The following is a 57,671-nucleotide window of genomic DNA, read 5'->3' on the forward strand; positions in this document are numbered from 1 at the left end:
ATTCGCCGCCGTCCACTCCTCCGTCTACAACCACTTTAACCAGGAGCGATCTCTCACCAGCCGAGGCACCTTCAAGCTGACACGCGCCGCTGCTCTCGCCGAGTGGCGCGAACTTGGCGCGGCATGAAGGACAGCTCTACTGGCCTAGCTAAGACTGGTTCGAATTTGTCCGACAGCACCTGCTCGAGGCTGTGCGTTTGCCAGACCGCTACCTCGACCGTTTTCCCGGCCAATTGTCCGGCGGAGAAAAGCAACGTGTCGGCGTCGGGCGTGCCGTCGCGGCTAATCCTGAAGTGACGCTGTGCGACGAGGTGACCAGCGCGCTTGACGTGTCCGTTCAGGTCGCGGCTCTTGCCTTGCTGACGAGGCTGCGGAAAGAAAACGGCAGCTCTTACATCTTCGTCAGCCATGATCTGGCCGTCGTACGGGCTGTATCTGACCGGGTGGCGGTTCTGTATCAGGGCCGTATCTGCGAGATTGGTCCTTCGGCGCAAGTCTATGCCCCGCCGTATCACCCGTATACGAAAACGCTGATGGGCGCCGTTCTGGAGCCTGACCCTGACGCGGCCCCGGTGCTTTTGGCAAATGACATGACTGAAAAAGCGCCACCGGTGACCGGCTGTCCGTTCCAACGCCGCTGTCCACGCCGCTTGGGTGACATTTGCGACACGACGACGCCACTTACGCAGCAGACGGTGTCTGGTCATGTCATAAATTGCCACATCCCATCAGCAGAACTTGATGGTGGCAGGTTTAGCTCCGTTGGAAATCTGGATATGGTCGACCGAATGAATGCAGCATTGGCGACATTCGCGCATCAGTGTTCGTGCTGACAACTATTGGCAAAAGCGCAAAATCAATTCTCCTTTTGGCGGGATCCCGATGCCCGCTAAGTCCGCGAGTGTGAATTTTCTTACCATCTGATTTTGTGGTTGCAGCGAATGACGGCAATGCGGGCTCAATCGCAGCATCGCTGGTGACGCGCCAAGGTCCGCAAAGGGCCGCTTGCGGTCTTTAGTAGGGGCTGACGCTGTTGCCGCGCAGCTCACCTGCACCGTTTTGGGGGAAGGGTGCCAAGTCCATTCGTCGCTTGTTCTTTCCACATGCCCTCGATCACGTAATCAGACGGGAAGCCCTGCGCGGTGAACAGTTCGTGCGGTGTCAGCATTGTGCCGTATCCACCACAACGAAGATTTGACCGTCGATTTTGTCTGGAAGCTCCGCCAATATGCACTTGGCTGCCAGGCTCACTCTAGTGACAATGCCCCACCAAGGTCAAAGTGTGCGGGAAACATTGAGCTCAAAAAACGAAAGACAATTCTCATTGCCTCGTTACGATCAAATGAATCGGGGTGGAGTAGGTAGTCGGTCCACATACCTTCCAGCATGGCTAGTGTGCCGTGCGTAGCGTCACGTGCGACCTGAGTGGGGTCGTCGACTTTAGCTTCCTTCGCAATTCGAGCAAACGCGTTGAAAATCAGGTTTCGGAGCTTTGCGTCGCGGGTATCTGAAAAGGCAGCAATAGCCGCTCTGTTTCTTGCCTCTCCTCGAAACGCGTACCAAATGGAGACGTTCTTCTTGTTAAGAATGGCTTCACTCAAGTCACCCCGAACAATCATCTCAATATGCTCTTGACCAGTTTGTCCGGTTGTTTCCAGCAAGGCATAGATGCCATTGTAGTACTGCTCGGACGAGTAGCGGGCGGCTTCGTCAACCAAATTGTCCTTGCCGCCAAAATGAAGGTGAATCATGCCACGGGAAAGCTCGGCGCGTTGAATGATTTCGCTGACCGACGTTTCGGAAATCCCTTTTTCTGCAACCGAGTCTAATACTGCCTCGATCAGAGATAGGCGGTTTCGTTCGCGTATTTCTTGTCGTCTTCCAGTCATTTTATCAGGCGGTTCTGTTTGTTTTCAGTCTCTTGCGGTGCTTTCTAGCGGCCCTCGTCAAATTGGCCAGCCTCGGCTGTGAAAATAACAGTTGACACACCTAGTTCGAAAATTCCAGATTTAAATGGACGATTGTCCATTTTGCGATGAAAGTCGTCACGCCACCGAAAACGAAGTTCAGCAGGGAAGCATGGCCGGAGTAATACGAAGTGAAACGGGCAAGGGCCTGGCACTGAGCGCGCCCGCTACGCTCTATGTTGGCCTGCTTGTTGCCGTGCCTCTTTGCATTCTTGTCGCCTACAGCTTTTGGACCCAGACTTATGTCGAGATTGACCGCACGCTGACCTGGGCGAATTACCAAGAGGCATTCACCGACCCCTTGGTGCGGCACCTGATGATCCGTTCCGTTTCGATTGCGGGAGCGGTGACACTGGCAACGGTCTGTCTTGCCTATCCGATCGCCTATTTCATCGCATTTCGGACACAAAAGAAGACCCTCTGGCTATTGCTGATCACCATTCCCTTTTGGAGCAGTTACTTGCTGCGTGTGTTCAGTTGGAAGCTGATCCTTGGCTTTAACGGGGTGATGAACTCGGCTTTGATTTCGCTGGGGTTAATTCAGGAGCCGCTGACATTCCTGCTCTACAACGAGTTCGCCGTTGTTCTTACGCTTGCACATGCCTGGGCACCGTTTGCAATTCTGCCGATCTACGTGTCGCTGCAAAAGATCGACCGCAGCTTGCTGGAGGCCGCAACCGACCTTGGGTGCAGCAAACTTGAAAGGTTTGTCCGCGTGACCTTGCCCCTGACTGTGCCGGGGATCATTGCCGCATGTCTGATCATCTTCATCCCCACGGTGGGCGACTACGTCACTCCGGCCCTGGTTGGTGGATCGCAGGGTAAAATGGTGGCCAATTTGATCCAGGTACAGTTTGGCGCCGCCAATAACTGGCCGTTGGGTGCAACCTTGTCTTTGCTCGCCATGCTTTCGGTTGGTTGCGTCGCAATCCTGTTCGTGGTGGTCGTCACCGCATTGGGGCGGAGGATCAGATGAACAAGGCCTTTCGAATCTCATGGTTGCTTGTCTATGCGATCGCCTACCTGGTGTTTCTCTATTTACCGGTTTTGCTGTTGCCGCTGTTTTCGTTCAATGACGGAACCATCGTGGCTTTCCCTCTCAAAGGGTTCACGTTGAAGTGGTACGCGCAGCTGGGCCAGCAAGACACTTTGCTTCAGGCGATGGTGAACTCGCTGATCGTCGGCAGCGTGACTGCCCTGATGGCTACGTCTCTGGGTCTGTTCGCCGCACGCGCTTATGTCAGATACCGGTTCAAAGGGCGGGAATTGTCTGAAGGCCTGGTGATGCTTCCACTGGTCATACCAGGTATAATCGTTGCGAGCTCGATGCTGGTCCTTTTCATCAGCATCGGGCTGAAACCATCGCTGACAACTGTGATCCTTGGACATGTCTTCGTGGCGTTGCCCTTTTCAGTTTCGATCATGAAATCTGCCTTCGACGATTTTGACCAGTCTCTGGAAGAAGCAGCTTTCGACCTTGGCGAAAGCGTTGTCGGAACCTTCCGGCGCGTCACTCTGCCAATCGTCGCGCCTGGGATCATCGCCAGCCTTTTGGTCACGTTTACCGTATCCTTTGACGAGTTCGTTCTGGCGTTCTTCCTTTCCGGAAACAGTCCAACCTTGCCGGTCTACATCTGGAGCCAGATCCGCTTCCCGGCAAAATTGCCCAACACGTTGGCGCTGGGGTCGCTGCTTTTGATGTCCTCGGTCCTGCTGTTGTTGGTTGCCGAATACTTCCGCCGCCGTTCCATCCAGTCCTCAGATTGAAGCCAAAGGAAACGAATAAGATGAGCGAACAGAACATCATCGAGATTCACGGCGTCGAAAAGCGCTTTGGCTCCTTTGTGGCTGTGTCCGATCTGAACCTCACCTTGAAAGAGGGTGAGTTCTTTTCGTTGCTTGGGCCTTCGGGCTGCGGAAAGACAACGGCCCTTCGCATCATCGCGGGATTTCAGGATCACGAAGAGGGCGAAATCCGGATTGATGGCCGTACAATGGGCGAGGTGCCCGCCAACAAACGCCCGACTAACATGGTGTTCCAAAGCTACGCGATCTTTCCGCATCTGAATGTGGGTGACAATGTCGGGTTTGGCTTGCGCAAGACAAAGCTCTCGCGGAAGGAAATCAAGGAACGCGTTGCCGAAGCCCTTGAAATGGTTGAGCTCGGTGGCCTTCAGGACCGCAAGGCCAATGAGTTGTCGGGCGGTCAGCGACAGCGTGTGGCGCTCGCCCGAGCGCTGGTTATGCGCCCGAAAGTTTTGCTGTTGGATGAACCTCTATCTGCGTTGGACAAAAACCTGCGCGAAGCGATGCAGTTAGAGATGCGTCGCCTGCAGCAGAAACTTGGAATTACATTCGTGATGGTCACGCACGACCAGTACGAGGCGATGACCATGTCCGACCGGATCGGTGTCATGTTCGCTGGGCAGCTCAAGCAGGTCGACAGGCCCGAGGTTCTATATGCCCAACCGTGCAACCATGAGGTGGCCTCTTTCATCGGCGGAATGAATTTCCTGGATGCCGAGGTGACGGCAGAAAACTCCGAAACGCTGGAAGTAAGTGTTCAAGGGTTTGGGCAAATGACGATCGGGGTGAATCCCAACGTTCAGGCGCATGACAAGGAACTTCTGGTCGGCGTTCGGCCCGAGCAATTGGAGATCAGCGCAGAAAAACCGGATGGCTATGACGCCTATGTTCAGGGCGAGGTGTCGGACGTCGCCTTCTATGGTGAGAGCGTCCACTACTATGTGCGCATTGACGGGCTGCCCGAAAGCATCGCTGTCGCGGTGCCGAACTACTTTCACACGGTTGATCACAGTCGCGGCGATACCGTCTGGCTTGGCGTTCAAAGCGCTTCGGTGATCGACTTGGGTAAACGTGAGTCTTTGGGAGGAGAAAAATGAATAAAGCAGTATCACTTTCGGCAGCAGTTGTTGCCACCTTCACTGCCAGCCAGGCTCTGGCCAATGCGGCTGATCTGACCGTTTTTGACTGGTCCGGATATGAGGATCAGGGATTTTACGGCGACTATGTCGAAAAGTACGGCGGCGCGCCCAGTTACACCTATTTCGGCAGCGTGGAAGAGGCATTTACCAAGCTTCAATCCGGGTTTGAGGCCGATCTGGCTCATCCCTGTACCGACGCTCTGAGAAAATGGGTCGCGGCGGATATGATCAAGCCGATCGACACCAGCAAACTGGAGAATTGGGACAAATTGATGCCCAAGATCAAAGAGGTCGATGGCATCACTATCGACGGGCAAACCTACATGGTGCCATTCGAATGGGGTAATACCGGCCTAATCTATCGCACCGATATGATTTCGGCAGACGATGTTTCGCTACAACTGCTGGCGGATCCTGCTTATCAGGGCAAGGTCGCCGTTCCAGACGCCGCGTCCAGCGCGTTCGCTATGGCCGCATTGGCCACTGGTGCCTCCAGCTATACCGATATGAGCGACGAGGAATTCCAGAAAGCGGCGGATTACCTGCGCGCGATTCATCCGAATGTGCGCTTTTACTGGTCTGACGCTGGCCAACTGGATCAGGCAATTGCCAGTGGAGAAGTGACACTGGGTTGGGGCTGGAACCAATCAGAACTGAACTTGATCTGGAACGAAACCCCGGCCGTTATGATGCGTGATGTGGACAAGGGAATTGCCACCTGGGTCTGCGGTTATGTGCATCTGAAATCTGCCAAGCAGTCGGATGAACAGGTCTATGACATGCTCAACGCGCTTAGCTCTGCCGCCAGCGGCAAATACATCATCGAAAGCTGGGGCTACGCCCACGCCAACGCGGACGCGTTTGCGCAAGCCGATCCGGCACTGGTGGAAACTTATGGCTTCTCGGACGTGGACAGCTTCTTTGAGGGCAGCCTGTTTTTTGACGCGGTCAATCCCGAGCTGGAAGCCAAGATGTTGAAGGAGTTCGAGCGCATCAAAGCGGGCTTCTAACAGCACCTTAACGACACAACCGGGAATGGTGGGACGTTAGAAATCCTTCCATCCCCACGAAACGATTTCCGATTTTTCTGGAGGATGCGCGGCAATGTCAGGCGCTGACGGATACTCTGTTCTCTTCGAGCCGGTTCAGATCGGGCCAGTAACGGCCAGAAACCGGTTCTATCAAGTTCCCCACTGCAACGGCCTGGGGCATCTGCGACCGCAGGCCGAAGCTGCCATGCGGGCAATGAAGGCCGCAGGCGGTTGGGCTGTTGTGTCCAACCAAGAGACGGAAATTCATCCAACGTCTGACCTATCCCCTTTTGCCGAGAACCGGCTCTGGGACGAGCGGGATATTCCGGCTCTGCGACTGATGACCGAAGCAGTTCACGAAAAAGGCTCACTGGCGGCCATTGAACTGGCGCATAATGGCCATCATGCTCAAAACCACCTGAGCCGAGCGCCTTTGTTAGCTCCGTCAGAACTCGCCCTGCAGACCGCGTATCCCAAGCAGGCCCGGGCGATGGACAAGTCGGACATTCGCGAGTTCCGCAAGTGGCACCGCGCGGCGGCACGGCGCTCGCGCGAGGCGGGCTTCGATGTAGTGTACGTGTATGCCGGGCACTACATGACATTGCCGCACCACTTCCTGCTGCCGCAGTTCAACGATCGTACCGATGAGTATGGCGGTTCTCTGGAGAACCGGGTGCGGCTTACGCGAGAGCTTCTGGAAGAAACCAGAGAAGAGGTTGGGGATGATTGTGCCATCGCCCTCCGGTTTGCAGTTGATGAAATGCTGGGATCTGACGGCATGCAAGCACAGGAGGAAGGTCGAGCCGTAGTCGAACTGTTGGCAGAGCTTCCCGACCTTTGGGATGTGAACGTCGCGGATTGGAGCAATGACTCTGCGACGACCCGCTTTGAACCCCGCGACGGTTTTCAAACTTCATATATCGAGTTCGTCAAACAGGTGACTTCCAAGCCAGTGGTCGGTGTCGGGCGCCTTACGTCTCCGGATTTGATGGTATCTCTGGTCAAGAAGGGCATCCTTGATTTTATCGGCGCGGCGCGGCCATCCATTGCCGATCCGTTTCTTCCGAACAAAATCAGGGAAGGTCGCATCGAAGAAATTCGTGAGTGTATCGGCTGCAATATCTGTGTTTCATCGGATTCTCTGGGTGTCCCTATCCGGTGCACGCAAAACCCGACAATGGGGGAAGAGTGGCGCCGGGGTTGGCATCCTGAAATCATAGAAAGCCGGGGAACAGAGGAGGCCGCGCTTGTCGTTGGCAGCGGGCCAGCCGGACTTGAATGCGCCATGCAGCTGGCGCGCCGGGGCTACGAAGTCACCCTGGCCGAAGCCAAGCAAGAACTGGGCGGCCGTGTCTTGCGGGAGTCCAGCCTGACCGGGCTATCCGCCTGGAAACGTGTGACAGACCACAGAATCTACGACCTGCAGCAACGCGGGAATGTTCAACTGTTCACCGACAGCCGACTATCGGCAACTGAAGTTGTCGAGCTGGGCATTCCGAACGTCTTTCTGGCAACCGGCGCAACATGGCGGCGAGATGGGCGCGGGAAATCTGCATTTCACGGCGTCTCAATTGATCCAGGTTCTCAGGTTTTCACTCCGGACGACATCATGTCCGGGACAATGCCCGGGGACAGTCCGATCATGGTCTACGATGATGATCAGGGTTATCTCGGTGGCGTGCTGGCGGATCATTTGGCTCAGGTCGGACGGGAGGTCACCTTTGTAACGCCAGCCACAATGGTTTCGCCGTTCACGGAATTGACGTTGGAGCAGACCAAAGTGCAACGCAGCCTGCTGGAAAAAGGCGTCCGACTGGTTTTGTCCCAGTCTTTGGCCAGTATCGCGCCCGGACAAGCGAAATTACGTTGCGCCTATACGGGTCGAGAACAATCCGTTGAGTGTAGCTCTGTCGTGTTGATGACGCAGCGAACGCGCGAGACTACCCTTTACGATGCGCTTCGTGGCTTGGCAGACAACCCGCTGACTAGTCTGGAACTGATCGGAGATGCCGCAAACCCCGGCTTGATAGCGGACGCCGTGTATTCTGGTCACATGGCGGCCCGAAATTTCGAACGTAATGCGGGCGATATCGACCGCGAATTTTTCCGCCGGGAAATCGTCTCCCTTGAAACTGTATGAGGTGCGCTATGCCAAAAGATGACTTGCAAGTAATGCGCGATTTGATGGAAGCGCAGCGGGAAGGGTTCGCCTTGCCGCGTCATTTCTATACCTCTCAGGCGGTTTACGAAAACGATATCAGCACATTCTGGAATCGAAACTGGATCTGGGTCGGTCATGTCAGCCAGATCGCCGAACCCGGTGACTATTTCCTCTTCGACTATGGGCCTGAGTCCATCATCATCGTTCGGGATCGCGAGGGCGAAGTGCGCGCGCATCTGAACGTTTGCCGCCACCGGGGATCGCGCGTTTGTATTGAACAGAAAGGCAAGGCGCGCAATTTCATTTGCCCCTACCACGCGTGGACGTTTGATCTGAATGGCAAGCTACGAAACGGGCGGTCAATGGGCGCGGACTTTGATCCGGGCCAATACGGGTTGTTCCCGGTTCAGGTGAAGATCTTTCAGGGGCTGATTTTTGTCTGTGCCGCTGAAAATGCTCCGCCGCTGGATGCGGCTTTGGAGAGGCTGGCCCCGCTTTCAAAACCGTTCGATTTTGAAAACCTGAAGGTCGCCCATGAAGCCTCATACCCGGTTCCTGCGAACTGGAAATTGGCCTTGGAGAACTATCTGGAATGCTATCACTGCGCGCCGTCCCATCAGGATTATTCGCGCAGCCATTCCCTGAAAGACCCTGCTCAGGTTCTGGAGTTCAGCGGGGCTCTTCACGAGCGGATGAAAGAAGCCGGAATTCCCACTGAGGAGTTGGACTTGACCGGAGAAAACGCAGTCGAACCGGGTGCAGATGTCTATTGGCGGCGTTACCCGCTGTTCCCCGGCTACATGACAGGCAGCAAGGATGGTGCGCCCTTGGCGCCGCCTCTGGGTGAACTCAAAGGCCACGATGGTGGTGCTACCGATCTGGGGATCGGGACGCTCAATTACTTCCTCGTCTACGCAGATCACGTGGTCGGGTATCGGTTCGTCCCACGCGCCCTGCAGGAAACGGATATTCAGATCGTCTGGTACGTGCGCGGTGAAGCTGAAGAGGGTCGCGACTATGACAAAGACGCCCTGACATGGCTCTGGCATGTCACTTCGCTCGACGACGAACGGATCATCCGGCACAATCAGGAGGGTGTGAATTCCCATCATTTTGTCCCGGGCCCGCTGTCCGAGATGGAATGGAGCATTCCCGGCTTCTATCGCAATTACTTCAGCATGATCTGACACGCTCAGCATTCGGAGAATAAACTATGACAGAATTAACTCAGCGCAGGTCAAGACGGCGCGGGGGCGGGCGTGAAGCACGTGCAGCTGTGCGGACCAGCAACGTCGCCTCGCAGGCAATTTGGCCCGGTATCCCGGGTGGGCGATACAAACCGCTTTCGGACGCCGATATGGCGCGCATTCACGAAGCCGCTCTCAGCATTCTGGAGCGTACGGGGGTCGGTGACCCCACGCAGGAAGTTCTTGATCTCGTGTTGCCGAAGGGCGCGACAGTGAACGAGCATGGCAGGCTGTGCTTTCCTCGCGCCTTGATGGAGGACCTGTTGGCCATGGCGGCCAGCGAATTCTATGTTCATGCACGCGGATCTCGGGCCGGTAAGGACGACATGCACTGCACCAAGGACAAGGTGTATTACGCAAACTCCGGCACTGCTGTGACAACGTTTGACGCTGAGACGCGCAGTTACCGACCGTCTACACTCAAGGACATTTACGATTTCACCCGTCTGGTCGACCGGCTCGACAACATCCACATGACAGGTGATACGGTTCTGGCGACGGATGTCCCGCAGGACTACGAGCATGACATGAGCATGCTCTATGCCATTCTGGCAGGCAGCGAAAAACCATCCTGCCTGACATTCCGCACGCGCGAGCATATTCAGGACGCGATCCATCTGTTCGACCTGGCATCGGGCGGGGAGGGCAAATTCCTTGAGAAACCCTCGGTCATTTTTGGTGGCTGCCCCATTGTTTCACCGCTCCGGTTTGGACGGGAGAATCTGGAAATCCTGATCGATACGGCGAAAATGGGACTTGTCTGCGACCTTGCCGTACCGCCGCAGGCCGGGGCTACGTCACCCGCGCCGTTGGCCGGAACTCTGGCGCAAGCTGTGGCTGAGACCCTGTCATGTGTCGCCATTGCCAATCTGATCAATCCGGGGACACCGGTCGTCTTTGCGGCTTGGCCATTTATCACTGATCTGCGCACCGGATCGTTTACGGGCGGCAGCGGCGAACAGGCGTTGATTTCAGCCGCAGCTATTCAGATGGGCAACTTCTACAACCTGCCGACCAGCGTCGGATGTGGCATGACCGATTCCAAGATACCTGATGCTCAATACGGGCTAGAAAAGGCGCTGACCTTCGCTTTGGCGGCCCATGCCGGAGCCAACCGGCTCTGCGAGTTTGGTGGAATGCTTGGCAGCCTGACGGGTTGTAGCTTTGAGTCTATGGTCATTGATAATGAAGCTGCGGGCATGATCTCACGAACACTCCGCGGGATTGAGGTGAGCGACGATACGCTTTCGGTCGATGTCATTCATGAATGTGCAATTGAACCCGGCCATTTCTTAGGCAACGCGCAGACCTTGAAATACATGGAAACCGAGTATGTCTATCCGACCCTATTGGACCGGGAGTTGACAGATACCTGGGAAAAAGCAGGTCGTCAGGACATGTTCGATCGGAGCCGGTCAGTCGTGAACGATATCCTATCAAATCACTACCCGAACTACTTTGGTAGCAAGGTGGATGAAGAGGTTCGGTCCAAGTTCCCGATCAAATTGCCGCGTGAAACGATGCGCGCTGGGTAAGCCCTCCAGTGCACAGGAAAGGCTTCGCAAAGTACACGGTTGCGAAGCCGCTTCGACAATGTCCCTAATTTCTGAATGCGCCTTGGCGCGTCAAGTCTTCGGTCGCCAATCGGATACCTTTTTCGAGGATGTCAAACATCTGATTCAACTCGGCTTCTGTGATGATCAGGGGTGGAGAAAACACACACATGTTGATGATCGGCCGCAGGATCAGCCCGTTCTCCTGACAATGCTGGTCAATCAATGCACCGACTGACTTGTCGAGATCTAATAGGTTTTCTGCTTTTGCGTCCGCAACGCACTCAACGCAGCCTACCAGACCCATACCGCGGGCATCGCCGACCAGCGGTAAGTCTGTCAGAGATTGAAGGCGCTCTTCGAACAGCGGCGTGATCGCGCGAACATGTTCCAGTACGCCGTTGCGTTCCATAATTTCAATGGTCTTCAAACCTGCCGCAGCGCTTACTGGGTGGCCCGAATAGGTGAAGCCGTTTGAAAAGGTGGCGTCCTGAGCGTTGTCACCGCTCACGTCTGCAATCAGCCGATCAGAGATGATGCAGGCTCCCATGGGTACGTACCCGGACGTCATGCCCTTGGCGCAGGTGATGATATCAGGTTTGATGCCAAAGACGTCTTCGGACGCAAACCAATGTCCAAGTCGCCCAAATCCGGTTACGACCTCGTCTGAAATATACAGGATATCGTACTTCCGGCAGATTTCTAGGCAGCGCTTATGGTACCCCTGCGGAGGCACGATGACGCCACCAGAGCACAGGATCGGTTCAGCGATGAAAGCCGCGACTTTGTCTGCTCCGGTCTGTAGGATCATGTTCTCCAGATCCGCGACTTTTTCGTCCAGGAAGTCGTTGACCGTCTGTTCGGAGCGACGCGTATACGGGTTCACGTTCGGCAGAAAACGCGTGAGGTGCGCGGCCTGATCCAACCAACCTTTGTCGCGCTCTTTTCCGGATACAGAGGCCGCCAGGTAAGTCGATCCGTGATAGGCCTTTTGCCGAGAGATCACGATTTTCTTCTCGGGTTTGCCCAGCAGGTTGTTACGGAATTGGACGAAGCGAAGTGCGCTGTCTACCGCCGTCGACCCACCGGTTGTGAAAAACACATGGTTCAGGTCGCCCGGCGTTCTCTTGGCAATCTCATGTGCCAGTCGGGCCGGTGCGGAGTTGGCGTTGTTGAATGGCGAAAAATACGCCATCTCTTTCGCCTGCTGGGCCATTGCATCGGCAATCTCGGTGTTTCCATAGCCTAATTGTACGCACCACATCCCAGCAGGTCCGTCTATCAGGCGCTTTCCGTCTCCTGTCACAACGTGAACGCCAAATCCGCTTTCGGCAAAGGTGCGTTCATTTTGTCCGAGGTATGACATCCCCTCCCATGGGTGCAGGAAGTGTTCGTTGTCCCAGTCACGTAGGGATTGAAAGTCGGAGTTCAAAAGGGTCATTTGGCACCGAGATGTAACATACATAACAAAATGAACAAACATTCATTCAATGTCAATCCTTGAACTTTTGCTTTACTAGATGCGAGAAGACAAAGAGCGAGTGCCCAAGCAAAGGACAAATAAGATTTCTCTCGAGTCAGATACCCCAACCAATGCCCGAGATCTGAGTAAGTTGCAGAACCGAAAGCAGCTGATCCAAGCGGCTGCGGACGCCATCCATAAATACGGAATTCGCGGCACGACCTCGGCAAGAATTCAGGAATTGTCAGGATTGTCGCGGGGAATGGTGAACCTGCACTTCGGCTCTAAAGAGAAGCTGCTTCTCGCTGTGGCGGAGGAGTTGTCGGCGCGCTACGCGGGGCAGTGGAGGGCAATCGCAGACAATCTAGAGCTAGGCTCTGCTGAAAAGTTACTCTCTATCATAAAGGCGGATTTCGATCCCTTGGTGCTAAATGCAAGGGACGTTGCGATTTGGTTTTCGTTTCGGGCCGAAGCACTCTCGAACCCGCACATTTTTCCTTTCATCGACTCGCGGGAGAAAGGTTTCCGAGCGGTGATCCTGGAGTTGTTGGAGCAAATAAAGAGCGAAGGTGAGTATAAAGACGTCGACGCCAAACTTGCTACAGACGCATTAATTGCTTTGTTGGAAGGGCTTTGGACCGACTACCATTTGCACTCAGATATCTTCAAACCCGACGAGGCATTGAAGATCTGCCTGTTCGTACTGCGGTCGATGTTTCCAAAACACTTTAGAACCCAGTCGATCCACTGGTGACCGTGACTGAAAAGACTAGGAACAAACTTCGGGTAATCACGAATCCGTTCGCGTCTCGTGATTCAATCGGCGTAAGTCGTTTATCATTGCTTTGGCCAGTGAGACGCACATGAGCAGCAAAACGACGCTGAACGGGAGTGCGCCGATGATCATCGAATTGGTCAAAGCCTCTAATCCGCCGCCGCCCGCGATCAGCAAAGTTCCAATGACGAGCGTCAGTAGAACGCCCCAAATGATCCGATGAAGCAAGCCGGTGTCTTCGGACCCACCGGACATGATTGTGTTCATAACGAGGATGCCAGAGTCGGCAGACGTAACAAGGAATGTCATAGTTAACAAAACGCACATGACACTGATGACCGTGAGAAAGTTGCCCGAAATCATTTCACCTAAAGTGACAAACAGTGTTGCCGTAGTTGATGCGGCAAGAATTGACCCATTGGCATCCCCATTTAACTCCATGTCGATAGCGGCCCCTCCCAGAATGGCCATCCAAGCGAAGCACACCAGGGACGGAGCAATAACTGCGCCAAGTATGAACTCGCGGACTGTGCGCCCTTTGGAGATACGCGCGAGGAAAAGGCCGACAAATGGTGAAAACGCGATCCACCAGGCCCAGTAGAATGTTGTCCATCCGGCCTGCCATCCGAACAACCTACCTTGTGCGCCTGCGTTATAGGCTGCAGCCTTGGTCGCATCGGAAAGCTCGGCGGCATCGATGCTCAAACCTTCAAGAAAGCCTGCTTTTGTCCCCCAAGCATCAGTTGCACTTGCGAAGAGCTCTCCAACGAAGGGGGCCACCTCTGCCGGCAATACGGATGCAAACTCAGGCTCCGACAAAGGTCGATAGGACTGAAAGCTCAGCGGGAGGAAGTTCTTGATGTAATCGACCAGCGCCGTAGCGTAGGTCGTCGCGGCAAACGCAAACGAGCCATAAACAATGAACACCGACAGCAAAACCAGCGACAATAGAAGGTTGATGTTCGACAAGTATTTGACACCGCGCCCCACGCCGGAGACGGCAGATAGTGTCGACATCATCATGACCATTGCCAACGCCGTGATCAGGCCAGTGGTCGAGGGTTTCATTGTGGTTACCGGATTTTCCACGAGCCAGTTCGCACCGGTAATTAGAAAGGCTCCATCCACCAGTTGCGAAACGCCATAACCTATGGTCACCGCCACGCCGAGTATAGTCGCGACGACGCCGAGTATATCGATCACATGACCTGCAAAACCGTTGGAATATTCTCCGAGCAACGGAGTTAGCGCAGTCCGGATAGTCAGCGGCATGCCCCGCGTAAAGGCGTAGTAAGCAAGGCTCAAACCGGTGACCACGTATATTGCCCAGGCGTGAAAACCGGTGTGTAAAAAAGTGTAGCGGTAAGCTCCTTGAATCGCCTCCCCACTTTTGGGGGCGACTTCACCGGAAACAGTCAATGGATTGGTTTCCCACAGACCAAGCGGTTCAGCGGTAGCATAGACCATGAGGCCTACGCCAAGGCCCGCACCAAACATCATCGAAAACCAGGAGAAGTTCGAGAATTCCGGCGACTCTCCTTCTGCCCCTAGTCGCATTCGCCCGGTCGCAGGAATGAGCGCGATAAGAAAAAGGAAGAATACAAACAGGCCAACCGATAAGTTGTAGAAGGTGTTGAATTCGGCCAACAAGCCTGACTTCCAGGATCGCAGTGTATCGTTCGCAGATAATGGCCAAACCAGCGCCCAAAGGACTAGCAGAGAAACCGAGAACTTGCTCACCAGCGCTATCGGCAGGCTATATCCTTTGTAAAAACCGGTCCGCTGCGTTTCAATTTTGAGGTCTGTGAAGGGGTCCTCAAGTGCCATATTCTCCCGGTCTCATATTGTTTGACTGATTTCACGCAGCGCTGCCGGACGATTTCCAGCACAAGAACGCGTGCGACAGTTTTAACATCCAAAGAATAGATCTGAACGGCAAGAATTTTCCACTGCGACGATTGTGGTCAGTCGGGACTTGTCAGAATACCTTCAATTGAGCAGGGCAGGGCGGTTGCGTAGCGTTTTGTCAACAATGCCCGGTTTGGAGAAGTTGCGCCACAGCTCCGCTGGACGCGATCAATGGCCGGTTTGATCCACTCCGTGACAGTGGCCCGGAGACACTAAATCTCAATGGCTTCTGCTACGGCTAAAGCATACTCAAACTCAACACCGAGATACCTAGCCCTGCTGTCCATCTTAGAATGTCCCTGCAAGAGTTGTACCGCGCGCAGACTGCCGGTCTTCCTTTGGATCTGTGTCATCTTTGTCCGGCGCATTGAACGTGTGTCATAAGCACCCTCCACCAATTCAATAGACGTCACCCGATCACGTACGATCCGTGCGTACTGGCGGGTGGAGTTGGTTTGCTAGGGCACCACCCTTGCCAGTTCCTTTTGCGCATACTGTTCGCGCAGCACGTTCTTTTGAATCTTTCCCATTGTGTTCCGAGGCGGGGCTTGTCAGAAGAACTTTGCTTGAGTGGGGCAGGGCGGTTGCGTAGCTTTTGCCCATGACCAGACCTGCCTCATTCAAATACTTCAAAACGAGTCCAGAGGTCATCCGCATTGCGGTGATGTTGAACATTCGGTTCCCGCTTTCGTTTCGGCCCTGTGTTTGCGTCCGAGATCAGGCGAAAACGGGTACAGCAACTTCGTGCATCGTCGAAATGGAAGTGGCACGTCGACGAGACCTTCTTAAAGGTAAACGGTCGGCAGCACTATCTGTGGTGCGCAGTCAACCATGAAGGCGAGGTGCTGGAAGCTGTGGTGACCCAATGCCGAGACTAGTAAGCAGATTTGGAATTTCTCAGGAAATTGATGAATCGACACGGCATAGCGGACGAAAGGGTCATAGATCGCTTCGCATCATATCGGGCCGCGCTCAAAGAACTGGGAGCAACGGCGAAGCAGAAAACGGGCAAGTGGCTCAACAATCGGGTTGAGAACTCGCACTTTCCGTTCCGACCTCGAGAACGCGCGATGCAGCGATTCAGGCGTATGCGAAGTTTGCAGAGATTCGCCGTCCACTTCTCCGTCTACAACCTCTTCAACCAGGAAAGATCTCTCACCAGCCGAGACATTTTCAAGCTGACACGGTCCGCCGCTTTTGCCGAGTGGCGCGAGCTTTGCGCGGCATAGAGGACAACTCTAATGGCCTAGCTGAGACTGGCCCGAATTAGTCTGACAGCGCCGATTGTTTCTGTTGTGTTCCGAGGCCAACAAGAGAAACACTTTTTTGCTCGCTTAGCGAAAACAACCTCGATTCACACGAAACACCTACGTTTCGATCTAACGCCAGTTTCTCATTCCTGCATTTGGTTCGCGGCGGCCTGAAATACAGGCATCGCGTTTTCAATCATCTCGTCAGTAGCAGTAAGGCAAATACGAAAATCCGTTGGTCGGTCGAAGACTGTTCCGGGCATTACGTATACGCCTTGCTCTTGAAGACATTCAGCAAAGGCGTCGCTGTCACCGCCCGGGGCGCGACCCCAAAGGTAGAAGGTACCTTCTGGTCTTGTCATCCTGTACCCCCACTGGCCCAAAGCACCAAGCATACGTTCACGACGGCGAGCCAGTGCGGCAAGGTCGATTGAGAGGTCTTCAAGATCCGGTAGGGCATAGATCAATGGAGCGTCCGGGACATTCCAACCATCCGCCATCTGGACAGCAAACCGAAGTGCGCGAAGCTCATCTCGTTCCGATACAGGCAATGTTGGGGATATCGCAAGATACCCAAGGCGCAGACCGGGTGCGAGGAGAATTTTTCCGTAAGAGTAGTCAATCAACGTGTGCGGATAGACAGCAGCAGGGGTCGTAAAGCCAATGCCATCGAACCGAATGCGGCGATAGGTCTCGTCAGACAAAATCCAAATACGATGACCAATTTCAGCGGACTTCTCCTCGAGCAGGTCAGCAAGCTGTTGCAAATCTGAACGCGAGTAAATGCGACCTGTCGGGTTGTGCGGTGTATTCACAACCACGATCTTTGTGCGCGCGGTTATTGCCCTGGCAATGGCTTCGAGGTCGAGATCAAAATTATCAGGATCTAACGACACTGGTATTTCTTTGGCGTCGGCAGCTGCCAGCATTGGCCCATAACAAAACCAGCCAGGTAGCGGCACGATGCATTCGTCTCCGGGTTCAAGAAGCATGGTGAAACACATCTTGATCGCGCCAAAGGCGCCCTTAGTCAACGCAATGTCTTCCGCCTCGAAAGATAGTCCCAACTCGTCGGATAACACGTCTGCCAGAAATGCACATGGCTCCGCTTCGTTGGTCTTATAGGCGAACCAGTCAACACTCAGAGGTTCGGCACGTGTCTTCAGAGCATCCACGACTTTGGGTAAGGGCATTTCGTGCGGGTTGCCGAACGTGAAATCAGCGACCGCAGGTGTTTCCTTCACCGCGGCATTGTAGGACGTAAAGAAGGCTTCTACTTTCTTGATGGAACGTGCAGCGGCGTCCGCTCTGTGTGCAGCTATGGACATTTAACTCTCCCTACTCAAATTCGGGTATGCGATCGCACAAGGAATACTGTTGTGTCGAATATGACATTGTTACCCGACCTAGATACATTTTGCAGCCTTTTTGCCAATTGACTTGTCCAGCACTGCCTTTCGCTGCGGATGAGGAATGTATCCAGCTAACGGCAGCTTTGCGCATTGAGCTGCCAGTTATGAGATCGGCCCCGACCGAATACATTGGATGTATCCATGGCCTGGGAATAGAGAAATCTTATTTGGTCTAAAAACCAACAAATGCTAAGCTGCACTTCATAGCTCAAACTGGAACTTCCAGCGAGTTTTATCCCTGTCCAAGGTAGGAGGTGCTGGATGAAACCGCTTACCGAAGTGCATGAAATAGCGCAGATTGCTTATGGCTTTATGGGGTCAAAGGCGTTGTTTGCTTCTCTGAACAATGGCTTGTTTGAGTGTTTGGCAGATGAGTCGAAATCTTTATCGGAGATTTCTGCAGAAACGAACCACCTGGAGAACCTGATCGAAACTCTGGCGATTGCCTGTGTCAGCCTGGGTTTGCTGGAATTCGACGGCAGTACGTATAAAAATGCGCCGGCGACCCGGCGATACCTTTTGCGATCTTCAAAGGCCTTTTTCGGCGACTATTATCGGTTCCAAATTGATCGTCAAGTCTATCCAAACCTTGCGGGCTTGGACAGCGCACTACGTGGTGATGAAGTCGCCGGGCTTTACACAGGGGGGTTTTCTGACCTTTCACGAGCGGTTGATTTTACACGGGGCCAGCATGCCGGGTCGCTTGGTCCTGCTTTCGTCCTCGCACGCTCAGTGGACCTTTCCGGAGTAGAGACCCTTCTTGACGTCGGTGGTGGAAGTGGCGCTTTCTGCATCATGCTGTGCAAGCGATTTCCGCAGCTAAAAGCCACGATTGCAGATTTCCCCAACGTTCTGGACGTGGCACGCTATTTTGTCGAAGAAAGCGATTTGGCTGACCGAATTGACTTTATTTCCGCCGAAGATGGTTTCAACGGATGGCCGGAGCAGGCGGATGCGGTTCTTATGTCTTATTTGTGCAGCGCAATTGGGCGCAGTGCTACAAAAGACTTTGTCTCCCATTCGTTAGACACACTCAGCCCGAACGGTCGATTGTTCATCCATGACTTTATGGTTGATGACGATCACCAAGGACCAAGCATGGCTGCATGCTGGAGCCTGGCCATGACCATGGGAAATCCGGATTCGACGGTCATTCGACCCGCGATGATTGAGGCACTTCTTGAAGAAATTGGCTTTACAGATATCCGAATAAAGCCATTGATTGCTGGCATTACATCCCTTGTTGAAGCTTGCCGTCCTTGACGGCCGCAGGAGCCACGCTTCTGCCATGCAACCTAATTCGAAAGTTGGGATTGCGTGAAAGCAATGAAACAACCTTCAAGACAATCATTTCTCGTTGGTTTGGGGCTGGACAGGCTTCTTTAAAACCTTTTCACTAATCTGGATCAGTACTTTTCAGCTAAGATCCCAAAGTTTCGTACAGTAGTGTGAGCAAGGGGGTGTAAGGTGAAATCAGGCGTGCTTCTGGATATCGCAGGCGTGCTCTACGAAAGTGATCACGAAATCACAGGGGCAGTCGATGCCGTTGAGAGACTGCGAGTAAACGGCGTGCCGGTTCGCTTTCTTACAAATTCCACGAGGCGACCGAAGCGGTCAGTTTTAGAGAAGCTCAAGGCACTCGGCTTCTCACTGAAAGCGCACGAAGTCCTGACCCCCGCTGAGGCGGCCTGCCGCTGGCTGAGGCAGAAAGGACTTGCTCCGCATCTGCTGGTGCATCCCGATTTAGAGGAAGATTTCGCAGGCTTGCCAACCAGCAACAAGATCGCTGTTGTTGTTGGCGATGCCGGTCGACATTTCAATTTTGACCGGATGAACGCTGCGTTCCGCGAACTTGTGCACGGTGCACCATTTATCGCTCTCGCAACAAATCGCGTGTTCAAGGATGCTGATGGCGAACTTAGTCTTGATGCTGGAGCCTTTGTGCGGGCGCTTGAATACTCAAGCGGTACCGTGCCTGTGCTTCTGGGCAAACCGTCACGTGAGTTTTTTCTTGCCGGGGCACGGAGCATGAAGTGCGATCCTCGAGACGTCACGATGATTGGTGATGATGCCGAGAGCGACGTCTCTGGCGCGATTAAAGCTGGAATCGGAAAGGCCATTCTTGTGCGAACCGGAAAATATCGAAGCGGAGATGAGGGGCGATATCATCCCAACCCGTCCCACGTGGTTGAGGACATCGCTGAAGCAGTCAAAAAAGTTCTCGGCAGCCGCGTCAAAAATTAGCCAAAGTCTGCAGCGCGCTCGCTGTGCACATTTGAAGTTCACACTAAGGAGCGAATGTCGGTTGTGCGCTAAAATCGGTCCAATGCGATTGCAGTATCTGAACAACCAAGCAATGACCGGTAAGGGCTCACTACACTTTGCGATGCATCTGCAGAGAACAACGGCTGAGCCCACAGCGACTTACATCGATGTCCAAGCCGCGCAGATAGCAGGCTTCGCATAGTTTGACTGGTTTTTCGAAAGAAGAAAGTGAGGCCTTCCTTTCAGATGGTTTGGAAATTCAACCGCATAGATCCCATACCAGCCTTTACTGTTTGGTCGGTTCTCCTAAATTCCAATGAGTAGGCAAGGTCTTAGACCCCTTCAGCACAAGTTATCAACTCGAATGCTGCTATACTTGAACCGACCCCTTTAAGATTGAACGGACCCGCTGGCATCATTTCGCTTTTCACCTGCCAGGCTGTAGCGTGCGAAATCAGTGTCTGGCCGTCCTTGGCGATTTCACAAAGTCGTGCTGCGAGGTTTGGGGCGGGTCCAATTGCGGAGTAATCCAGGCGGTTTTCAAATCCGATCTGGCCCATTGTAGCAGCGCCTGTAGCGATCCCAATTCCAAGCCCGAGACCTCGCTCGTCTGCCCCTGCTTTGTACGATGCCATAGCCTCGCGCACTCTCCCTTGCATGTCTTGTGCCAAATCCACGGCCCGTTGTGCCGCGTTCTCTACCGGAACTGGAGCACCAAACAGGACCATCAAGCCATCGCCAAGGAACCGTTCTAGTGTTCCTCCACACGCCTCCACAAGCGGCCCACAAGTGCCGTGAAAAGTATTCAGAACGTCAATAACCTGGTCCGGAGTCGCAGCAGTCGCAAAGGCGGTAAACCCGCGCAGATCGGCGAACAGGACTGTAATCTCTGCTCGACGTGTTCGAAGAACGTCTTCTCCATCTGAAGCGCCGACAATCATCGTAGCCACTTGTGCGGGTAAATAGCGCTTCAAGCGGTTGGTGCGCTCAATCTCTTCGACTTGCTCGGCCACACGTGTTTCCAGAACAGCGTTCCAGTCGGCTAGTTGCGTTTTTTGTGCCTCTACCTGTTCGTACAATTCCCCTAGTTTTTGACTGGTCTGATTGACGTGGTAGGCCAGTTCACCAAGCTCGTCTCGATTGGGAACGTCGACCCTTTCATCGAACCCACCTTTGGAAAGTCTGCCGAGTGCTACGCGAATGCGTTGAATTGGCCACAAAAGTGAAGAAGATATCGAATACCCCAGTAGAAGCGCGACGCCGATCGCAATCAACGCCGCCGCCACGATGTTCTGACGAGAGGTCAGATAAGCCTGTGTCGTCGTCCGCGCGCGGCTTCGCATCTCATGTTCGATGTGTTGAACGACGGTGTAAGCCTCTCTTTGCATTGCTTGGAGCGGTTCGAAAGCTTGCGCAATTCCATATTCTGCGGCCTCTCTATACTTCATTTCAGCCCCCAAGCGTCTTATTTCCAAGGTGATTGGTTTGATGGACTGAATGTCGGCCCGAAGTTCGGCAATCGTTTTCTCATCTGGCATACCGGTTTGTCCGAACCGGCGCGCACCCACCGCAAGATCTCGTTCAAGATCGACCGTTCGATTATAAACAAGCCCTGTCGGTACTCTAAAAAATCCCTGATCTTTTGGCGCGACCTCAGATTCCAAGCTCGGGTAAATCGCTAAGGTATATGCTATGATGTTGGACAAACTGATGTACGTATCGTTGAAAAAAGCGATACGCTCTTGGTCTTGAATCATCGCTTCGGTTCGGACATTTGCTTTGTGCAACGAAAACAGACCAAAGAGTGCCAGACCGACAAGCAAGCATGTGACGCCCAAAAATGCGGTAAGAAGTTTTGCCCGAACTGAAAGCGCGATTCTTGCGACGCCACGTGCAACAAAAGTTGGCTGTTTTGAGTCTTTTTCGCGGTCTTTTTTCATACCCGCTATTCCGCCGAATGGTCTACATAGTGCGGTAAATCTGGAATTATTCTGCACTATTTGGCTAAAAAACACCAACGCTGCAGAATGCCATTATTGTTGGATGCTCGTGTTGAAGCGCTCCTCAGGAATACCGATGCTGAGGTCCGAGTTTCCGTCTTGGGCTGCATCCAGTCACTGATGCGGAAAGCAGCGAACGGTAACACTGAGCCCCAAAGTGGGCATTGGAGTTAGTTCTAAAGACAGGATTATCGGCAAGTCGACGACTAAGCGTTGACTTGCCGGCGAAGTGTTCCCGAAGGTCTCTCGCCAAAGAAATCTCGTTATTCGGAAGCAAAACGCCCCGTGTTAGTGAAGCCGTGGTTTTGCGAGATTTCGGTGACTGTCGCTTTGCCGGCTTTGGCGGCGAACAAATCCCTGCGGACATCGGCAAGTCGGAGCATTCGAAAAGGTCTTGTCAGATTAACTTTGCTTGAGCGGGGCAGGTCGGTTGCTAGCGTTTGGGAATGACCCAACCTGTCTCCTTTAAATACTTTAAGACCAGCACCGAGATCATCCGCCTGGCGGTGATGTTGTATATCCGTTTTCCGCTTTCGCTTCGGAATGTTAAAGACCTTCTGCACGAATGCGCGATCGACGTGAGCCACGAGACTGTCCGATACTGGTGGAACCGTTTTGGTCCGATGTTCGCGTTAGAACTCCGCATAAAGCGTGTTCAGCAATTGCGAGCATACTCGAAAGGGAAGCGGCATTTGGATGAGGTCTTTGTGAAGATCAACTGCAGGCGGCCTTACCTTTGGCACGCCGTCGACCACGAAAGCGGGGTGCTGTAAGCGGTTGTCACAAAACGTCGAAATAGTCATAGAGTATTGAAATATATCAAGAAGTTTATGGGGCGCAATAGTTGTGCCGAAGAGATCTTGACGGATCGTTTTGCGTCTTACTACGCGGTGCTCGGAGAATTGGACGTGCTCGAAAAACAAAAGATTGGCAGGTGGCTCAACAATCGCGCCGAGAACTCGCACTTACTGTTCCGACGAAGAAAACGCACGGTGCAGCGTTTCATGCGCATGAGAAGTTTGCAGAATTTCGCCGCCCTTCATTCCTCCGTATACAACCACTTCAACCAGAAAAGGTCTCTCACCAGCCGAGACATTTTCAAGCTGACACGGTCCGCCGCTCTTGCCGAGTGGCGCGATCTTTGCGCGGCATAAAGGACAACTCTACTGGCCGAGCTGAGACAGGGTCGAATTTGTCTGACAACGCCAACTGAAGCCTATAGGTAGACAGAGGTATCGAAGTCAGGAGGGATTGCAACATTTTCGATGCGTAATTTGACGCCATGTTTTCCGCATGAGCGACTTGGTTTGGGCTCAATATGCCTGTAGTGTTTTTTCTTGACTGACCAATCAAATAACTTGTTATCTGACTCATCAAACATAAAGCGGGGAGCTACGATGAAACTCAAATCTACTATTTCAACACTTGCCGTCATCACGTGTGCAGGTGCTGCGTTTGCGGACTGTTCAGAGGTTGTTTTTTCGGATGTTGGCTGGACGGACATCACTGCCACCACCGCGGCAACGACGGTTGTCCTTGATGCTCTTGGTTACGAAACAGACATCAAGATTCTGTCGGTACCTGTGACCTATACGTCGATGGCAGAAGGTGACATCGACGTTTTCCTTGGTAACTGGATGCCAACAATGGAAGGCGACATCGCCCCTTACCGCGAAGCAGGTACCGTCGACACAGTTCGTGAAAATCTTGAAGGCGCCAAATACACGCTGGCGGTCAACTCAGTCGCAAGCGAGTTGGGCATCAAGGACTTCGCGGATATCGCTGCCCACAAAGATGCTCTGGACGGAAAGATCTTCGGTATTGAACCCGGCAATGACGGCAACCGCCTTATTCAATCGATGATCGACGGCGACTCGTTCGGGCTGTCCGGTTTTGAAGTGGCTGAAAGTTCGGAACAAGGCATGTTGGCACAGGTCGACCGTGCAAGCCGCAAGGGCGATCCGATCGTGTTCCTTGGCTGGGAACCGCATCCGATGAACGCCAACTTCGAAATGAGCTATTTGACGGGCGGAGACGATTTCTTTGGGCCTGATCTGGGCGGCGCGACCGTCTATACGAACACCCGCAAAGGGTATTCAGCAGAATGCCCCAATGTTGGCGCTCTCCTCGGCAATCTGAAGTTCTCACTCGCGATGGAAAACGAGATCATGGCCTCCATTCTTGACGATGGTGAAGATCCGCAAGACGCCGCCAGTGCATGGCTCAAAGCCAATCCAGATGCATTCACGGCTTGGCTGGATGGGGTAACCACAAAAGACGGTGGTGACGCTGTTGCTGCCGTAAAAGAGCAGCTCGGTCTGTAACCAAATTTGGCAATTCGAAGCTCCCCGCTAGTATGGTGGGGCGCTTTCAACAACCGGCATAAATCCGAATTTCGGTGGCGGCTCAGGGGATTCATATGGAATGGCTGACGGAAACTAAGATTCCCGTGGGGAAGACCGCCAAGTCGGTATTCGACTGGCTTCAGGATGTGGGAGAACCATTCTTTGACTGGCTGTCCTGGGTATTGGAGCTGTTGATTGATTCCATTCTGTGGTTAATGCAAACGCCGCACCCGCTGATCGTAATCGCGATTTTTGTCGCAATTACTTGGGTGCTTCAACGCAATTGGAAAACATGCCTTTTCGTGCTGCTCGGGTTCTTGTTCATCTTGAATCAGGGATACTGGGAAGAAACCACTGAGAGTCTGACACTGGTCCTGTCATCCTGTGTTGTTTGTATGTTGGTTGGTGTACCCATTGGCATCGCCGTAGCGCATCGCCCCCGGCTTTATGTTTTCATGCGCCCAGTACTTGACCTGATGCAGACCCTACCAACCTTCGTCTATCTTATCCCTGCGATCGTATTCTTCGGTATTGGCATGGTCCCCGGTCTAATCGCGACAGTGATCTTTGTTCTGCCCGCACCAATTCGCCTCACTCATCTGGGCGTTTCTTCGACACCGACGCCTCTCCTCGAGGCCGCGCAGGCCTTTGGTGCAACTGGTCGCCAGACCTTGTGGAAGGTCGAACTGCCGTACGCGATGCCGCAAATCATGACCGGCCTCAACCAAACCATCATGCTGTCTCTTTCGATGGTGGTGATCGCCGCACTTGTTGGTGCCGATGGTCTAGGCGTACCAGTTGTGCGGGCGCTCAATCAGGTGAATACGGCGCTGGGCTTTGAATCGGGCTTCATTATTGTCGTCGTCGCGATCATGCTGGACCGTATTCTTAGAGTGGAGCGCTAATCCATGACCGCAGTTGAATTCGATAAAGTTTCCATTGTTTTTGGTGACAAGCCAAAGCAAGCGCTACCGCTCATGGACCAAGGTCTCGAACGCGCCGAGATCCAGGAGAAAACCGAACAAGTTCTGGGCGTCCATGATTGTTCACTTACGGTGAAGGAAGGTGAAATCCTTGTGCTGATGGGGCTGTCCGGTTCCGGAAAGTCCACATTGCTTAGGGCGGTCAATGGCTTGAATCCTGTCGTTCGCGGTTCTGTGCGCGTAAATGACGGGTCTCGAATGGTCGATGTTTCGAACGCGGATGAGACGACACTTCGCCGCATACGGCAGAACCATATCGCCATGGTGTTCCAGCAATTCGGACTTTTGCCCTGGCGTACTGTTCGGGAAAATGTCTGGCTTGGTTTAGAGCTTTCGGGCATGCGCAAATCCGAGCGCAACAAGCAGACCGAAGAACAACTGGAAATGGTTGGACTTTCGGATTGGGCTGATCGGAAGGTTGGTGAGCTTTCGGGTGGTATGCAGCAACGTGTCGGGCTGGCGCGGGCCTTTGCCACGCACGCGCCAATTCTGCTGATGGACGAACCCTTTTCGGCCCTCGACCCGCTCATTCGCACAAAGCTGCAGGATGAATTGCTGGAACTGCAGCGCAAACTGAAGCGCACGATCATTTTCGTGTCTCACGATCTGGATGAAGCTTTCAAAATCGGCAATCGCATTGCCATCATGGAGGGCGGGCGGATTGTTCAGTGTGGTACGCCTCACCAGATCTATTCCAACCCGGCGAACGACTACGTTGGGGAATTCGTAACACACATGAACCCTCTTGGCGTTCTATGTGCCAGAGACGTGATGGAAGCAGCCACAGAGAACACTGAAGTTGCCGTCGACCCGAGCACAAGTATCCGAAAGGTTGTAAATAAAATATTTGAAACAAACGCGCCGATAGGCGTCATCGAAAATGGAACGATAGTTGGCCAAGTCACCAAAGACTTAGTCTTGACAAAGCTTCTCAATCCCAGAGACCGTTGAGCTATATTTTCCACGCACCGCAGGAAACTCTCCGACTTTCAGTCGGAAGCGCTTTAGGCTCCGAACCCATTGATTTCCGCCTGGCTGCGGGACTCATGATTCGGAATCTAGAGGTGAACGTGCCGATCTATTATGGTTAACGGATGCGCAGACGGCGCGTTTCGAAACCTACTTCCAAATCTACCGCGAAAAGCCCCACGTCGATGACAGGCGTGTCTTGAGTAGCATTATCTTTCTCATCTGCACACCTAGGCGGTAGTATTGTCTGTGGAACTTGTTTTGAGGCGGGTAAGGGACTTTCGGCGGCTCCATCCATGAATAAACGATCGCCATTCAAGTACTTCAAAACCAGTTCCCAGATCATCTGTCTGGCCGTGATGCTGTATGGTCTATTTCCACCCTCGCTACGGAATGTCGATGACCTGCTACAAGGGGCAGGAGGCTTGGCTCACTCGCAAGGTCAACGCGGTATTCGATGAACTTGCGCGAGCCTATGGAGCGCTTTTGCGCAGGCTGCTGGGCTGGCAAGGCCAAGTTCTGGCCTCCTCGCTAATATTCTCAATGCTTGTGGTGCCGTTCTACATGTTCTCGGCCAAGGAACTTGCTCCAGTCGAAGACCAGAGCATGATCAGCGTGGTTATCCAATCCGCCCCGGGAAGTTCGCTCGACGCGACCAATGCAAGCATGGACAAGCTGGTGAATCTGGGAATGTCCCTGCCGGATGCCGAGAGCTTCTGGCAAATCGTGACCAAGGAAGGCGGCTTTGGCGGTATTGTATTCAAGGACTTTTTTGAACGCGAACAGAACGTGAAGGACATCATGCCCCAACTCTACAGCGCGTTGGCGCAGATCGGTGAATTAAAGGTGCTTCCCTTCCTCGGTACAGCTCTACCGACTGCCGGTCAATTTGACGTGGAGTTGGTTGTAAAGGGACCAGGCACTTATGCCGAAATGCAAGGCCTCGCCTATGCGTTTCTTGAGGCCGGGTTTGAAAGCGGCAAGTTCCTTTACGTGGACACCGACCTCAAGACCGATCTGCCGGTGGTGCAACTGGAATACCACCACCAGCGGCTGGCGGATCTGGGGCTAACCAGCCGTTCAGTGACCAATCAGCTTTCAGCGTTTCTATCGGACCGCTACGTCAATCGGTTTGACGCGGGCGGGCCTATTAGGTGATCCCGATGGCGGCAGAGAGTTTTCGGGCTGAACCGGCGGCGCTTAGTTCACTGCGAATTCGATTGTCCGATGGAACGATGGCGCCGTTGAACGCGCTTGCTGATATTCAGGTGGTCGAGCAACGTCGTGCCCTTGGCAAATTTGACCAACAACGCGCATTCCGCATTACCAGCGGTGTGATCCCAAGCACTACCAAGGTTCAGGGTCTGGCAGCGATGGAAGAAGCCGCAAAATCCATCTTGCCACCCGGCTACACCATCGATTCCGCAGGCATTTCCCGCCAGATAATGCAAGAGGCAGATAGCCTAGTGGTGACGATGGCGATGTCTTTGGCGATTGTGTACCTGGCGCTGGTCCTTCAATTCAACAGTTTCCGGTCGCCGTTGATCATCCTGTTGGGGGCGGTGCCGCTCGCCCTGTCCGGGGTAGTGATGATCTCGTTTCTTGGCCTAACCTCTATCAACATCTACTCGCAGTTCGGGATCATCACTTTGGTGGGGCTGGTTGCGAAGAATGGGATTTTGATCACAGAGTTCGCAAACGAATTGTCGGCGCAAGGTAAGGATCGCGTGAGCGCCATAGTCGAAGGAGCACAATCGCGGTTGCAAGCCATTTTGATGACGACAATAGCTACCGTCGTTGGTCATGTCCCGCTTGTGTTGGTTGAAGGCCCCGGAGCTGAGGCGCGCGGTAGCATCGGTATCATTATCGTGGCAGGGATATCGGCACTCTGTTCACGCTTGTAGCACTTCCTTCGATTTACCTTCTGTTTTCGCCGAGACCTGCTGCGCAGTCACCTGAAACGGCGAATTCGAGAAACGACGGTGTGCAGGATAAAGCCTAAGAAACAGCGGTCTTTCAAATTATTGGGAGCCTAGGGGATGGTGAGAAGTGCGCGGTATCAACCTGGGTTCAGCAGTGCCTGTGAAGCCTGATCCCGCCTGTTTCGATTGAACGCTATGTATATGAAGCTGATCACTGTCCCCCCTTGGCAGGTAAGAAGACCATATCTGCTTTGGGTGAAACACTTTGGTTTGTGAAGCTGTTTGGGGTGCGTACTGCACTGCATTTGTCGCCCAATTGAATCCAATGCTGTGTAGTATCAATTCTGACGGCTGCAGTGAGGAAAGAACGTGGCGCGCATCATGATCATTTCTAGCTTCGTGACAATCGGTCACGTTGGTTTGTCGGCAGGACAGCCTGTTTGTCAAAGGCTGGGCGTGAACGTCACCTCTGTGCCTACGGTCGTTCTATCAAATCACCCCGGCTGGCCTGAAGTTGCGCGTGCTCCGGTTGCGGCGGAGCATATAGTGGCTATGGCCGAAACCCTGAGTTCGAACGGCTGGCTCGCCGATCACGAGGCAGTGCTGGTTGGGTATATGCCCACTGTCGAGCATGTTGATGCCGCAGCCGCGCTTTTGGCTCGGGTCAGTGAGGTTGCAGATAAACCCCGTATCGTAGTTGATCCCATTCTGGGAGATTGGCCAAATGGCCTTTACGTGTCGGAGGGCGTTGCGCAGGCGGTTCGAGACAGGCTTGTACCTCTGGCGAATACAATGACACCTAATCTATTTGAACTTGAATGGCTTTCGCAGCGGAAATGTATGACGGTCGATGATACAAAATGTGCCGCTCAGGCTTTAGACATTGAAACGGTTCATGTCACCTCGGCTCCATTGGGTTGGGAAAAAACGGGTATCCTTTCATTGTCCGGTGGAGAATTTCACGAGTATTGCACGCCACGATATCCGGATGTGCCGCATGGCGTTGGTGATGTATTCGCTGCCTTGATTGCGGCGAATTTTCAGGTTGGTCAGGCAGTGGGCTATGTGTGCGCTCTTGCTCGATCGTCCCAAGGTCAAGAACACTTGAATATCGTTGACGCGTCTGCAGATTGGGTATCTGCACCGGCAATTGCAGCAACCAGGAAGGACTAGGTAATGGCTTTCAATTTCATCCTGATGCTGACTGAGAACGACCGCACTATCCCGGACGCCCACGCACGCTTGGAAGAGGCGTTGGAAGGAGGCGCTCGTCATATCGGTTTCAAGGATGTTGGTCTACCTCTGGAAGATCTACGCGGTTTGGCGCAGACCATTCGTGCCGCAGGCGGAAGATCTTACCTGGAAGTGGTCAGTCTTGATGAGGAAAGTGAGCTGGCTTCAGCTCGCGCCGCCGTAGGACTAGATGTCGACTGCCTTCTCGGAGGGACGAGGGCATCGGCGGTCACGGAAGTGACCCGCGATCACCCTCTGCGCTACTATCCGTTTCCCGGACGGATCACAGGTCATCCCAGCGTGCTAGAAGGCCCCGTCAGCGACATCGTAGCATCCGCTCGCGCGTTGGCTGATCTCGAGCATGTGCACGGGCTGGATTTGTTGGCTTATCGGTTTTCCGGTGACGTCCCGGCTTTGATGCGGCAAGTTGCACAGGCCGTTGCCAAGCCAGTGATTGTGGCTGGCAGCATCGATAGCGAAGCCCGGATCGGTGCAGTAGCGGAATCCGGTGCGCAGGGTTTTACGGTTGGTACGGCCGCATTCGCCGGTGCTTTTCAGACCGACGCCAGCTTTGTCGATCAGGTCCGCTCGATCCTCGCCATTACCACAAGTGCCCAGAGGGTCTCGACGGCTTCGCGCAGGTTTGCACTGGTGGCCCATGATGACCGAAAGTCACATCTTCGCGCTTGGGTTCTGCGTCATAGAACAGCTTTGGCAGGACACAGACTGATTTGCACCGGCGATACCGGCGCACTTGTTGCCAGCACCTGCCCGGAATTGAACGTCCGAAGATTGCAGCGCGGGTCCAGAGGGGGGGACCAACAACTTGGTGCGCTAGTGGCGACCGGTGAGCTGGACGCAGTGATTTTCTTTGCCGACCCAATGGCACCTCATGGCTATGATGTCGACCTTCAAGCTCTGACCCGACTTACCATAATGCATGACATCCCAATGGCACTCAGCGCTGCCGCAGCGGATCTTCTTGTGACAGCTTTTCTTGCTCACAGCTGAGCCTCCCGAGTTCGGTTTGCACCAGCCTTGGAGTGGCTTGCGAAAATACTCGGTTTTTGTTCAGTGCAAACTTGCCCAATCTGATTGCTTCTGTTGACTGAATTTTGTTGAAAGACCTTTTTGGGGTCTTGTCAGAAGAACTTGCCTTGAGGCGGGCAGGGGGGCTTTCGTAGTCTCGACCCCCAAAAAAACGATCACCACTCAAGTACTTCAAGACCAGTCCGGAGTTCCTTCGTCTGGCTGCAATGCTGTATGTTCGTTCCCCGTTGATACTTCGCAATATCGAATATCTGTTTCAAGAGCGCGGGTCCAACAACTGCGACCTTTTTCAAAATCGAAATGGCAAGTCGACAAAGTTTTCGTGAAGGTGAATGGTGAACGGCACTATCTCTGGCGAGCCGTCGATCACGAGGACGAAGTGCTCGAAGCCGTGGAAATTATACACCGAAACAAACGGGCGGCGTTGAATTGCCTCAGGAAATCGATGCGGCGCCACAGTACTGCGAATGAAGTTGTCGCAGACCACTTCGCATCGAACAGAGCCGCCCTCGGAGAGCGTAGTGCGACGGAGAAGCAGAAAACGGCCAGGTGGCTTAACAACTGGGTTGTGAATTCTCATCTTCCATTCCGGCGACGAGAACGCGCGATGCGGCGCTTCAGGCGTATGCGAAGTTTACAGAAGTTCACCGCCGTTCATTCCTCCGTATACAACCATTTCAACCAGAAAAGATCTCTCACCAGCCAAGACACTTTCAAGCTGACACCACCCGCCGCTCTTGCCGAGTGGCGCGAACTTTGCGCGGCATAAGGGACAACCCTACTGGCCAAGCTGAGACTGGTTCGAATTTGTCTGACAGCACCATTTTGACGTTTGATGTCGCGAAAAGTTCGCAAACCGATGTTTCCGATAGTGAACCACTGTTTACGATGCGCGCAGACCGGATTTATTTGTAACCAGACAGGCTGACTATGAGCGACCTTGAAGCACAACGCAAAACCGCCATCGAAGCGACCCGCAGTGGACCACCGCCTCGGACCATCAACCCATTCTTTGGTGTAGGCCCTATCACTGACGTTATTCAGGATGAGGCAGATGGGCGGAAAAACCGTTTCGAATTCGACCGCTGGTTAGAAACCAACTACCGCAAGCTCGACGATAAGGGCAACGATCTGGGCCCGTTCACCACAGCGGAAATTGGACGTTCAATGCACCGTGGCTACCCGGCGGATGCAATCCTGCGCGACATGATGTTCCATATCCACCGGTATTTCGGCTTTCCCAAGGAAAATCAGATGGCTGTGGGACTTGGCGGCGGCCACAGTGGTTATACCGTAGCCATCATGCATCTGATGAACCCTAATCTGAGCGGGCAGAAGCTGTTCGTCGACACACCGCGTCCTGAAACGGAAGAGGCCAACAAGGGCGGCTTCTTCCGTCAAAGCTGGGGCACCCAGATTCTGGAATTGCAGCAGTTCGCCGCCAACGGTCATGAAGACAAGGTTGTTTTTGCTACTGCCGAAGGCACTATCCCTTCCGCTGATGAACTGGAATCCCTGGGTATCACGCTTTTCGTTGGCGTCGGTCACGAGACCACCGGTGCCACCACATATACGACCGAAGAAGTGAAATCGCTTCTCGAGTGGCTGGACCGCGATCCGGTAAACCGCCATGCGATGATCGACGCCACCTCGATGCTGGGTAGTATGCCCTGGCCGCAGGACGTGGTCGAGGCGTTCATGGCGAAGTGCAACATTTTTACCCCCTTCCAGAAAGCAATCGGCGGTGTTTCTGGCTATTTCCTGGCTTCTTTCACTCCAGCTGCGATTCAGTTGATCGAAGACAACCAGAAGAACCCGGCCTGGGCGATTGCACGCCAGTTGAAACTGGTTGTTCCGACTGATGCCAAGAAGCCGCTGACCGGTGAAAAGACTGTGGGTCTTGGCCCGTTTTACGATGCTGCAGCCGACAAGATGACCGGTGGCGTGATCAACACCTTCTCTTCGCTGGCCTTTGCAGAAACTACCTATGGGCTTTTGCGTGTTGAAAAGATGTTTGGTTCGGTTGAGGTGATGAACCAACGCTCTGCCGCCAACCGCGCGCAGATCGACGAATGGCTTGCAGGTCAGGATCTGCTAGTTGCGGGTGTAGGTGACGCACAAAAACGTGGCGCGGCAGTGACCCTGCTGGCCGTGAACGACTCCGGCATCACCGATCCCGCTGTGCACGCGCGTATCATCGCCCGCTCCAAACAGCTGCTGGGTTACGAAGGTCTGACGCATCCAAATGGAGATTATGAGCCCGGCCTCGACGCTGCGCGCTATGTCAACGCATTTCCCGGTACACCGGGCGATTACCGTGCCTGGATCGGTGGTATCCGCGACTCTCAAGACATCGTTCGTTTGCTCGAGAACATTTCTTATGCCTACAACCGCGCCAAAGTTGTCGTGTTGGAAGAAGAGCTCGCCGCTCAGGGCACCACGTTCGAAGCCTCGACGACTGCCGGAGGGGATGTACGCAAAGACGATCCGAACCGTGCGTATCGCATTCTGGTGGCGGACCTCGTGGGATTGAAATTTGGTGCCGACGGTCAACCGGATGCTTCCGCTGTTAAGGCCTATGTGGAAGAGCAGGGCGCAACATTCACCTATGGCGGTTGGGATGGTTCTGATCTGCCTGCAGGCCAGCATTTCTTCTACCTGCCGGACCTGTCAACTCATGAAGAACTGACCGCAGCCTGCTGCGACAACCAGTATGACGCGGTGATCGCGGCGGCGACCTTCTTCCCTGAGAACGCGACTTTCCCAGAAGGCGGTGTGCGCATCGGCGCAGGAACCGGTAACATGGCGTGTGCTTGCTGGGGTGGTGGTGACGGCGCGGGTGGAGCCGCTCCGCTGATGAATACCCCAAGCTTCAACAGCCGTGCCACAGCACAAACTGCAATGAAGGCCCTGCTGCGTGTGCTGCCTGACCTAAAGGTCGACGAGATGCACAAACGCGTCGTTGATGGTGACTTCGACACCGGTAAGCACCTGCGCGACTATCCGACTGAAAAGCTTGAAGGCAAACGGCTGGGCGTGATCGGTTACGGTAATATCGGCCGTGAAGTCGCTAAGCTGGGCAAAGCCTTCGGTATGTCCGTTGCGATCTATGCTCGTGAACGTCACCGTCAGTGGATCGAAAGCGAAGGCTTCATCTATGCCGCAACCCCGGAAGAGGCAGCAGAGGGTGCTGACGTTCTATCGCCCCATACAGGTCTTGGTGCCAAGGGCGCAGATGGTGTCTTCGCCAATGCCGGACTTGTTGGTGCATCGGTTCTGAACGCCCTGAATGATGGTGCGGTACTGGTCAACTACGATCGTGGAGAAGTTGTCGATGCCGGCGCGCTGAATGAGGCGATGGCGTCCGGCAAGGTGGCTTATGCAGCCATCGACGCTGACCTCTTTGTCGCCGAAGACGGCAGCCTGTTTGGTCCGATGGTACCCTACCGCCCATTGATCGAGGCATATCCCGGCCGCCTGGAGCTGCTGCCGCATGCTGCTGCTGACACTGAACACACCTCGCGTGTCGAAGGCGCAAAGCAAGCAGTAGACCAGATACTGTCTGCAATCCGCCATCGCAAAGTGATTAACTGCAAAGGCGACGTGCCCGAGGGCTACGTAAGCGGTGGTGCGCAGACAGTACCGGGGGTTGGCAAAGTTTCGGCCTCGGTCATCGCGTCTGTTGCAGAGGACGCGAACACCCTGACGCGCCTCCGTGATACAGTTGAAACACTGGCGGCCATCTGGGGCGCGATCGAGACGACCCGAGATCCGGTCCGCAGGGCGGAACTGATCGAACGCCACGGTGAAGCGCTGACACTCGCTACGAACACGCTGCACCGAGACTTCGACGCGCTGGGTCTTGTCGGCGCTTACAACTGACTGGGGCCTTCCGGTCCTGAAAACTAAGACAACTGGCGCGCGGGGCTATAGCGGCGCGCGCCGGTAAACAGATCATGTCAGAAGAACATGTTGGGGCAGGCAGGGGGCCTTCGCGACCGCCACCCATGAATAAGCGATCGCCCTTCAAACACATCAAAACCAGCCCCGAAATTATATTTCTGCCTACCGGAGACTGGTTCTAATTTGACCAACAGCATCATCGAAACAGGTCGATGCGCTCATTGATCCTTGTCAAGATTGGAAAGAGTAGGAAGTGGTACAGTTGATGACAAAGTAAGGGAGAACACATGGAAGACCTAGTCAAGATAGGAAAAGAATTCGTCCAAGCCATGCGTGATCGCAGGGGGCTTGCGAGTGTTGAAGAATTGTATGCTGAAAATGCGCAGTCGATAGAGGCAGTCGTGCCTCCGGTTCGCCAATTCCGCATTACAAAAGGTCGGGACGCCATCAAAGGAAAAAGAGAGGATTGGCTGGCAACGCATGAAATTCAAGAACTCGAAGTAGATGGCCCCTACGTCCATCCGCCCAACCGCTTCGGAGTGCGATATAGGGCTGAGGTAGTTCAGAAGGGTACAGGTGAGCGCATGACCCTGTGCGAGATCGCCGTGTATTCGGTAGCAGAAGGCAAGGTCGTACTCGAAGAATTCTTTATGTTGCCGAAGTAGGAAGAGAGACCGGCAGCATTTTCTCTGCGTTGGTTGCATCACACCTATTGCTCAGCTTCCTGCGCGCTGTGACGTTTTGGATGGAGATCAGGTATGCAACGCAGAACTTCGGTCTATTTTATTGGCGCTGATACCAGCGACGAGCCGATATTTGAATGCGCTGAAGCTGCCCGGATCCAGAACGGGCATTTGACATGCCATCTCATTGCTGCGTTGCCTAATCTGCCATACTTAAAGTACGGATCCAAAAGGTTTGTTGAGGCAGGGCTACCTTCCAATTGGCTGGATCTTTTGAAAAACAAAAAAGCCGAACTAAAGTCTCGCACCAATGAGGTTGAAACGCTGCTTGCACGCCAAGGCGTATCGGCAAACGTGATAGCCTCTATGGGCTCAGTAACAGAACTACAGCATCTGGCGGCACGACAAGCGTATAGCTCCGATATTGCTTTTCTAGACGCTGAATTTCGAAACGACCCCGACGTGTTTCACAAAGTTGCTTATGGAATATTGTTCCATTCACCTGTCGCCTTGATGATTAATGGAGATCCGTTTGCCCGTCGCGACCGTGTTTTCCTAGCATGGAATGATAGTTTGGCCGCATCCAGAGCCGCGCATTTTGCATTGCCCTATTTTCTGGCAGCCAAAGAAGTTGTGATTGGATGTTTTGATCCGCCGTCATCTGATGATCCAGAAGCCCAAGAACTCGGTGCTGACATAGCGGCATGGCTCAGCCATCACCGGTGCAATGTGGCCGTATCACAGTTCCCAAGTGACGGGCATTCGATTGAACACTGCATTCAGGAGCGTGCAAAAGAAGTTGGTGCTGACCTCGTTGTTATGGGCGCTTATGGGCATTCATATTTGCGAGAGTCAGTTTTTGGCGGAACTACTCTAGGAATGTTGGGAAACACCGACATTCCAGTCCTATTTGGGCACTGACTGACGCGAGCGGGCACGCATTCTCACTAGGTTTCGCGATTAAAATAGGCAGAGGCGCGATCCCGCTGCTTCACGAACTTATTTGAGAGAGGTCAAGTCTGCTCGGTCGTTCTCGTCTAGGAATGTCATCACAACTGACGCAAGTTCATCCCAGTCCGTAAATTCCCGCGCTCCATCTCTTGGATCGATATTCCGGCCCAACAAGACGACGTGCTGAACGATCTCCTTCTCAAAGTACCCGTAGTTTTCGGGTCGTACTGCGCCTGCGACCAACGCGGTCGCGTCGGGTTTGAAATTTGTTCGTAACAGCATTTCGTTGAGGTAATCGTGGGCTTCCTCACGACCAGAGGCAAATGCGGCTTTGAGACTGACAGAGAGCACGAGAGATTTTCGTATTGCCAGCTCGTCTTTGTGCGACGTGATGAAAGCTTCGAATGTCCCAGGGTGACGACGCTCGTGAACAGGAGCCAAGAAAATTACCAGTTTCGCGCCGTCCAACGATACTGGGCCGGATAATTCATCGGTATTTATCAAGCGCGCATTGTATCCAGCCTCCCTCGCGATATTGCTGATAAAACGCGCAATCTTAGCCGTCTGGCCTTCGACAGTAGCGAAGGCGATAAATACGGTCATTCCGATCCTCCCATAAATCGGTCTGAAGAGCGTTCTGAGTATGATGAAGTGGCGCGTGTTCGCCCTTGATCTTAATCAAAAGCATTTGTCAGTCGCTCTATGAGCGAGCTGAGGCCTGTCCTTACGGCACATATTGAGGTTTTTTCAAGGACTCGCAATGCCTTATGAAATTAAGCGGATATCGGATTGATCGGCGGTGGGCACGCCTAATTCTCATAAAACCATCGGCTACAACGCCCAAGGTTCCCGACAAATGCCGGGGGCCTAATTGCCTTATTCAAAGCTATTGAACCATTTTTGTCGGTTCGATCTTGTTTGAAGTACTTAGGTGGAGGCGGGTAGACCTTTTAACATAATGCTGGCACACGCCGCAGTAAGCGCCAGATCGGTCCAGACGGTTCGGCCCTACGGACGGTGTCGCAATTGGCGGCAGCTTGATGGGCGCATAGGGGCCGTTTTCTACATCTGAGATGTTGGGCGGTAACAAGACATTCCCCGTACGGCGTTCCTGCCAAGAAATATAGGAGCCGACACTTTGCGGGTTCGCATTTGGAACACCAATCCGTTAAGCTAAGAAATCGGCCCAGAGCCTTAAAAAGAAACGCCAAATTCTTGTTAAGCGCGCGAGCTGTAACCTTCCAACTCGACATCACCACATTTGCTTGTGCTTGCGCGTAGATCCGATGCTGACCCCAAACTGCCGCGAAAACGCCTTTGACAGCGATTGCGCGGAAGAATAGCCGCATCGCATCGCGACTTCGTTCAGGACGAGATCGGTGTGGGCTACGAGATCACGGGCACGCGATAACCGCATCAACTGGTAATAGCGCTGAGGTGGCATCCCCAATTCCTTGACGAAGATGCGCGACAAGGACCGGACCGAGAGATTGGCCCGCTTTGAGATGTCTTCAATTTGTAACGGCGTTTCGACGTTTTCTGCCATGATGGAAATGCAGCGCCTTAGGTTTTGCGAGCCTTTAGGCTGCATGGAGCCGCTGCCCAGCCCTTCAAAACGCGAGCCGTCATGTAAGAACATGCTGGCGGCATCATGTGCCAACGCATCGCCATAGCGCTCTGAAATGAAAGCGATCATCAGATCCATCGCGGTCGAAGCACCGCCGCAGGTCCAGATTGAACCATCGCGCACAAACCGGTCGGGTAGGGTTTCGACGCCCGGAAAGGCCTCTGCGAACTCAGCCAATGTCTGCCAGTGTAAAGTGGCTCTGCGACCTTCAAGCAAACCCCAGGAGGCCAGGAACCAGGCTCCGGTGTCTGCGCCAATGACCGTTTTGGCCCGCTTGATCAAAGCGGCGCATCTACGACTGGCAGGGTCGGATGAATTTTGCCGGAAATCATCGCCGCCGACGACCATCAGCAGATCGCAACTGCCGGCATCGGCACGCGTGATGTCGGGCGAAAGACGCAGTCCGCTTGAACTACGGACCGCGTCATCATTGGGCGTCACAATAGACCAGGAAATATCGGCACCAGTCTGGTCCCGGACCACCCTCAAGGGCTCCAGCAGGCACGCCAGAAGCATGTTCGAAAATTTCTCAAAAAGCAGGATATTGGCTTTGAGAGGGGTCATTTCGTCCGATATGGGGTGGTTTTTGGCAGTTTAGGACAACGTGGGCGGAAAATTCAAGATTACCTTTCCTGAAAATTGAAGACGAACCTGCCACTTAAACGAAAGAGTCAGACCACTATGAACGATCGCCCCCTTTCGAGTATTCGCGTTCTTGATTTCGGCCAGTACCTTGCAGGCCCGCTGGTGGGGATGATGCTTGCCGACATGGGGGCTGAGGTGATCCGCATTGATCCTCCGGGTGGTCCTCGCCTCAAGTCGCCTGCGTCTGATATGTTGTCGCGCGGGAAATCTGTGCTGGAACTGGATCTGAAATCTACGGACGGTGTAGAGACGGCGTTGCAATTGGTCAGGCGCGCCGACGTGGTCATCGACAATTTTCGGCCAGGTGTGATGGAGCGGTTGGGTTTGGGTCCGAAGGCGCTGAGCCAGGCAAACCCTGCCATTGTATCGCTTTCCATGCCCGGGTTCGCGTCTACCGATGCAGAACTCGCGGACATCGCAGCGTGGGAGGCCGTGATCGCAGCGCGAACCGGTCAGTTCACCGACATGGGGCTGAATCGGCGTTTGATGGGGATCAACCCGTCATTCACGCCGCTGGGGCTGGCGTCGGCATATGGGGCGACGTTCGGTGCGATGTCAGTGCTGTTTGCGCTACGCGCGCGCGGCAAAAATGGCGGGGATCATATCGAGGTGCCGCTGGCCTCGGCCCTGCTGGAAGGGCTGGTCTACAATTGCGAGCAGATTGAGGACTACCCGGATCGCTACAAATCCCCGCGCGAGGTTGAGTTGGAGCGACGTGCGGCGGAAGGCCTGCCGATGAACCTGGAGTTTTCGGAACTGTCCGAATTTCTGGACCCGTTCTACCGCACGTATCCCTGCGCAGATGGTCGTGGGTTTTATGTTGTGGCCTGCAGCATCAAAGGCCATCCCGAACGTGCCTTTCAGACGTTGGGGTTGAGTGAATTGGCCGAAGGACTGCCTGATTTCGATGCTTATCTGGATCAGAAAGATTGGCCCGCAGAATGGTCGACGCGAAACTACCCGGTCGGTGTTTCCGACCGCGAGCGGGTGTCCACTGCGATGAAAGAGGCCTTTCTAACTCGTCCAGCGCATGAGTGGGAGGAGTTGTTCGGGGCCTCAAAAGCCCCCGCCACCGCGCAACGGACATCGCAGGAATGGCTAAACGACCCTCATGCATTGGCATCTGGACTGGTGCTGCAGGTCGAGGACCCGGTCCACGGCAGAATGCACCAAATGGGTAATGTTGCCTGGCTGGCAAACGATGCGGGTGCGTCGAGCAAACAAGCTGCCCGCCCAGCCGATCTTGCGGCGCTTTTGACCGAGGCGCCCCGGGTTGCAGCAGTAAGTGATGGAGCCGGGCATGGCTGGTTGGACGGTTTAAAGGTTCTGGACCTGACCAATGTGATTGCTGGTCCAACCATAGGCTCGACGCTTGCGCGGTACGGGGCCGACGTCACTTTGGTTCAGCCTGTTGACCCCTCAGTTGACCCTTGGAATGCCGTGGTCTTTGGTATGCATGCTCATCGTGGCAAACAAAGTGTTCTACTGAATCTGCGCAGCGATGAGGGGGAGGACGCGCTGGCGCGTTTGATCGCCGAATCCGATGTCATCACAATGAACGGAACGGATGCACAGCGCGATGCGCTGGGGCTATCCCCGGAGCGGTTGAAAAGCATCAACCCGAAGCTGATTCTGGTGCAGCTTGACGCCTTTGGCGGGCCGAAGTCTGGGCCGAAGTCGAACCATCTTGGCTATGACGACCTAGCGCAGGCGGCAACCGGTGTCATGGTCCGGTTTGGCGGTGGTATGGAAACGCCAGAGGAACACGCTCATTTTGGCACGATTGACGTTTTGACCGGATACTGTGCCTGCGTGGCGCTTGGTGGCGCTCTTATGCAATTGGAGCGGACGGGCGAGGGCGGTATCGCCCGCGCCTCTCTGGCGGCTGCGGGTAATTTGATTCAGGCCCAGTTCATGTATGACTTCGACGGGCGCGCGCCGTTTGATGAACCGTCGGGGCGTCAGGCGCTTGGCTGGGGACCGTTTTATCATTGCTACGAAGCGGCCGATGGCTGGATGTTCTTCGCCGCCCCGACCGAGCGAGAAAAATCTCTGGCGGCAATTCCGGAACTTGCCGATCTTGCGGGCCTGCCGGAAAGCGAATTGCACGCTGCGCTTGCCAAGCAATTCCGCGAACATCCTATCGCTTTCTGGAGTAAGGCGTTTGCCTCGTCTTCCAGCGCAGTTGTTCCATTGGGATCGTTACATAAAACCCGCGACGCTGCTCTGCAGTTTGAAAGTCGCGGTGCAGTTGATCTGTCACAGGCAACGTTCCGAGTGATCCGGCACGACCAGCACCCGATGGGCCGCTGGTGCGACCTTGTGGCACCGAATGCTGTCCGTCCAGAGCGAGGCCGCATCGAAATTCCATCGCATATGCCCAAATACGGCGCGCACACACGTGAAATTCTAGCACGCGTTGGACTGGACGAGGTCGCTATTGATCGAATGATCGAAACAGGGGCTGCCGCAACACAATGGTCGGACAAGTATCTCCCTGAGTAAGGGGAAACCGCCGACACAAAGAACCGATCGACAGGGAGGGCATTATGGATTCTGTCAAACATCTCGCGGCAACTTGCGCCAAGGGTAAAATGTCACGTCGCGAGTTTCTGTCTCGCGCAGCCATGCTTGGTGTCAGCGCGGTGGTTGCAAACGGGTTGCTGACCCAGGAATTGCGCGCGGCGGTTCCCAGTAAAGGGGGCACTCTGAAACTGGGCCTTGCCGGAGGGGAAAGCACGAACACGCTCGACCCGGCCGCCGCCCTAAGCCAAGTGCCCTACCACGTCACCCGGGCCTTCGGCGAAACGCTTTTGGACGTCAACGGTGACGGCAGCTTCAATATGCGTCTTGCGGAATCCGTTGAAGGCAGCGCGGATGCAAAAACGTGGGCCTTCAAGATCCGCAAGGGCGTCGAGTTTCACAACGGCAAGACTGTGACGCCTGATGACGTGCTAGCCACTTTGAAACGCCACTCGGATGACAACACCAAGTCTGGCGCGTTTGGTGTCATGAAGGCGATTTCGGAGATGTTTGTTGATGGAGACAATCTGATCGTGAAGGTGGAGCGTGGTAACGCCGATCTTCCCTACCTGATGTCGACCTATCAGTTGCTGATTCAGCCGAACGGTGGTCTTGATGACCCGGCGGCCGGGATCGGGACTGGCCCGTACAAGATTGTGGAGGACGAACCCGGGGTGCGCCACGTGTTCGAGAAGTTCGGCAATTACTGGGACGACACACGCGGTCATGTGGATCAGGTCGAAATGCTTGTCATCAATGACAGCACAGCACGATCCGCGGCGCTGCAGTCGGGGCAAGTTCACATCATCAACAAGGTTGAGCCCAAAATTGCCCAGTTTCTGGCGCGCGCGCCGGGGCTTGAGGTGAAGCGCGTCGCAGGGCGCGGTCACTATGTCTTTATCATGCACAGCGATACCGCACCTTTCGATAACAAGGACCTGAGACTGGCACTGAAATACGCGATCAATCGCGAAGAGATGGTGGACAAGGTTCTGCGGGGCTACGGCGCGGTTGGAAACGACACGCCAATCAATGCGGCCTATCCATTCTTTGATGACAGCCTGCCACAACGCGCATTTGATCCGGCGAAGGCGGCAGAGCACTACAAGGCGTCGGGGCATGACGGCTCCCCGATTGAGCTTCATGTTTCCGATGTCGCGTTCCCAGGGGCGCTGGATGCCGCGCAGTTATTCCAGCAGTCCGCCAACGCCGTCGGAATTCCGCTACAAATCAAGCGCGAACCTGCGGATGGTTATTGGTCCGAGGTATGGAACAAAAAACCGTTCAGCGCGTCCTATTGGGGCGGGCGTCCAACCCAGGACCAGATGTATTCGACTGCTTACCTATCGACTGCAGACTGGAACGACACCCGTTTCAAGAACGAGCAATTCGACACACTGTTGTACGATGCTCGCAAAGAACTGGACGCTGGCCGCCGCAAGGACACCTACGGTGAAATGGCGCGGATGGTGCATGACGATGGCGGTCTGATCTGTCCGATGTTCAACGAATTCCTGGAGGGTGTGCGTGATGACGTGCAGGGCTGGGAAGCTGACGGCCAGTGGGAAGTCATGAACGGCCTTGCACCGCATAAATGCTGGTTGGCATAAGGTCGATACCAGCACTAGTTGCAACACGGGTCCCGGGGCATTGCACCGGGACTAATATTGGTCTTTTCGAGATTGCCTGATCACCGGTGAGAGCAAAGGCTATCCAGAATGGTACTGACTCTGATCGGCTTCTAGTGACCGATGAAAGCTGCATCAATTTAGCGGGGTAGAAGCATGAAAACCGTGAATGATCCGGAACACGAAGGCGCGGGTCCTGCGATTACCCCACGCACCCGTGCCCGCGCACGACACATATTGGATCACTACTACATCGGTCCTGCCAGAGATGACCGGGTGTTGGAAATCTGGGGCTACACCGACCGCTATACATACCGTCCCGGAGACACTGTCGATTTGCGCGTTTCTACCACAGCTCCTAACTGGTCGCTTGAGGTCGGACGAGATGGCGTCAACTATGCGCCCGTCATGCATGTCGCGGATTTGCCTGGTCTGCATCAGGACACCCCGGAGCACTGCTCGGTGTATGGTTGTGATTGGGAGGTTTCGCATTCCTTTACCATTCCTGATGACTGGACGGCGGGGGCCTATCTGATCACTCTGCGTGCCGAACGTCAGGGAGACGCAGTCGAAGAGCATCACCTGATCTTTGTTCGGCGTGCTGCTCAGGCAGAACCGGCTGCGATGGTTCTGGTTTGTGCGACCGGCACCTGGCTTGCCTATAATTGCTGGGGCGGTTCCAGTGCCTATGAAGGGATCACAGGGCCCGAGCGAAACGCGTTCTCACCGATTCTGTCAAACCAAAGGCCATGGACGCGTGGGTTTTGCAAACTGCCTGCAGGAGCCCCCCGCGCTTTGACCGAAAAGCCGACCGACCCGGAGGGCATGGTCCGCTATGCCTATATGGAATGGGCCTATGCCTATGGATATTCAAAGAAATACGCTTCGGCTGGTTGGGCCAGCTATGAACGCCACTTTGCCCGCTGGGCGGAAGCCGAAGGTTATGAGTTCGAAATTGTAACGCAGCATGATCTGGAGCTGGAACCGGATCTGCTGACAGGCCACCGATGTGCGGTATTTGTGGGCCATGACGAATACTGGACCGCAACAATGCGTGACAGGGTTGAGCGATTTACAGAAGGTGGTGGCCGGGTCGCGCGCTTTGCCGGTAATTTCTTGTGGCAGACCCGGCTGGAGGATCAGGCGCAAACGCAGATCTGTTACAAATACACTGCCAAGGATGCCGACCCTTTCATGGGCAGTGATGAGAAGCACCTGGTCACCGGCGCTTGGGATGCTCCGCCGGTCAACCGACCCGGTGCGCAGACATTTGGCGTAAACGGTCTCAAAGGTATTTACGCCGGGCTGGGCAATTGCGTTGGCCAAGGTAGTGGAGGGTTCACGGTCTACCGCCCGGATCATTGGGCCATGAAAGGTGTGCGGCTGGGCTACGGCGACCAATTGGGCGCTGAGTCGAAAGTCTTTGGGTACGAAGTAGACGGAGTGGATTTCTGTTTCGATGACGGGCTGCCATTTCCGACAGGCAAGGACGGCACAGACAAATCGGTGGAGATTATTGCGCTCGGGATGGCCACCAATGTCGAGGCGGATTTTTCCCATTGGGGAGAAACGCTTTACATCGGCAGCGCGGATGCCGAATTCAAAGCGTTGATACTCTTCGGTGAAAGGAAAGAAGAGGCCCTGGATAAATCAAGCCGCGGAAATGGGGCGATTGTCTCTTGGAAAAGCGGGGACGGTGAAGTGTTTTGCGCTGGAACGTGCGAATGGGTTGCCGGGTTGGCGCGGCGCGACACACAGGTCGAAACCATCACTCGCAATGTTCTGAACCGGTTTTGCCGGTAGGCAGTTTTAGGAAATATTTTTCCAACCACTCGTCTACCAAAGCAATGGGTGGCTTTTCCCAAAGCGGGCTATGCAGGCCGCCGCCATAGATCGATCACAGGCGGCCCTGCTGTAGTGGTTTCAGCACGCTGAGATCCTTTCGATGGCCTTGTCAGAAAAAAGTCTTGATGCGGGCAGGTGGCTTTCGCAGCCTAATCCATGAGTAAGAGATCGCCTTTCAAGTACTTCAATATCAGTTCCGAGGCCATTCGCCTTGCGGTGGTGCATTGCATCCGTTTCCCAACCTTGTCACGGAATGTCGAATACCTCCTGCACGAGTGGGGTAAAGGACAACATCACTGGCCTAGCTCATCCCGGTTCGAAATTTTCTGACAGAAAAAAGGTGGATCTTGTAAAATCAAGGAACGGTCTTGCAGCAGCTCACTCCGAAGCGCTCTTCACAAACATTGGAATGGCATACATGCTGAAACTGAACGTGGCCGCCAAGAAAGCCACCTGAAGCAATTGGCTGGTCGATAGGGAAAAGGCCAGCCGCAGACCTAAGCCTTTAATTCTGGTTTCCTGAAAAAAAGGATGATCAACATGACACACCCTGCGTTTCAATCTGGATCTGTCGCCGTCGTGACCGGTGGCGCCTCGGGCATTGGCCTTGCGGCCGCAGCCAAGTTTGCTGGCATGGGTATGAAAGTTGTTGCTGTAGATCGCGACACAGACAAGCTGGCAGAAGCGGAAGAAGTCCTGCGCGCCTCCGGCGCAGCCGACGTGATGATTGCCTCCACCGATATCTCAGATCGTGCGCAAGTCGTAGCGCTTGAAAAAGAAGTGACTGCTCGTTTTGGAGGCGCGGATATCCTAATGAACAATGCTGGGGTTGGGGGGCGTAATTCGTGTCTGACTGCGCTCGATGTATGGGAGAAGATACTGGGTGTTAATCTTTGGGGACCCGTCCATGGAACGCAGGTGTTCGCTCCGGGCATGATCGAACGCGGTCGCCACGGCGCGATTATCAATACCGGGTCCAAGCAGGGCATTACAACGCCACCCGGAAACCCGGCCTACAACGTGTCCAAGGCGGGTTTGAAAGTCTTCACTGAGGCACTCGCACATGAACTGCGCAACACGGAAGGTTGCCAGATCACGGCACATCTTTTGGTTCCAGGATTTGTTCACACCGCGATGATCGGTGCCGCCGAAAAACCACCAGCCGCATGGACAGCGGAACAAACGGTCGATTTCTTTGTAGAAAGCGTGAACCGGGGCGATTTCTACATCCTGTGCCCAGACAATGACGTGGACCGCGCTCTGGACGAAAAGCGCATCGCATGGGCGGTCGGCGACATCATCGAAAACCGACCGCCACTAAGCCGCTGGCATCCAGACTATGCTCGATCATTCACAGCCTACTTAGACCAGGAAAGCTAACTGAAGCGCGCTGCTGTGCCATCGACGGATGTCCGCTCACGGGAGCGACCTCACCGCGCATGGAGTACGCATTGTCAGAATGCAGTGATACTGCAGCTCGCAGTCTTGCCTGAGAACTATAGTTCAATAGAAGCCCTTTACGCCGTCCCGAAACTTCGATGTTGCAAATTCGAAGAACGCGTGAACGCGCGCGCTCCGACGGATATCGGGATGTGCCAGCACCCACAGGCTGGAGGCGAATTTTTCTTCAGGCTCATGAATGCGGACCAGCTCTGTGCAATTCTCACCAAGATAGGCGGGCAAAACGGCTATTCCGAGTTTAGCCCGCACCAGATCGAATACCCCCATCAGCGAATTGGAGTAGGTTACCGGGGCTACTGCGGGTTTAAGCTCTGTGGTCATCAGACTCATCGTCGATGGATTGGCACTATCGTTCATTCTGATCCAGCGTTGTTCCGTCTCAGGCTTGCTTTGAATAGTGCCTAGGTAATCTCTGTGCGCGTAGGTTGCGAAACTCAGCTGCGCCAAATTTCGGCCAATCCAATGTTCCGGTGGATTCAGTGTGGGACGCAAGGCGATGTCTGCGTCCCGCCGCATCAGATCAAGTGGCTGTGTACCAGACAAAAGCCGTAATTCTACGTCCGGGAACCGGATTTGAAACGCCGAAAACACAGATGCCAGAGTATAGAGGAGTGAATCCGTTGTGGTGACCGTCAATACGCCTTCCAGACGCAAATCCCGCCCACCAAGCTCACGTTGAATACCGTTCATGCCATCACGAAGCTGTAGGCCATTGCGATAGAAGTGCTCGCCTGCTGCAGTCATCACATAGCCATGACTCAACCGTTCAAACAGGCGTACGCCCAACCTCTTTTCGACTCCCTCAATTCGGCGGAAAACGGTGGAATGGTTAACCCCAAGTTGCCGCGCTGCGCCGGACAAGCTTCCAGCCTCGCAGACTGCCAGAACGAAGGGGATATCACTCCAATCCAATATTTGTGCATTCATGCAAGGCCTCCTTGCACGCAGCGTGAATTACCTTGCGAAAATTATCAACCTAAGTTCGCTGTGCATCGAATTGGAGAAACATCATGAGACGGACACTGAGTCTCCCACAGCGGATGGGTCCGCAGCCACGGACCACTCATGGACTGCCGCATGCTCAAATCACGCAGCATGGGCCGGATCGCGTCATTGATCAGCTGCGCCAATGGGCATTTGGCCTTCCCGGCGTCGAAAACCAACCCAGCCTAGTGTCTGTCCCAGGCGCTAGGGCGATGGTCATTCACGATTGTGCTGGCTGTAACCAAGACGCCTTTATGGCTGGGCGCGAATTTGCCCATATTCACCCACATCCTGACAACGGCAGCATGCACGTCCAGTTGCCGCGCGAAGATGCTCTTGAAGTCGTGGAAAAAGGGTGGGGCGAACATCATACCCTGGTGCTGGAAAACCTCCGACCAATTGGTCTGGTGATGGTGTTTTCACCGCGGGATGAGGCCGAGCTTGAAACTGCCAAAGACGTCATCCGTCGATCCTACGAGTACGCGACCGGCACAAGCCTTTTGGCTGCGTGACCAGTCAGAACTGAACCCAAACAAACTGGAGAAACAAGGTGAAAATTTTGGTTGTTGGTGCGACGGGCACCATTGGCAAAGCGGTCGCTGATGCCTTGGCAGAGCGCCACAAGGTTATCCGTGCCGGATACAAGGATGGCGATGTCTCGGTCGACCTCGGCTCTAAAACATCAATAGAAGAGATGTACAGGTCAATCGGGCAAGTAGATGCGGTTATCAGCACGGCCGGACTGGCGGATTTTGCCCCATTCAGCGAATTGGATGACGCCGCTTACGATCTGGCGCTTCAGAACAAATTGATGGGTCAGATCAACCTCGTACGGATCGGGCAAGAGCATATCAGCGACGGGGGATCCTTTACGCTTACTGCTGGTATTTTGTCGCGTGATCCCATGCCCGGATCAGTTGTGATCAGCCTTGCAAACGGAGCGCTGGAGTCCTTTGCAAAAGCGGCCGCTTTGGAGCTTGGCCGTGGCCTGAGAGTGAACGCAGTCAGTCCGGTATTCGTCAAAGAGACGATGGAAATGATGGGGATGGACCCAAGCACAGGGTTATCGGCTGCTGACACCGCCAAGTCCTATCTCGCCGCCGTCGAGGGAGACTTAAATGGAGCTACATTGGATGCGCCCGACTACGCGTAGTTCTTGTGGGTGAGAACGACCCTGTGTCCCAGGTTTGTAAATATGGTCAGTGCAGTTGCTAACGCAATTGCGCTGACCCATTCCTCGTCAGAAGATGTCCCTTCAAAATCAGCCTAACCCTTCACCGCGCGTCAACTGTGAATTGGGTCGCCAGCGCGAGTATTGATCAATTGGTATTGCTTCACGGAGTTCGGAAACCCGATTTAGGGAATTAGTACAGCGGTATCGGAAGGGGCGGCCAAAGGCCATTAAGGTCGACTTAGGCATGTCGCGTCTTCCCTCATTGGGAGGCACCTCAGGTTTACAGAATTAAGACATTGGCTTTAGTTTGGTCACTAGCAGGAACTCTAGTAGAGTTCTCTAGTAAGGTCGAAAGGTGTGTTTTTTGAAACGAGTTGTATCGTTACTTGTTGCCCTGACGCTGGCGGGATGTGTGTCAACCGCGCCTCCTCCCTCGGCACCCATCCCAACCCCAGGTCGCGTAAGCACCCCAGTCAATTCAAAGCAGGCACAAACAAGAGTCCGGCAGGTCGCCTCTCGAGTTGAGCCCGTAGCAGAGCGAGAATGCCGCCGCCGTACTCAGGGCGTGAATTGCGATTATCTGATCCGCATTCATCCAAACAAAAAAGCTCCCCCTAATGCTTCTCAGAGTTTAAGCAAGTCAGGACGCCCGATTATCACAATAACGCAAGCGCTGGCACAGAATGTGAACAACACCGATGAACTTGCATTTGTTATGTCACATGAAGCTGCTCACCATATTCAAGGGCATTTGGCGCGCCAAGCTCAAAACGCAGCGGCTGGTGCAATCATTTTTGCTGGTCTGGCAACTATCGCCGGAACTGGGGCGAATGACATTGCCGCAGCACAAGATTTAGGAGCCTTTGTTGGTGGGCGCAGCTATTCAAAGGACTTTGAACTGGAAGCTGATCGGCTAGGCACGGTAATAGCATACAAAGCGGGATATGATCCACTCAAAGGTGCGTTGTTCTTCGCAAGAGTTCCCGATCCTGGTGATCGCTTTCTGGGGACGCATCCTCCCAACGCTCAAAGATATTATGCCGTTCAAGCCACAATGGCCCAGATCGGCGGTTGACTAGTTTGAAATCCAGATCTTTGTAGAACCGCAATCGCCGGTTCAACCGCAGTTTTGAGCCGTTCAATACATTTGAGAGTGGGCGGGAAATTGACATTCTCTGCATCCGCACGGGCTCCATACTGGCATTGTAAAAGCAGACGTTCAAAAAGTCTGATGGTCATTCGCATTGCCGGGTTGCGGGCCAATGTCAGGGACGCGGACAGAGCGCCAATTCGCTGCGGTTACGCAAGTGTCAGTTTTTGGCGCGACTGCCAAAAACGGTCGTTTCGGCCGCTAGCGTACGCTCCGCCATAACGCGAGCACGCGTCCGATGCGAAGATAACCAAATCGTCAAGAAAGCGACTTGACCAAAAGCACCCAGTTTTCTGTTTCGGTGTCCCAGCCATCTTTGGCGCAAGGCGCTTTCGCCAATTCCGAATATCCCTTTCGCTCGTAGAGCCGTCTCGCGCCCAAGTTTTCATCGGCAACAATGACGCTCATTCGTTTATATCCTTCAGCGCGGGCTATTTCATCTGCGAGATCAAGAAGCTTCGAACCAAGGCCTTGCCCACGGTTCTCCGGGTAGCATGCCAAAACATTGACGTACCGACTCTCTAGCGCTTGGTTTTCCAGCTCTTGCAAGGGGCGGAACAATGCAGGGAAGCTATCCCCAATTTCCTCTGGCTCAGCTCCGATCCCGTATCCTGTCAAGCCGGCAACCACCCCGTTGCCAAAGTCAAAAACCACCACTTGCCCCTCTCGCGCTTTTTCAGCCTGGCGCGCTCTACCAACGGCCCAAGGGTCTTCGCCATCCTGTGCCAGCCCAGTCCAGACATGGAGCGGCAGCCCTTCTCCGGCGAAGTTCACCAAGTCTGCAAGCGCGTGAGCATCTGCTTCAGTAGCCAATCTCAAAGGCCTTTTAAGTGGTATCATTTCGCCCTCCACAAGAACTCAAAGTGTCATTGGCATTTTATGCCAGGCCATCCCACCGTGGTCAGAGGCAGATGGTTTTTCATAGCGATATCCGAATTTTGTGTAGAGCGGCATGTGACGTTCATTTTCCATCCGTCGCATCCGTCCGACGAACTCGTCCGTCGGCGCCCGCGAATGGCCCATACCTTGCTCTGCTGGATCCACCACTGCGGACATGATTACGACATTTGGTGCATCGGGGTCATGGCCGATGAGTTCTTTAATTTCCTCGCCGGACATCTCGGCCTCTTGCGCGCACCTGCAATTTATGAAGCCGACAACCCTCCCGCCCACTTCAAGGATCAGAAAAATCTCGGGGTAGGTCTCGATCCGTATGGAGATTTTGGCGTGGGTCGCGGTTTCATCTCCTTCGTAGGCAGAGGGCTCGATCTCAAAACAGCGATCTGAATCGGCAGGCTATGCATTTCTAAAAGAACTCATACAGGTCCCCCCTTCGTCAGGAACAGCTTAGCGGGCGATTTCTGGATCGTCGCGCGCGCAACGGATCGCGTTCGCTGCGTGAAGATAACCTCCTGCCAAAACCCGCGTGTCAAAAACGGTCGTTTTTGGCCGCACTGCGAAAAGCAGACGTTGGTGCGCAATGCAGCAAGAAGCACTCAGGGCTGCTTCAGCAAAACACGCACCGCAGAGGAAGCTAAATTGGAGCGCACTGCGGTCATTAGATCCGAAAGTACCAACGGCAACTTTGTTGCGCACCTCGGGAATTTTAAAGCACGGTGATGTCGGTCTGCTTTGGGCAACCAGTTCATGCAGCCCAAATCATTAGATTTCCACGCTTTCAGAGATCGCCAAAGCGTCTTCGATCTCGACTAGGCCTGCCCGGCGCGACTGCTTACCACGGCCTGATGGAGGCGCTTGGCGCGCCCAAGCAAGGCGACACCGTGCTGATCTCCGGTGCCGCCGGTTCTGTCGGTTCACTGGTTGGTCAAATCGCAAAGGCCGAAGGCATGCGAGTGATTGGCATAACTGGTTCGGATGAAAAGCGCAGCTGGCTGCTGGACGACCTCGGCTTTGACGCCGTGGTCAACTACAAGACCGAGAATGTCGCAGAAAAAATCGCGGAGTACACGCCGGATGGCGTCGACCTGTACTTTGAAAATGTAGGCGGCGAGATGCTGAAGACGGCGCTCGACAACATCAACCAGGACGGCAAGATCGTTCTTTGCGGGCTGATTTCCACTTATAACGACACCGGCGAGTCCGTCGGACCGGACTTGATCCGGGTCATAAAGAAGCGGGTGACGATCAAGGGCTTCGTTATCATCGATCAGATGCACCGTTTGGGCGAGATCTTCGAAAAACTGGGCGACTACCTAGGCTCCAGACTCATTGATTTACAGCCAGAACAAGATGTAGCCGCGAGTGCGATTGCTGATAGGAAGACCTTTGGGCATCTGTCATATCGGGTGGCAACCCGCCGCCAATCCTTCAAGCGCCCGAACATGATCTCGATGCGGTTACGGCGTTTATAGCGCCGCTTGTCGTACCGGACGAGTTTGTCGCGTGATTTTCGACCAGGGATGCAAGGCCTTATTCCCTTGTCTATCAGAGCTTCGCGGAACCAGTCCGCATCATAACCGCGATCACCCAGCAACCAATCAGCCGATGGCAGACTGTTCACCAGTGCCCTGGCTCCCGTATAATCGCTGGCCTGCCCAGCGGATATGAAGAAGCGGATGGGGCGTCCGAGGCTGTCAGTAATTGCATGCAGTTTCGTGTTCATACCGCCCTTGGTGCGTCTGATCAGTCTGCCGCGCCCCCCTTTTTCAACCGCAGGCTGGAGGCCGTGCGGTGCGCTTTGAGGTATGTTGCGTCAATCATGATCGTCTTGTGATCCGTGCCTTCAGCAGCCAGCCCGTTCATGATCCGAGCGAATACACCCATATCGCTCCATCGTTTCCAACGATTGTAGAGCGTCTTTGGCGGCCCATATTCGCGAGGCGCATCCGACCAACGTAACCCATTGCGGTTGATGAAAATAATCCCGCTCAGTACACGTCGATCATCAACCCTCGGCTTGCCGTGGCTCTTCGGAAAGTAAGGCCGAAGCCGCGACATCTGTTCGTCGGTCAACCAGAATAAATTGCTCATGATACACCCCTGAAACTCAGGGGCTTGAATCACGCAGCCGAGATGGCGGCAACCAAATTAATGGGTCCAGAACCTAAGATTGAAGCTTAAGTGCCGATTGGTGGGGTAATGTAAATTCAGCTGGTCTTCTAATTTGCACTGGCAGCGAAGGGCAGGTTCGACGGGCTGCGACGCGGCATTGCCAACCGAGGGCCAATGGTAGGTTCGGGTCGTCCTCATCCAAGCGTGACGGAGCAGAGGGCGCGATGCTGCATTTACTCCGAAGTCGGCAGTGAGCTCAAAGGTGAAATCGCTCCCACTATGCGAAGATGCTGTCTAGCTCGTTCGAAGCAATCAGGTTCGCATACTTTTGCTGCATATCGAAAAGATTGGCTTCGTGCGGACCAGAGGCCCGGTCTCCAACACAATCAGAGATCACGGTGGGCCGAAAGTTCGCGCTTATAGCATCGACCACAGTTGCGCGAACGCATCCACTCGTGGTCGCGCCGACGATGGCAACCGCGTCAACATTCTGGTTACGCAGTAGCGAGCCAAGGTTGGTGTCAAAGAACGCAGAGGGTTGCGTCTTACGAATGACAATTTCACTATCAACTGGTTTCAAGATGTCGATTACTTGGCTTGCTGGGTTGGATTCCGTCAGTTCGCGCAGCCTTGGTGCCTTTTCACACCAGACGCCTGCATCAAATCCATCATCAGCATACACGATACGGGAGAATACAATCGGGAGTTTTCGTGCCCGAAATGCCTTGAGAACAGGCATTGTGGTTTGAGCGGCTTCAAGGGTGTTCCCGCCACCGAAGATTTCCGGATCAATAAAGCCGTTCACAAAGTCGACTACTATTAGTGCCGTTTTTTTCCCCTTGCCGATCAATCCACCCATTTGCTGTTTGCTATATATGTCTGTTTCGTTCATCGAAGCCTCCTAATGCGAAAGCCTACTCTTGATGGGAAAACAAATCTATTAGCGTCCGCTTTGTCGCGCATAACGCCCGTTCACGCCAAGTAGAGCGAATGACTGCTCAGAGCCCAAAGCAGCCATTAACATCAATGCAGAAATACAGATGTCAGCAAAAAGAAGATGCTATGGTGATGATTGAGATAATGGACCCAACAATAGAGGGTGTGGAGTTTTAAGGGAGGCGAACCGCAGCGATGAGGAAGCTATTTCTTGCAGCTATTGTAGCCATCGCGCTCGGAGTTGTAATTTACTCAGCGCTGCCTACCCAGCAGCCAGAAGGTTCCTTTCCAAGTGACGCTAGGGGGCCTGATTTCGCATCACTGTTGGCAAACATCTCTGATGATGAAGGCTTCGAACAGCCATCCTCGGATTGGAAACTGGAACTGCCCGAGGATCATGGTGCCCATGTTAATTCACGCACTGAGACCTGGCAGCTACTAACTCATTTAAGCGATGAAGATGGTAACGAACTTGGTTTCCAGTTCTTGTTCTTACGCATTGGAATTGCACCTCCAACAGCACCACCGCAGGATTCAATTTGGGACGTCAGACAGCTTGAACGGGTGCACGTCGCACTTCTCGGCGCAAACTCGGCGAAAGTCGCGCATGAGGAACGGTTCGGAAGGGGTATACCCAGACTTTCGGGTTTCGATTGGGATGCTGCGGAGCTTCGAATGGATAATTGGTTTCTCAGTTTTGGAGATGACGGAACACAGGCGACGCTCAAGCTTTATGTAACCATTAACGACAATGCTGTTGTGGAGCTTGAAATGCGACCAGTGAAACAGGCTGTTGCCTTGGAACCGGATGGCGCAGACGCACCTTTCGTGGGTTATTCGATGACGCGTCTGACCGTTGATGGAGGCGTTGATCAAGGACAGGGAAAAAAAAGGGTCACAGGAACAGCATGGTACGATCATTTATGGGGTGAGCTTCCGGTGCCAGGTGCAGGACCGGTCGCATGGGACCGCTTGCAGCTTCAACTCGAGGATGGAGCCGAGATCTCGGCAGTGCGCTCACGGAGGATCGACGGAAGAGGAGCAACGACCGTTAACGGCGCTATTTTTGAACCCAATGGCGAAATCATTTCCTTGGACGAGGAGACCATTAAAATGACTGCTTCCAGAACTTGGCTATCTACCTCAACCGGGGTCGAATATCCAATTGAATGGCAGCTTAAAGGTCCCGATCTGGACATAACGATTGAACCCTTGTTTGACGGCCAGGTTCTTGATTTTTCCGTGCCACTCTGGAGCGGTATCGTGCGGGTGAATGGAAGGCGAGCCGAAGCACCAGTATCCGGACTTGGAACGCTGCAATTGACAGGATATGAACCGTGATTAGACGAGGAGTGGTTATCGGCGGCGTCGCCGTCTTGTTGGGCGCTTTCGCCACCGCAGCGATCTGGGTCTTCGCACCGCTCGGCGATCGTGAAGCAGCCTTTGACCCTAGCCAGTTCCGCTCCCCAGCAGGACCAGTTCCGCCCTCTGAGCAGCGCCCCGGCGACGCCGATGCAGGCCGTTTCGCTCTTCTGAATGCTCCCTACGTCAGCTGTGGAATTCCGTATAACGCTTATCGCCGCCTAAACCCCGAAACTGCCGAAAACGAACGTCTTTCTTCGCGTGAGGGTCGGAACGCTGAACTGCCTTACGCGCTCACCTCGCACGTGAACGAGGATGGGGTCGAGGTCATCTCAAATAATTGCCTGACGTGCCATGCTGGACGCCTCAATGATGAGATCATCATCGGTCTGGGAAACGAATTTGGAGACTTCACGCGCGATCCGAGCAGGCTGGTTCTCCAAACAGGAAATTACGTTAGTGGAGCTGCCGAAACAAAAGCCTGGGAGCACTGGGCTGATCGCATCGACGGCATTGCGCCCTACGTCCAAACAAAAACGATTGGTGTGAACCCGGCGACCAATCTGACCTGGGCCCTCATGTCCAGGCTCGATCCTGAAACGCTGAAGTGGTCAGAGACACCGCTTATTGACCCGCCACCGCATGACCCGCTGCCGATCAGTGTTCCGCCCTGGTGGGGGATGAGCAAGAAGAACGCGATGTTCTATACGACAATTGGTCGGGGTGACCACGCGCGCTTCATGCTCCTGGCGTCAATGCTGTGCATCGATGGCACTGAAGATGTTGCCGACATCGTCGCATATGCGCCTGACATTCGTGCCTTCATCGCATCATTGACGGCCCCAACCTTCCCTTATCCTGTCGATGCAGAGCTGGCAGCTGACGGGGAGGGCATCTATCTTCGTGAGTGCAGCGTTTGCCACGGCACATACGGGGCAAATGAGACCTTTCCAAATCGCGTCTACCCTGTTTCCGAAATTGGAACTGACCCCGCATATGCAACTGAGGCGACGGATGGATCGCGTGACCGGTTCTACGCATGGGTGGCGCGCTCGCCTTACGGAGACACCGAAAGCGCCAATCCTGCGCCCGGTTATATCGCACCGCCTCTTGATGGGATTTGGGCCACGGCACCTTATCTGCATAACGGTTCGGTCCCGAATTTGGAGGCGTTACTCCTCAGTAACTTACGACCGAAGTACTGGCGGCACCTGTTCGAACCACGAATTTATGACCCTAAGACGATGGGCTGGCGTTTTGAATCTTTGTTGGCCGGGCAAGAAAGTGAAGCGAACCCAGAGAGGCGAAGGCTGATCTATGACACCACGTTAAGAGGCTACGGGAATCAGGGCCACACCTACAGTGACGAATTAAGCGATAAAGAACGGTCTGCCCTGCTTGAATACCTAAAGACTATTTAGGGTAACTCAATTGTTTTTGGTGCAGTAGCTCGGGAGGTCCAAGCTGCGGGGAGTGAAAGACGGGACTTGCTCGACTGTCCGCTTCGTCCGCAGAGCCGCTGATCACGGCTCCAAAACATTGCATCTTTGATTTAAGGTCCGCTTCACTGTGCATTGCCGCCGTCGCTGGGGCCCAGTGCTGCAAAGGCAGCGAAGGTCTGCTTGGTGGCCAAGTGAGTTCCGCGAGACCTCAATCTCACGCATGGTGCGAACGGCAGCAACGCGGGCTGCAATCGCAGCATTTCAAAACAGCGCTCAATGGCAGCTTTGGGACGTTCTGTACACTTAAGTGCGGCGGGGAGGGATCGTTCTGTGCAATTGCCGAACGCCGAACTGATATAATCAAAAGCGGACATTAAACGCTCAGTTTTGAACAAGATTGAGGATGCGTCGAAACACCAGAATGCTCCTCGTCCCTTGCAGGCGAGTTTTGGGCTGCTTTAAGCCAATAAGAGGCAGTGAATCCCTTGACCGATGCTAAAGTGGCGTTCTTCATTGAAAAAACGCAAACTAGTTACTTTGGCAAAAACAGCCGGGTGTTCTACACTTCAAGAAAGCAAGGAGACGCATGCTGGTGGGGCGAAGACAAAGGTTCTGGCAGAGCAGCAAGCGAAACGATCAATATGTCCGATATCGCGATCTGGCTTGAGAAACATGGTTTGTCCAAATATGCCGAGGCCTTCGCTGAGCACGAAATCGAACTTGGTGATCTTACTGAGCTAACTGACGAAGACCTTGTAACACTAGGCCTTCCTCTCGGCCCAAGACGACGTTTTATGAAAGCTGTTCGAGCCAATGCAGAGGGGGCACGTCGCCCGCAAAACACTGCACTAGGTCCTGCGATTGTAGCAGAGCGGCGGCAACTTACTGTCATGTTTATTGATTTGGTTGGGTCGACCGCAATTTCACAGAGTGTCGACCCTGAAGATCTGGCAGAAGTCCTTCGGCTTTTCAAAGAAACATGTGCAGCGTCTGTTGCAGCTTTTGATGGCCACATTGCAAGCTACTATGGCGACGGGATTATGGTCTTTTTCGGGTTTCCCCATGCCCATGAAGATGACCCTGAGCGTGCCGTTCGCGCGGGCTTGCGCATCATCCAGGAAACACCAGATATCCGAACCCATGCGAAGCTTATTGTCCGAATAGGGATTGCGACAGGATTGGTTGTTGTCGGCGATTTGCGCGGCGAAAAAATGTTTGAGGATGGAACGGCGATGGGTGAGACGCCAAATCTTGCCGCGCGTCTTCAGGCAATGGCAGATCCGGGCACACTGATCGTTTCTCCCAGCACTCATCAGTTGGCAGGTGACGCTTTCGAGTATGTTTTGCGCGGCGCATTCAAGCTTAAGGGGTTTGCTAAGGAAGTTGAGGCTTGGCAAGTAACTGGAGAACGAGAAACTGTCAGCCGCTTCCTGACAATGGATGACGTACTGCTTAAGCCTTTGGTCGGTCGTGCGTCTGAATACGAGACCCTGAATGACAAATGGAAACTGGCTAGTGCTGGTCAAGGGCAGGTCGTGCTGGTTTCGGGCGAGCCGGGAATTGGCAAGTCTCGCCTGGTGGAGGAATTGCGCCAGAATGTTTCGGGAGCGTCGCGCGCTCAAATTCGGTGCCAGTGTTCTCCTTACCATTATGCGAGTGCGTTTTACCCTGTCATTCGTCAATTCGAGACTGCCGCAGATCTTCGTTCCGACGATTCAAACGTCATAAAACTCAAAAAAATCTCATCGTTTCTAGGTGATCGATCCAACAATACACTGAAGTTGGCAGCCTCTCTTCTATCCGTTCCATTCGAGGATCAATTGGGGCAATTGGAACTGACGCCGCAGCAAGTCATGGATCAGACGCT

Annotated in this window: 44 protein-coding genes and 9 pseudogenes (1 of these 53 running past the window's edge); 38 read left to right on the top strand and 15 right to left on the bottom strand. The window is 54.1% G+C overall.

Annotated features, from left to right (window positions below; translation table 11 throughout):
• Together ABLN94_RS19655 and ABLN94_RS19660 are read left to right on the top strand one after the other, a co-directional pair.
• Positions 1-127 (top strand): annotated as a pseudogene (locus ABLN94_RS19655) (IS6 family transposase); the annotation flags it as partial.
• A gap of 64 nt (positions 128-191) precedes the next feature.
• Positions 192-833 carry an ABC transporter ATP-binding protein gene (locus tag ABLN94_RS19660; protein WP_352995685.1) on the top strand — a complete coding sequence of 214 codons (642 nt, stop codon included), beginning with the start codon at positions 192-194 and terminating at the stop codon, positions 831-833.
• Positions 834-1,045: 212 nt separating this feature from the next.
• On the opposite strand, the gene ABLN94_RS19665 is transcribed toward ABLN94_RS19660, so the two are convergent.
• Together ABLN94_RS19665 and ABLN94_RS19670 are read right to left on the bottom strand one after the other, a co-directional pair.
• Positions 1,046-1,168: a hypothetical protein gene (locus tag ABLN94_RS19665; RefSeq protein ID WP_352995687.1), complete on the bottom strand. Its 123-nt coding sequence runs from the start codon at positions 1,166-1,168 to the stop codon at positions 1,046-1,048.
• 79 nt (positions 1,169-1,247) lie between these two features.
• Positions 1,248-1,889 (bottom strand): TetR family transcriptional regulator C-terminal domain-containing protein, encoded by a 642-nt coding sequence (locus ABLN94_RS19670; RefSeq protein ID WP_352995689.1) that lies wholly within the window; start codon positions 1,887-1,889, stop codon positions 1,248-1,250.
• A 190-nt stretch (positions 1,890-2,079) separates the two neighbouring features.
• Between ABLN94_RS19670 and ABLN94_RS19675 the strand changes: the two genes are divergently transcribed.
• The 7 genes from ABLN94_RS19675 to ABLN94_RS19705 all read left to right on the top strand — a co-directional run bounded on the left by ABLN94_RS19675 (position 2,080) and on the right by ABLN94_RS19705 (position 10,886).
• Positions 2,080-2,943: an ABC transporter permease gene (locus ABLN94_RS19675; RefSeq protein WP_352995691.1), complete on the top strand. Its 864-nt coding sequence runs from the start codon at positions 2,080-2,082 to the stop codon at positions 2,941-2,943.
• Positions 2,940-3,734 carry an ABC transporter permease gene (locus ABLN94_RS19680; RefSeq protein WP_352995693.1) on the top strand — a complete coding sequence of 265 codons (795 nt, stop codon included), beginning with the start codon at positions 2,940-2,942 and terminating at the stop codon, positions 3,732-3,734. The genes ABLN94_RS19675 and ABLN94_RS19680 overlap by 4 nt, the downstream gene beginning before the upstream one ends.
• A gap of 20 nt (positions 3,735-3,754) precedes the next feature.
• Positions 3,755-4,870, top strand: a complete 1,116-nt coding sequence (locus ABLN94_RS19685; protein WP_352995695.1) for an ABC transporter ATP-binding protein — start codon at positions 3,755-3,757, stop codon at positions 4,868-4,870.
• Positions 4,867-5,922, top strand: a complete 1,056-nt coding sequence (locus tag ABLN94_RS19690; protein ID WP_352995697.1) for an ABC transporter substrate-binding protein — start codon at positions 4,867-4,869, stop codon at positions 5,920-5,922. Before ABLN94_RS19685 ends, ABLN94_RS19690 begins: the two co-directional genes overlap by 4 nt.
• Positions 5,923-6,016: 94 nt before the next feature.
• Positions 6,017-8,083 (top strand): FAD-dependent oxidoreductase, encoded by a 2,067-nt coding sequence (locus tag ABLN94_RS19695; RefSeq protein ID WP_352995699.1) that lies wholly within the window; start codon positions 6,017-6,019, stop codon positions 8,081-8,083.
• Between the two features lie 8 nt (positions 8,084-8,091).
• Entirely contained in the window at positions 8,092-9,291 is a 1,200-nt protein-coding gene (locus tag ABLN94_RS19700) for an aromatic ring-hydroxylating oxygenase subunit alpha (protein WP_352995700.1), read from the top strand.
• A 26-nt stretch (positions 9,292-9,317) separates the two neighbouring features.
• Complete coding sequence (locus tag ABLN94_RS19705) at positions 9,318-10,886, top strand: trimethylamine methyltransferase family protein (RefSeq protein WP_352995702.1); 1,569 nt, start codon at positions 9,318-9,320, stop codon at positions 10,884-10,886.
• A 64-nt stretch (positions 10,887-10,950) separates the two neighbouring features.
• Here the strand turns inward: ABLN94_RS19705 and ABLN94_RS19710 are convergent, their stop codons facing one another.
• Entirely contained in the window at positions 10,951-12,345 is a 1,395-nt protein-coding gene (locus ABLN94_RS19710) for an aminotransferase (RefSeq protein ID WP_352995704.1), read from the bottom strand.
• Positions 12,346-12,424: 79 nt separating this feature from the next.
• Here ABLN94_RS19710 and ABLN94_RS19715 point away from each other — a divergent pair, with 79 nt between their 5' ends.
• A complete protein-coding gene (locus tag ABLN94_RS19715; RefSeq protein ID WP_352995706.1) occupies positions 12,425-13,120 on the top strand; it encodes a TetR/AcrR family transcriptional regulator in 696 nt (231 codons plus the stop codon).
• Positions 13,121-13,156: 36 nt separating this feature from the next.
• Here the strand turns inward: ABLN94_RS19715 and ABLN94_RS19720 are convergent, their stop codons facing one another.
• Together ABLN94_RS19720 and ABLN94_RS19725 are read right to left on the bottom strand one after the other, a co-directional pair.
• Positions 13,157-14,968 (bottom strand): BCCT family transporter, encoded by a 1,812-nt coding sequence (locus tag ABLN94_RS19720; protein WP_352995708.1) that lies wholly within the window; start codon positions 14,966-14,968, stop codon positions 13,157-13,159.
• A gap of 293 nt (positions 14,969-15,261) precedes the next feature.
• Positions 15,262-15,498, bottom strand: a pseudogene (locus ABLN94_RS19725) (integrase); the annotation flags it as partial.
• A gap of 152 nt (positions 15,499-15,650) precedes the next feature.
• On the opposite strand from ABLN94_RS19725, the pseudogene ABLN94_RS19730 reads away from it, so the two are divergent.
• Positions 15,651-16,278 (top strand): annotated as a pseudogene (locus ABLN94_RS19730) (IS6 family transposase).
• Between the two features lie 164 nt (positions 16,279-16,442).
• On the opposite strand, the gene ABLN94_RS19735 reads toward ABLN94_RS19730, so the two are convergent.
• Positions 16,443-17,627: an aminotransferase class I/II-fold pyridoxal phosphate-dependent enzyme gene (locus ABLN94_RS19735; RefSeq protein ID WP_352995710.1), complete on the bottom strand. Its 1,185-nt coding sequence runs from the start codon at positions 17,625-17,627 to the stop codon at positions 16,443-16,445.
• 345 nt (positions 17,628-17,972) lie between these two features.
• Here ABLN94_RS19735 and ABLN94_RS19740 point away from each other — a divergent pair, with 345 nt between their 5' ends.
• A complete protein-coding gene (locus ABLN94_RS19740; protein WP_352995712.1) occupies positions 17,973-18,974 on the top strand; it encodes a methyltransferase in 1,002 nt (333 codons plus the stop codon).
• Between the two features lie 204 nt (positions 18,975-19,178).
• Positions 19,179-19,955 carry a TIGR01458 family HAD-type hydrolase gene (locus ABLN94_RS19745; protein WP_352995714.1) on the top strand — a complete coding sequence of 259 codons (777 nt, stop codon included), beginning with the start codon at positions 19,179-19,181 and terminating at the stop codon, positions 19,953-19,955.
• Positions 19,956-20,308: 353 nt separating this feature from the next.
• Here ABLN94_RS19745 and ABLN94_RS19750 read toward each other — a convergent pair whose 3' ends face one another.
• Both ABLN94_RS19750 and ABLN94_RS19755 read right to left on the bottom strand, forming a co-directional pair.
• Positions 20,309-21,916 (bottom strand): adenylate/guanylate cyclase domain-containing protein, encoded by a 1,608-nt coding sequence (locus ABLN94_RS19750; protein ID WP_352995716.1) that lies wholly within the window; start codon positions 21,914-21,916, stop codon positions 20,309-20,311.
• A gap of 323 nt (positions 21,917-22,239) precedes the next feature.
• Positions 22,240-22,563 carry a hypothetical protein gene (locus tag ABLN94_RS19755; protein WP_352995859.1) on the bottom strand — a complete coding sequence of 108 codons (324 nt, stop codon included), beginning with the start codon at positions 22,561-22,563 and terminating at the stop codon, positions 22,240-22,242.
• Here ABLN94_RS19755 and ABLN94_RS19760 point away from each other — a divergent pair.
• From ABLN94_RS19760 to ABLN94_RS19825, 13 genes and pseudogenes are all read left to right on the top strand, one after another.
• Positions 22,483-23,130, top strand: a pseudogene (locus ABLN94_RS19760) (IS6 family transposase). The gene ABLN94_RS19755 and the pseudogene ABLN94_RS19760 sit on opposite strands and share 81 nt — an antisense overlap.
• 243 nt (positions 23,131-23,373) lie before the next feature.
• On the top strand, positions 23,374-24,300 hold the full coding sequence (locus tag ABLN94_RS19765; protein ID WP_352995718.1) for a choline ABC transporter substrate-binding protein: 927 nt from the start codon (positions 23,374-23,376) through the stop codon (positions 24,298-24,300).
• 95 nt (positions 24,301-24,395) lie between these two features.
• Entirely contained in the window at positions 24,396-25,226 is an 831-nt protein-coding gene (choW, locus tag ABLN94_RS19770; protein ID WP_170486709.1) for a choline ABC transporter permease subunit, read from the top strand.
• Positions 25,227-25,229: 3 nt separating this feature from the next.
• A complete protein-coding gene (gene choV, locus ABLN94_RS19775; protein ID WP_352995721.1) occupies positions 25,230-26,255 on the top strand; it encodes a choline ABC transporter ATP-binding protein in 1,026 nt (341 codons plus the stop codon).
• A gap of 314 nt (positions 26,256-26,569) precedes the next feature.
• Positions 26,570-26,695, top strand: a pseudogene (locus tag ABLN94_RS19785) (IS6 family transposase); the annotation flags it as partial.
• The gene (locus ABLN94_RS19790) at positions 26,673-27,431 is read left to right on the top strand and encodes an efflux RND transporter permease subunit (RefSeq protein ID WP_352995723.1); all 759 of its coding nucleotides are present in this window, start codon (positions 26,673-26,675) and stop codon (positions 27,429-27,431) included. The pseudogene ABLN94_RS19785 and the gene ABLN94_RS19790, both read left to right, overlap by 23 nt.
• Before the next feature lie 5 nt (positions 27,432-27,436).
• Positions 27,437-28,177, top strand: a complete 741-nt coding sequence (locus ABLN94_RS19795) for an efflux RND transporter permease subunit (RefSeq protein ID WP_352995725.1) — start codon at positions 27,437-27,439, stop codon at positions 28,175-28,177.
• 387 nt (positions 28,178-28,564) lie between these two features.
• Entirely contained in the window at positions 28,565-29,368 is an 804-nt protein-coding gene (locus ABLN94_RS19800; protein ID WP_352995727.1) for a bifunctional hydroxymethylpyrimidine kinase/phosphomethylpyrimidine kinase, read from the top strand.
• 3 nt (positions 29,369-29,371) lie between these two features.
• Positions 29,372-30,439: a methylglyoxal synthase gene (locus tag ABLN94_RS19805; protein WP_352995729.1), complete on the top strand. Its 1,068-nt coding sequence runs from the start codon at positions 29,372-29,374 to the stop codon at positions 30,437-30,439.
• 236 nt (positions 30,440-30,675) lie between these two features.
• Positions 30,676-31,247 (top strand): annotated as a pseudogene (locus ABLN94_RS19810) (DDE-type integrase/transposase/recombinase).
• 161 nt (positions 31,248-31,408) lie between these two features.
• A complete protein-coding gene (locus tag ABLN94_RS19815; protein ID WP_352995731.1) occupies positions 31,409-34,360 on the top strand; it encodes an NAD(P)-dependent oxidoreductase in 2,952 nt (983 codons plus the stop codon).
• A gap of 308 nt (positions 34,361-34,668) precedes the next feature.
• Positions 34,669-35,046, top strand: coding sequence for a SnoaL-like domain-containing protein (locus tag ABLN94_RS19820; RefSeq protein WP_352995733.1), 378 nt, complete (start codon positions 34,669-34,671; stop codon positions 35,044-35,046).
• Between the two features lie 93 nt (positions 35,047-35,139).
• Positions 35,140-35,985 (top strand): universal stress protein, encoded by an 846-nt coding sequence (locus tag ABLN94_RS19825; protein WP_352995735.1) that lies wholly within the window; start codon positions 35,140-35,142, stop codon positions 35,983-35,985.
• 78 nt (positions 35,986-36,063) lie between these two features.
• On the opposite strand, the gene ABLN94_RS19830 is transcribed toward ABLN94_RS19825, so the two are convergent.
• Together ABLN94_RS19830 and ABLN94_RS19835 are read right to left on the bottom strand one after the other, a co-directional pair.
• A complete protein-coding gene (locus tag ABLN94_RS19830; RefSeq protein ID WP_352995737.1) occupies positions 36,064-36,618 on the bottom strand; it encodes a flavodoxin domain-containing protein in 555 nt (184 codons plus the stop codon).
• Between the two features lie 649 nt (positions 36,619-37,267).
• Complete coding sequence (locus ABLN94_RS19835; RefSeq protein ID WP_352995739.1) at positions 37,268-38,206, bottom strand: GlxA family transcriptional regulator; 939 nt, start codon at positions 38,204-38,206, stop codon at positions 37,268-37,270.
• A gap of 117 nt (positions 38,207-38,323) precedes the next feature.
• On the opposite strand from ABLN94_RS19835, the gene ABLN94_RS19840 reads away from it, so the two are divergent.
• The 5 genes and pseudogenes from ABLN94_RS19840 (at position 38,324) to ABLN94_RS19860 (ending at position 45,663) form a co-directional block, all read left to right on the top strand.
• Positions 38,324-40,792, top strand: a complete 2,469-nt coding sequence (locus ABLN94_RS19840) for a CoA transferase (RefSeq protein WP_352995741.1) — start codon at positions 38,324-38,326, stop codon at positions 40,790-40,792.
• A 41-nt stretch (positions 40,793-40,833) separates the two neighbouring features.
• Entirely contained in the window at positions 40,834-42,420 is a 1,587-nt protein-coding gene (locus ABLN94_RS19845) for an ABC transporter substrate-binding protein (RefSeq protein WP_417750536.1), read from the top strand.
• Positions 42,421-42,594: 174 nt separating this feature from the next.
• Positions 42,595-44,241: a N,N-dimethylformamidase beta subunit family domain-containing protein gene (locus ABLN94_RS19850; RefSeq protein WP_352995745.1), complete on the top strand. Its 1,647-nt coding sequence runs from the start codon at positions 42,595-42,597 to the stop codon at positions 44,239-44,241.
• A gap of 198 nt (positions 44,242-44,439) precedes the next feature.
• Positions 44,440-44,565 (top strand): annotated as a pseudogene (locus ABLN94_RS24760) (IS6 family transposase); the annotation flags it as partial.
• Between the two features lie 258 nt (positions 44,566-44,823).
• Positions 44,824-45,663, top strand: coding sequence for an SDR family NAD(P)-dependent oxidoreductase (locus ABLN94_RS19860; RefSeq protein ID WP_352995747.1), 840 nt, complete (start codon positions 44,824-44,826; stop codon positions 45,661-45,663).
• Positions 45,664-45,786: 123 nt separating this feature from the next.
• Here ABLN94_RS19860 and ABLN94_RS19865 read toward each other — a convergent pair whose 3' ends face one another.
• On the bottom strand, positions 45,787-46,671 hold the full coding sequence (locus ABLN94_RS19865; RefSeq protein WP_352995749.1) for a LysR family transcriptional regulator: 885 nt from the start codon (positions 46,669-46,671) through the stop codon (positions 45,787-45,789).
• An 83-nt stretch (positions 46,672-46,754) separates the two neighbouring features.
• Here ABLN94_RS19865 and ABLN94_RS19870 point away from each other — a divergent pair, with 83 nt between their 5' ends.
• From ABLN94_RS19870 to ABLN94_RS19880, 3 genes are all read left to right on the top strand, one after another.
• Positions 46,755-47,240 (top strand): luciferase family protein, encoded by a 486-nt coding sequence (locus tag ABLN94_RS19870; RefSeq protein ID WP_352995751.1) that lies wholly within the window; start codon positions 46,755-46,757, stop codon positions 47,238-47,240.
• A gap of 38 nt (positions 47,241-47,278) precedes the next feature.
• The gene (locus ABLN94_RS19875) at positions 47,279-47,881 is read left to right on the top strand and encodes a short chain dehydrogenase (protein ID WP_352995753.1); all 603 of its coding nucleotides are present in this window, start codon (positions 47,279-47,281) and stop codon (positions 47,879-47,881) included.
• A 586-nt stretch (positions 47,882-48,467) separates the two neighbouring features.
• Positions 48,468-48,977, top strand: a complete 510-nt coding sequence (locus ABLN94_RS19880) for a M48 family metalloprotease (protein ID WP_352995755.1) — start codon at positions 48,468-48,470, stop codon at positions 48,975-48,977.
• A 333-nt stretch (positions 48,978-49,310) separates the two neighbouring features.
• Here ABLN94_RS19880 and ABLN94_RS19885 read toward each other — a convergent pair whose 3' ends face one another.
• Both ABLN94_RS19885 and ABLN94_RS19890 read right to left on the bottom strand, forming a co-directional pair.
• Entirely contained in the window at positions 49,311-49,826 is a 516-nt protein-coding gene (locus ABLN94_RS19885) for a GNAT family N-acetyltransferase (RefSeq protein WP_352995855.1), read from the bottom strand.
• Positions 49,827-49,910: 84 nt separating this feature from the next.
• Positions 49,911-50,171 (bottom strand): hypothetical protein, encoded by a 261-nt coding sequence (locus ABLN94_RS19890; protein ID WP_352995757.1) that lies wholly within the window; start codon positions 50,169-50,171, stop codon positions 49,911-49,913.
• A gap of 626 nt (positions 50,172-50,797) precedes the next feature.
• On the opposite strand from ABLN94_RS19890, the pseudogene ABLN94_RS19895 reads away from it, so the two are divergent.
• A pseudogene (locus ABLN94_RS19895) lies at positions 50,798-51,208 on the top strand (zinc-binding dehydrogenase); the annotation flags it as partial.
• A gap of 78 nt (positions 51,209-51,286) precedes the next feature.
• Here ABLN94_RS19895 and ABLN94_RS19900 read toward each other — a convergent pair.
• Together ABLN94_RS19900 and ABLN94_RS19905 are read right to left on the bottom strand one after the other, a co-directional pair.
• Positions 51,287-52,043 (bottom strand): annotated as a pseudogene (locus ABLN94_RS19900) (IS5 family transposase).
• 298 nt (positions 52,044-52,341) lie between these two features.
• Positions 52,342-52,956, bottom strand: a complete 615-nt coding sequence (locus tag ABLN94_RS19905; RefSeq protein ID WP_352995759.1) for an isochorismatase family protein — start codon at positions 52,954-52,956, stop codon at positions 52,342-52,344.
• A 239-nt stretch (positions 52,957-53,195) separates the two neighbouring features.
• On the opposite strand from ABLN94_RS19905, the gene ABLN94_RS19910 reads away from it, so the two are divergent.
• The 3 genes from ABLN94_RS19910 to ABLN94_RS19920 all read left to right on the top strand — a co-directional run.
• Positions 53,196-54,341, top strand: coding sequence for a lipocalin family protein (locus ABLN94_RS19910; RefSeq protein ID WP_352995761.1), 1,146 nt, complete (start codon positions 53,196-53,198; stop codon positions 54,339-54,341).
• Complete coding sequence (locus ABLN94_RS19915; RefSeq protein ID WP_352995763.1) at positions 54,338-55,783, top strand: hypothetical protein; 1,446 nt, start codon at positions 54,338-54,340, stop codon at positions 55,781-55,783. The genes ABLN94_RS19910 and ABLN94_RS19915 overlap by 4 nt, the downstream gene beginning before the upstream one ends.
• 506 nt (positions 55,784-56,289) lie before the next feature.
• A protein-coding gene (locus ABLN94_RS19920) for an ATP-binding protein (protein ID WP_352995765.1) crosses the window boundary here: on the top strand, positions 56,290-57,671 show its beginning. 2,095 nt of this gene lie beyond the right edge of the window; only the first 1,382 of its 3,477 coding nucleotides appear in the window; the start codon lies at positions 56,290-56,292; its stop codon lies beyond the right edge, outside the window.

This window comes from Ruegeria sp. SCP11 (assembly GCF_040329455.1).
Taxonomy (GTDB): domain Bacteria; phylum Pseudomonadota; class Alphaproteobacteria; order Rhodobacterales; family Rhodobacteraceae; genus Ruegeria; species Ruegeria atlantica_E.

Excerpts from the sequence above, each read along its gene's own strand:
- ABLN94_RS19665 (WP_352995687.1), bottom strand. The coding sequence starts at position 1,168 with ATGCTGACACCGCACGAACTGTTCACCGCGCAGGGCTTCCCGTCTGAT.
- ABLN94_RS19670 (WP_352995689.1), bottom strand. The coding sequence starts at position 1,889 with ATGACTGGAAGACGACAAGAAATACGCGAACGAAACCGCCTATCTCTG.
- ABLN94_RS19675 (WP_352995691.1), top strand. The coding sequence starts at position 2,080 with ATGGCCGGAGTAATACGAAGTGAAACGGGCAAGGGCCTGGCACTGAGC.
- ABLN94_RS19680 (WP_352995693.1), top strand. The coding sequence starts at position 2,940 with ATGAACAAGGCCTTTCGAATCTCATGGTTGCTTGTCTATGCGATCGCC.
- ABLN94_RS19685 (WP_352995695.1), top strand. The coding sequence starts at position 3,755 with ATGAGCGAACAGAACATCATCGAGATTCACGGCGTCGAAAAGCGCTTT.
- ABLN94_RS19690 (WP_352995697.1), top strand. The coding sequence starts at position 4,867 with ATGAATAAAGCAGTATCACTTTCGGCAGCAGTTGTTGCCACCTTCACT.
- ABLN94_RS19695 (WP_352995699.1), top strand. The coding sequence starts at position 6,017 with ATGTCAGGCGCTGACGGATACTCTGTTCTCTTCGAGCCGGTTCAGATC.
- ABLN94_RS19700 (WP_352995700.1), top strand. The coding sequence starts at position 8,092 with ATGCCAAAAGATGACTTGCAAGTAATGCGCGATTTGATGGAAGCGCAG.
- ABLN94_RS19705 (WP_352995702.1), top strand. The coding sequence starts at position 9,318 with ATGACAGAATTAACTCAGCGCAGGTCAAGACGGCGCGGGGGCGGGCGT.
- ABLN94_RS19710 (WP_352995704.1), bottom strand. The coding sequence starts at position 12,345 with ATGACCCTTTTGAACTCCGACTTTCAATCCCTACGTGACTGGGACAAC.
- ABLN94_RS19715 (WP_352995706.1), top strand. The coding sequence starts at position 12,425 with ATGCGAGAAGACAAAGAGCGAGTGCCCAAGCAAAGGACAAATAAGATT.
- ABLN94_RS19720 (WP_352995708.1), bottom strand. The coding sequence starts at position 14,968 with ATGGCACTTGAGGACCCCTTCACAGACCTCAAAATTGAAACGCAGCGG.
- ABLN94_RS19735 (WP_352995710.1), bottom strand. The coding sequence starts at position 17,627 with ATGTCCATAGCTGCACACAGAGCGGACGCCGCTGCACGTTCCATCAAG.
- ABLN94_RS19740 (WP_352995712.1), top strand. The coding sequence starts at position 17,973 with ATGAAACCGCTTACCGAAGTGCATGAAATAGCGCAGATTGCTTATGGC.
- ABLN94_RS19750 (WP_352995716.1), bottom strand. The coding sequence starts at position 21,916 with ATGAAAAAAGACCGCGAAAAAGACTCAAAACAGCCAACTTTTGTTGCA.
- ABLN94_RS19765 (WP_352995718.1), top strand. The coding sequence starts at position 23,374 with ATGAAACTCAAATCTACTATTTCAACACTTGCCGTCATCACGTGTGCA.
- choW (WP_170486709.1), top strand. The coding sequence starts at position 24,396 with ATGGAATGGCTGACGGAAACTAAGATTCCCGTGGGGAAGACCGCCAAG.
- choV (WP_352995721.1), top strand. The coding sequence starts at position 25,230 with ATGACCGCAGTTGAATTCGATAAAGTTTCCATTGTTTTTGGTGACAAG.
- ABLN94_RS19790 (WP_352995723.1), top strand. The coding sequence starts at position 26,673 with ATGACCTGCTACAAGGGGCAGGAGGCTTGGCTCACTCGCAAGGTCAAC.
- ABLN94_RS19795 (WP_352995725.1), top strand. The coding sequence starts at position 27,437 with ATGGCGGCAGAGAGTTTTCGGGCTGAACCGGCGGCGCTTAGTTCACTG.
- ABLN94_RS19805 (WP_352995729.1), top strand. The coding sequence starts at position 29,372 with ATGGCTTTCAATTTCATCCTGATGCTGACTGAGAACGACCGCACTATC.
- ABLN94_RS19815 (WP_352995731.1), top strand. The coding sequence starts at position 31,409 with ATGAGCGACCTTGAAGCACAACGCAAAACCGCCATCGAAGCGACCCGC.
- ABLN94_RS19820 (WP_352995733.1), top strand. The coding sequence starts at position 34,669 with ATGGAAGACCTAGTCAAGATAGGAAAAGAATTCGTCCAAGCCATGCGT.
- ABLN94_RS19825 (WP_352995735.1), top strand. The coding sequence starts at position 35,140 with ATGCAACGCAGAACTTCGGTCTATTTTATTGGCGCTGATACCAGCGAC.
- ABLN94_RS19830 (WP_352995737.1), bottom strand. The coding sequence starts at position 36,618 with ATGACCGTATTTATCGCCTTCGCTACTGTCGAAGGCCAGACGGCTAAG.
- ABLN94_RS19835 (WP_352995739.1), bottom strand. The coding sequence starts at position 38,206 with ATGACCCCTCTCAAAGCCAATATCCTGCTTTTTGAGAAATTTTCGAAC.
- ABLN94_RS19840 (WP_352995741.1), top strand. The coding sequence starts at position 38,324 with ATGAACGATCGCCCCCTTTCGAGTATTCGCGTTCTTGATTTCGGCCAG.
- ABLN94_RS19850 (WP_352995745.1), top strand. The coding sequence starts at position 42,595 with ATGAAAACCGTGAATGATCCGGAACACGAAGGCGCGGGTCCTGCGATT.
- ABLN94_RS19860 (WP_352995747.1), top strand. The coding sequence starts at position 44,824 with ATGACACACCCTGCGTTTCAATCTGGATCTGTCGCCGTCGTGACCGGT.
- ABLN94_RS19865 (WP_352995749.1), bottom strand. The coding sequence starts at position 46,671 with ATGAATGCACAAATATTGGATTGGAGTGATATCCCCTTCGTTCTGGCA.
- ABLN94_RS19870 (WP_352995751.1), top strand. The coding sequence starts at position 46,755 with ATGAGACGGACACTGAGTCTCCCACAGCGGATGGGTCCGCAGCCACGG.
- ABLN94_RS19890 (WP_352995757.1), bottom strand. The coding sequence starts at position 50,171 with ATGTCCGGCGAGGAAATTAAAGAACTCATCGGCCATGACCCCGATGCA.
- ABLN94_RS19905 (WP_352995759.1), bottom strand. The coding sequence starts at position 52,956 with ATGAACGAAACAGACATATATAGCAAACAGCAAATGGGTGGATTGATC.
- ABLN94_RS19910 (WP_352995761.1), top strand. The coding sequence starts at position 53,196 with ATGAGGAAGCTATTTCTTGCAGCTATTGTAGCCATCGCGCTCGGAGTT.